Source organism: Paenibacillus sp. 598K, assembly GCF_003851045.1.
Taxonomy (GTDB): domain Bacteria; phylum Bacillota; class Bacilli; order Paenibacillales; family Paenibacillaceae; genus Paenibacillus_D.
The window spans coordinates 327-57,997 of sequence record NZ_BFBX01000087.1 but is presented as its reverse complement, the minus strand read 5'-3'; the positions used below and the strand labels follow the sequence as shown (position 1 = coordinate 57,997).

48 protein-coding genes (1 of these 48 only partly in view) are annotated in these 57,671 nt (G+C 57.1%); 33 read left to right on the top strand and 15 right to left on the bottom strand.

The window, feature by feature from the left end; translation table 11 throughout:
* Positions 1-308: the 3' portion of an MFS transporter gene (locus PA598K_RS23690; RefSeq protein WP_128659339.1), read on the top strand. It extends 898 nt beyond the left edge of the window; the window shows 308 of its 1,206 coding nt (coding positions 899-1,206); the start codon falls outside the window, past its left edge; its stop codon occupies positions 306-308.
* Between the two features lie 200 nt (positions 309-508).
* Positions 509-2,398 (top strand): S-layer homology domain-containing protein, encoded by a 1,890-nt coding sequence (locus PA598K_RS23685; protein WP_128659338.1) that lies wholly within the window; start codon positions 509-511, stop codon positions 2,396-2,398.
* A 141-nt stretch (positions 2,399-2,539) separates the two neighbouring features.
* Here PA598K_RS23685 and PA598K_RS23680 read toward each other — a convergent pair whose 3' ends face one another.
* On the bottom strand, positions 2,540-2,941 hold the full coding sequence (locus PA598K_RS23680) for a type II toxin-antitoxin system death-on-curing family toxin (protein WP_128659337.1): 402 nt from the start codon (positions 2,939-2,941) through the stop codon (positions 2,540-2,542).
* Positions 2,938-3,201: an AbrB/MazE/SpoVT family DNA-binding domain-containing protein gene (locus PA598K_RS23675; protein ID WP_128659336.1), complete on the bottom strand. Its 264-nt coding sequence runs from the start codon at positions 3,199-3,201 to the stop codon at positions 2,938-2,940. The genes PA598K_RS23680 and PA598K_RS23675 overlap by 4 nt, the downstream gene beginning before the upstream one ends.
* A 185-nt stretch (positions 3,202-3,386) precedes the next feature.
* Between PA598K_RS23675 and PA598K_RS23670 the strand changes: the two genes are divergently transcribed.
* The 6 genes from PA598K_RS23670 to PA598K_RS23645 all read left to right on the top strand — a co-directional run bounded on the left by PA598K_RS23670 (position 3,387) and on the right by PA598K_RS23645 (position 9,909).
* Positions 3,387-5,477 (top strand): serine hydrolase, encoded by a 2,091-nt coding sequence (locus PA598K_RS23670; protein ID WP_128659335.1) that lies wholly within the window; start codon positions 3,387-3,389, stop codon positions 5,475-5,477.
* 151 nt (positions 5,478-5,628) lie between these two features.
* Positions 5,629-5,886, top strand: a complete 258-nt coding sequence (locus tag PA598K_RS23665) for a hypothetical protein (protein WP_128659334.1) — start codon at positions 5,629-5,631, stop codon at positions 5,884-5,886.
* On the top strand, positions 5,883-6,275 hold the full coding sequence (locus PA598K_RS23660) for a retropepsin-like aspartic protease (RefSeq protein ID WP_128659333.1): 393 nt from the start codon (positions 5,883-5,885) through the stop codon (positions 6,273-6,275). The genes PA598K_RS23665 and PA598K_RS23660 overlap by 4 nt, the downstream gene beginning before the upstream one ends.
* Positions 6,276-6,474: 199 nt before the next feature.
* On the top strand, positions 6,475-8,025 hold the full coding sequence (locus tag PA598K_RS23655; RefSeq protein ID WP_128659332.1) for an ABC-F family ATP-binding cassette domain-containing protein: 1,551 nt from the start codon (positions 6,475-6,477) through the stop codon (positions 8,023-8,025).
* Positions 8,026-8,106: 81 nt separating this feature from the next.
* Positions 8,107-8,340 carry a DNA-binding protein gene (locus tag PA598K_RS23650; RefSeq protein WP_128659331.1) on the top strand — a complete coding sequence of 78 codons (234 nt, stop codon included), beginning with the start codon at positions 8,107-8,109 and terminating at the stop codon, positions 8,338-8,340.
* A gap of 210 nt (positions 8,341-8,550) precedes the next feature.
* On the top strand, positions 8,551-9,909 hold the full coding sequence (locus PA598K_RS23645; RefSeq protein ID WP_260405568.1) for an amino acid permease: 1,359 nt from the start codon (positions 8,551-8,553) through the stop codon (positions 9,907-9,909).
* Between the two features lie 21 nt (positions 9,910-9,930).
* Here PA598K_RS23645 and PA598K_RS23640 read toward each other — a convergent pair whose 3' ends face one another.
* From PA598K_RS23640 to PA598K_RS23620, 5 genes are read right to left on the bottom strand one after another with little or no spacing between them, the layout of a single operon-like run.
* Entirely contained in the window at positions 9,931-11,787 is a 1,857-nt protein-coding gene (locus tag PA598K_RS23640) for an alpha/beta fold hydrolase (RefSeq protein WP_128659329.1), read from the bottom strand.
* A gap of 58 nt (positions 11,788-11,845) precedes the next feature.
* Complete coding sequence (locus PA598K_RS23635) at positions 11,846-12,430, bottom strand: TetR/AcrR family transcriptional regulator (protein ID WP_128659328.1); 585 nt, start codon at positions 12,428-12,430, stop codon at positions 11,846-11,848.
* A gap of 56 nt (positions 12,431-12,486) precedes the next feature.
* Complete coding sequence (locus PA598K_RS23630) at positions 12,487-13,041, bottom strand: GNAT family N-acetyltransferase (protein WP_128659327.1); 555 nt, start codon at positions 13,039-13,041, stop codon at positions 12,487-12,489.
* Between the two features lie 41 nt (positions 13,042-13,082).
* Positions 13,083-13,523, bottom strand: coding sequence for a hypothetical protein (locus PA598K_RS23625; RefSeq protein ID WP_128659326.1), 441 nt, complete (start codon positions 13,521-13,523; stop codon positions 13,083-13,085).
* A 2-nt stretch (positions 13,524-13,525) separates the two neighbouring features.
* Positions 13,526-13,732 (bottom strand): helix-turn-helix transcriptional regulator, encoded by a 207-nt coding sequence (locus PA598K_RS23620; RefSeq protein ID WP_128659325.1) that lies wholly within the window; start codon positions 13,730-13,732, stop codon positions 13,526-13,528.
* A gap of 264 nt (positions 13,733-13,996) precedes the next feature.
* Here PA598K_RS23620 and PA598K_RS23615 point away from each other — a divergent pair, with 264 nt between their 5' ends.
* The 3 genes from PA598K_RS23615 to PA598K_RS23605 are packed head-to-tail and all read left to right on the top strand — an operon-like array spanning position 13,997 to position 17,972.
* Positions 13,997-15,205, top strand: a complete 1,209-nt coding sequence (locus tag PA598K_RS23615; protein WP_128659324.1) for a hypothetical protein — start codon at positions 13,997-13,999, stop codon at positions 15,203-15,205.
* A 24-nt stretch (positions 15,206-15,229) separates the two neighbouring features.
* Positions 15,230-15,556 carry a nucleoside triphosphate pyrophosphohydrolase gene (locus tag PA598K_RS23610; protein WP_128659323.1) on the top strand — a complete coding sequence of 109 codons (327 nt, stop codon included), beginning with the start codon at positions 15,230-15,232 and terminating at the stop codon, positions 15,554-15,556.
* On the top strand, positions 15,540-17,972 hold the full coding sequence (locus tag PA598K_RS23605; RefSeq protein WP_128659322.1) for a DEAD/DEAH box helicase family protein: 2,433 nt from the start codon (positions 15,540-15,542) through the stop codon (positions 17,970-17,972). The genes PA598K_RS23610 and PA598K_RS23605 overlap by 17 nt, the downstream gene beginning before the upstream one ends.
* 74 nt (positions 17,973-18,046) lie before the next feature.
* Here PA598K_RS23605 and PA598K_RS23600 read toward each other — a convergent pair whose 3' ends face one another.
* Positions 18,047-18,397, bottom strand: coding sequence for a DUF898 family protein (locus tag PA598K_RS23600; RefSeq protein WP_128659321.1), 351 nt, complete (start codon positions 18,395-18,397; stop codon positions 18,047-18,049).
* A gap of 300 nt (positions 18,398-18,697) precedes the next feature.
* Between PA598K_RS23600 and PA598K_RS23595 the strand changes: the two genes are divergently transcribed.
* From PA598K_RS23595 to PA598K_RS23580, 4 genes are all read left to right on the top strand, one after another.
* Positions 18,698-19,474, top strand: a complete 777-nt coding sequence (locus PA598K_RS23595) for a CPBP family intramembrane glutamic endopeptidase (protein WP_128659320.1) — start codon at positions 18,698-18,700, stop codon at positions 19,472-19,474.
* Between the two features lie 169 nt (positions 19,475-19,643).
* Positions 19,644-20,915 (top strand): FAD-binding protein, encoded by a 1,272-nt coding sequence (locus PA598K_RS23590; RefSeq protein WP_128659319.1) that lies wholly within the window; start codon positions 19,644-19,646, stop codon positions 20,913-20,915.
* A gap of 169 nt (positions 20,916-21,084) precedes the next feature.
* Complete coding sequence (locus PA598K_RS23585) at positions 21,085-21,354, top strand: CD3324 family protein (protein ID WP_128659318.1); 270 nt, start codon at positions 21,085-21,087, stop codon at positions 21,352-21,354.
* Between the two features lie 155 nt (positions 21,355-21,509).
* Entirely contained in the window at positions 21,510-22,553 is a 1,044-nt protein-coding gene (locus tag PA598K_RS23580; protein WP_128659317.1) for a serine hydrolase domain-containing protein, read from the top strand.
* Positions 22,554-22,590: 37 nt separating this feature from the next.
* Here PA598K_RS23580 and PA598K_RS23575 read toward each other — a convergent pair whose 3' ends face one another.
* Complete coding sequence (locus tag PA598K_RS23575; RefSeq protein WP_128659316.1) at positions 22,591-23,445, bottom strand: helix-turn-helix transcriptional regulator; 855 nt, start codon at positions 23,443-23,445, stop codon at positions 22,591-22,593.
* A gap of 215 nt (positions 23,446-23,660) precedes the next feature.
* Here PA598K_RS23575 and PA598K_RS23570 point away from each other — a divergent pair, with 215 nt between their 5' ends.
* The 11 genes from PA598K_RS23570 (at position 23,661) to PA598K_RS23520 (ending at position 41,754) form a co-directional block, all read left to right on the top strand.
* Positions 23,661-25,556: a beta-L-arabinofuranosidase domain-containing protein gene (locus PA598K_RS23570; protein ID WP_128659315.1), complete on the top strand. Its 1,896-nt coding sequence runs from the start codon at positions 23,661-23,663 to the stop codon at positions 25,554-25,556.
* A 101-nt stretch (positions 25,557-25,657) separates the two neighbouring features.
* Positions 25,658-27,040 (top strand): ABC transporter substrate-binding protein, encoded by a 1,383-nt coding sequence (locus PA598K_RS23565; protein WP_128659314.1) that lies wholly within the window; start codon positions 25,658-25,660, stop codon positions 27,038-27,040.
* Positions 27,041-27,197: 157 nt separating this feature from the next.
* Positions 27,198-28,787, top strand: coding sequence for a response regulator transcription factor (locus tag PA598K_RS23560; protein ID WP_185602188.1), 1,590 nt, complete (start codon positions 27,198-27,200; stop codon positions 28,785-28,787).
* Between the two features lie 22 nt (positions 28,788-28,809).
* Positions 28,810-30,633, top strand: coding sequence for a cache domain-containing sensor histidine kinase (locus tag PA598K_RS23555; RefSeq protein ID WP_128659312.1), 1,824 nt, complete (start codon positions 28,810-28,812; stop codon positions 30,631-30,633).
* A gap of 292 nt (positions 30,634-30,925) precedes the next feature.
* The gene (locus tag PA598K_RS23550; RefSeq protein ID WP_128659311.1) at positions 30,926-31,816 is read left to right on the top strand and encodes a carbohydrate ABC transporter permease; all 891 of its coding nucleotides are present in this window, start codon (positions 30,926-30,928) and stop codon (positions 31,814-31,816) included.
* Complete coding sequence (locus tag PA598K_RS23545) at positions 31,809-32,636, top strand: carbohydrate ABC transporter permease (RefSeq protein WP_260405567.1); 828 nt, start codon at positions 31,809-31,811, stop codon at positions 32,634-32,636. Before PA598K_RS23550 ends, PA598K_RS23545 begins: the two co-directional genes overlap by 8 nt.
* Positions 32,637-32,654: 18 nt before the next feature.
* Complete coding sequence (locus tag PA598K_RS23540; protein ID WP_128659310.1) at positions 32,655-34,769, top strand: ADP-ribosylglycohydrolase family protein; 2,115 nt, start codon at positions 32,655-32,657, stop codon at positions 34,767-34,769.
* 34 nt (positions 34,770-34,803) lie between these two features.
* Complete coding sequence (locus tag PA598K_RS23535; RefSeq protein ID WP_128659309.1) at positions 34,804-36,438, top strand: hypothetical protein; 1,635 nt, start codon at positions 34,804-34,806, stop codon at positions 36,436-36,438.
* A 110-nt stretch (positions 36,439-36,548) separates the two neighbouring features.
* A complete protein-coding gene (locus PA598K_RS23530; RefSeq protein WP_128659308.1) occupies positions 36,549-40,247 on the top strand; it encodes an S-layer homology domain-containing protein in 3,699 nt (1,232 codons plus the stop codon).
* Between the two features lie 147 nt (positions 40,248-40,394).
* Complete coding sequence (locus tag PA598K_RS23525; RefSeq protein WP_128659307.1) at positions 40,395-41,327, top strand: glycoside hydrolase family 43 protein; 933 nt, start codon at positions 40,395-40,397, stop codon at positions 41,325-41,327.
* Positions 41,328-41,394: 67 nt separating this feature from the next.
* Positions 41,395-41,754 carry a hypothetical protein gene (locus PA598K_RS23520; protein WP_128659306.1) on the top strand — a complete coding sequence of 120 codons (360 nt, stop codon included), beginning with the start codon at positions 41,395-41,397 and terminating at the stop codon, positions 41,752-41,754.
* 47 nt (positions 41,755-41,801) lie between these two features.
* Here PA598K_RS23520 and PA598K_RS23515 read toward each other — a convergent pair whose 3' ends face one another.
* The 6 genes from PA598K_RS23515 to PA598K_RS23490 form a co-directional block, all read right to left on the bottom strand.
* Positions 41,802-42,611, bottom strand: a complete 810-nt coding sequence (locus tag PA598K_RS23515; protein WP_128659305.1) for a response regulator transcription factor — start codon at positions 42,609-42,611, stop codon at positions 41,802-41,804.
* Positions 42,574-44,427, bottom strand: coding sequence for a cache domain-containing sensor histidine kinase (locus tag PA598K_RS23510; RefSeq protein ID WP_128659304.1), 1,854 nt, complete (start codon positions 44,425-44,427; stop codon positions 42,574-42,576). Before PA598K_RS23510 ends, PA598K_RS23515 begins: the two co-directional genes overlap by 38 nt.
* Positions 44,428-44,450: 23 nt before the next feature.
* Positions 44,451-45,278 (bottom strand): carbohydrate ABC transporter permease, encoded by an 828-nt coding sequence (locus tag PA598K_RS23505; RefSeq protein WP_128659303.1) that lies wholly within the window; start codon positions 45,276-45,278, stop codon positions 44,451-44,453.
* Positions 45,278-46,162, bottom strand: a complete 885-nt coding sequence (locus PA598K_RS23500) for a carbohydrate ABC transporter permease (protein WP_128659302.1) — start codon at positions 46,160-46,162, stop codon at positions 45,278-45,280. Before PA598K_RS23500 ends, PA598K_RS23505 begins: the two co-directional genes overlap by 1 nt.
* A gap of 181 nt (positions 46,163-46,343) precedes the next feature.
* A complete protein-coding gene (locus PA598K_RS23495; RefSeq protein ID WP_128659301.1) occupies positions 46,344-47,744 on the bottom strand; it encodes an ABC transporter substrate-binding protein in 1,401 nt (466 codons plus the stop codon).
* 570 nt (positions 47,745-48,314) lie between these two features.
* Positions 48,315-48,806 (bottom strand): hypothetical protein, encoded by a 492-nt coding sequence (locus PA598K_RS23490; RefSeq protein WP_128659300.1) that lies wholly within the window; start codon positions 48,804-48,806, stop codon positions 48,315-48,317.
* A 190-nt stretch (positions 48,807-48,996) separates the two neighbouring features.
* Between PA598K_RS23490 and PA598K_RS23485 the strand changes: the two genes are divergently transcribed.
* From PA598K_RS23485 to PA598K_RS23455, 7 genes are all read left to right on the top strand, one after another.
* Positions 48,997-49,521, top strand: coding sequence for a hypothetical protein (locus tag PA598K_RS23485; RefSeq protein WP_128659299.1), 525 nt, complete (start codon positions 48,997-48,999; stop codon positions 49,519-49,521).
* Positions 49,522-49,606: 85 nt separating this feature from the next.
* The gene (locus PA598K_RS23480) at positions 49,607-49,945 is read left to right on the top strand and encodes a hypothetical protein (RefSeq protein ID WP_128659298.1); all 339 of its coding nucleotides are present in this window, start codon (positions 49,607-49,609) and stop codon (positions 49,943-49,945) included.
* Between the two features lie 169 nt (positions 49,946-50,114).
* The gene (locus tag PA598K_RS23475) at positions 50,115-53,240 is read left to right on the top strand and encodes a hybrid sensor histidine kinase/response regulator (protein WP_128659297.1); all 3,126 of its coding nucleotides are present in this window, start codon (positions 50,115-50,117) and stop codon (positions 53,238-53,240) included.
* The gene (locus tag PA598K_RS23470) at positions 53,240-54,364 is read left to right on the top strand and encodes a response regulator (protein WP_221414175.1); all 1,125 of its coding nucleotides are present in this window, start codon (positions 53,240-53,242) and stop codon (positions 54,362-54,364) included. The genes PA598K_RS23475 and PA598K_RS23470 overlap by 1 nt, the downstream gene beginning before the upstream one ends.
* Before the next feature lie 332 nt (positions 54,365-54,696).
* Positions 54,697-56,097: a cytochrome ubiquinol oxidase subunit I gene (locus tag PA598K_RS23465; protein ID WP_128659295.1), complete on the top strand. Its 1,401-nt coding sequence runs from the start codon at positions 54,697-54,699 to the stop codon at positions 56,095-56,097.
* A 29-nt stretch (positions 56,098-56,126) separates the two neighbouring features.
* Positions 56,127-57,137, top strand: coding sequence for a cytochrome d ubiquinol oxidase subunit II (cydB, locus tag PA598K_RS23460; RefSeq protein WP_128659294.1), 1,011 nt, complete (start codon positions 56,127-56,129; stop codon positions 57,135-57,137).
* A 103-nt stretch (positions 57,138-57,240) separates the two neighbouring features.
* The coding region (locus tag PA598K_RS23455; RefSeq protein ID WP_221414174.1) for an ABC transporter transmembrane domain-containing protein at positions 57,241-57,671 on the top strand (431 nt) is incomplete at its 3' end.

The window sequence follows — 57,671 nt, the reverse complement described above, 5'->3', positions numbered from 1 at the left end:
GGGTGGGCGGCACATCAGCACCGATTGTTTATATGGCAGTTGCGTTATGGGGACTAACCTTCGGCGGTGCTGCCACGTTGCTGCAAACCGCCCAAGCTAATGCAAGCGGTGAAGCAGGCGTGGATATCGCAATGCCGATAAATACAACCGTATGGAATCTGGCCATCGCTGGCGGAGGAATTGTTGGTGGCGCGTTGCTAGAGCGTATTGGAGTTCAAGCTTTTCCAAAGGCGTTATTGATCCTGCTACTTGTTGCCTTGATTATCACTTGGGGTGCGAAAAGACACGGTTTTCCTATCAAGTCGTGAAGTCTCTCCTCCATCATGAAACCCCGACCGTGTGAGGTCGGGGCTTTGTTGTGTCTTGAGGAAGTATACCCAAACGAGAGTAGGTCCTTGCCATCGGCAAAATTTTCATAGGAAATTATACCTATATATAGTATGATTAATGAGAAAATGGTACCAGAGAGAAGCTGCTGCACCATACGTAAAGAGGAGAGATAGAAGAAATGAAAAAGATTCTAGCCCTTATTGTAATGTCAGTGATGTTATCCTCAGGCGTCGCAAGCGTAAACGCTGCAGACAATTCGCAGGGCTTTAGTGACGTATCCGAGACGCATTGGGCCAAAGATGCAATTGATAGTATGGCGCAGGTTGGGGTTATTACAGGTTATCAAGACGGATCATTTAAACCAGAAGCACCCGTCAGCCGTGAGGAGTTCGCTCAGCTTATTACAAAGTCATTTTATTTAGATCTTCCTGCCAATGGATCTAAACAGACATTCGAGGACGTGGGTCCGGATCGTTGGTCGTTCGGCGCGATCGAGGCCGCGAAGGAATTTTTAACAGGCTATTATCCGCCATCCGGTAAGTCGTTTTTTGATCCCAAAGGAAAAGCGACCCGTGAGGACATTGCGGTCGCACTAGTTAAAGCGCTCCGCTATGAGCCAGACGATCTGGAGAATAAAAACATCTTGAGCGATTTTGGCGATTGGAAAGAGGTTTCACCCTCCATGCAGACTTATATCGCGATCGCAGTCGAGAAAAACCTGATCACTGGTTATGCTGATCAATGGGGCTACAACCGGACATTTAAACCCCAGAATCCAGTCACTCGCGCCGAGGCATCGACGTTGCTTTATAGAGTTATTAAGAGTGCGGTAGGTGACAGCAATCAGGAGCTTGAGCTCAATATCAGCGCTCCAGAGACGGTTTCTAATCCGTCATTCTATATCTCCGGAGATGTTACCAAAGGAGCAAAAGTATTTATAAATAATAAAGAGATCGAAGTCGTACAGGGATCTTTCAGAGTCGGTTTCTCGTTAGAGGAGGAAGGGATCTATACTTACACGATCAGCGCTCGCCTGCCTGGAGGCAAAACGACGCAAGTCACAAAGAAGGTTAAGTTTGAGAAAGGTGCTCCTACTGTAGAGGTGAAAGGTGTTCCGGAAACTACGGGCAAGCAATCGATCACCGTTTCATGGACCGTTAAAGATGAAAATGATTATTCACCGACCGTCACACTCATCGTGAATGGCGAGGAGAAAAGATTGTCTTACCAGTCCTCTTATGATGTGACGCTCCAAGAAGGCGCGAATTCGATTACAATTAAAGCCGTTAATGCTGCAGGAAAGTCAGCTGAGGTTACGAAAACAGTAATTTATAGCGCAGGAGCACCTAAGCTTTCAGTAGATCCTTTGCCTGCGACAACAAGTAAGGATAATGTTACGGTCTCCTGGAAAGTAACTGATGCTAACGATTATAATCCGGTCGTATACGTCAACGATAAAAAGATCACTTGGGGCAATAGTGAGGACGTGGCTCTTAAGCCAGGAATCAATACTATCGTTGTAAAAGCAGTTAATGCTGCAGGAAAATCAACCGAGGTTAAAGTAACGATTGAAATGAGCAGTACGGCCCCAACATTGACGGTCAACCCGATCCCAACAACGACAACGACAAAGGATCTTACGATCTCATGGTCGATCTCGGATATTAACGATTACAGTCCGGTCGTTTATGTCAACGATAAAAAAGTTTCTTGGGGAAATAGTCAGGATATCCTGCTTAAAGAGGGCGTTAATACAATCACTGTAAAAGCGACGAATAAATTAGGCCAATCTACTGAAGTCACAAAAACAATTACTTTTGAACCACCGGCTCCGGAGCTAAAACTCGGCTACGCGCCAACAACGACCACAGAAAGATCTGTCTCGATCTCTTGGACTGTCTCCGATATAAATGATTATAATCCGAGCATTTATATCAACGATAAAAAAGTCTCTTGGGGTAACAGTCAGGAACTCTCTCTCGATCCCGGTGTGAATGTTTTTAGGATACTGGCAGTTAATAGCTACGGCAAACAAACAACTGTTGTTTACGAGGTATTCGCAGAATAAGGAAATAAAATTGGATATCAGACATTCGGCGAATTGTGAATTTGCACAGCCACGGTTCGCCTCCATTAAGATCAAGAAACCATCAGCCAGTGTCCTGGTTGGTGGTTTCTCTGTTTGTGATATTTTTCATTTGGGATTCGGCTAGTCATTCGTAGTGCAGTGAGCTTCAATAATTGCAGCCGCATGTTGACGGTCGAATTGATGATTAACCATATCGACCGTGAAATCCTCTGCTTTTTTAGTATCCATTCTAAAATGCAGTCCATTATAACGCAAAAATACAACCAGTGCTGTAAAAGCGGTTCGTTTGTTGGCATTGTGGAAGGGATGGTTCTGGCCAATCGATTCGAACAAGGCTGCTGCTTTCTCAAAAATTGTCGGGTAAGCATCTTCGCCAAGGACAGAAGATTGCGGGCGATGGACAGCCGATTCGAGCAATCCAGGCTCTTTCACTCCTATTTGCTCCCCTGGACTATACCTTTGTATCATGGCAACATTGATGGCTATTACTTCTTGCACGGATAAATAGCTAATGGTTGTCATCGGTCTTTCAATCCTCGAAGCGTCTGATCGTACTCCTCCATGACATCTGTCAATGTATCCATAAAGTCTTTACTAATTCCTTCGGGCAATGAAACTTTCGTCGATTTCTTAATCACGATTTCTCCTGTAGTTGGGCTAACATCAATGCTAACCATATCACCTTGATCCAGTCCAATTTGCTTCAAAGCATCAGTCATAGTTATACCAAGGCTGTTCCCAAATTTGGTCACTTTTCGTTCCATTTCAATCCTCCTGTTCATTAAAGTTCGTTCTTAATCATGTTTAACTGTTATAACGATTATAACATTATGTCGTTAGAGTTTAAATCGAAAACTAGACTCCAGCACAAGATCTTCTCGGACTAGAGGCCAGGTACAGAAGAGGAAATGGCGTCTATAATTCGTTGTGTTGGTGCAGTGAAATTGAACTCGTGGAGTGGTTGCAAATGTACAGAGGAAAGTCCCTGATCAGAAAACGAATGGTGGCCGCGTTGCTTGTATTAAGCCTGGCCGGTGCAGAAGGTGCATATGCGCAAGGGCTACTTGTGGATTCCATGGCCGCAAGTTCTTCGGTTGTTGCCAATCCTTCATTCGCCGCAGATTTTACGTCAGGTCCAAGAGAGAGGGGCGAAGTAGAGACGTTTCTGGATGCGTTCTTTGGAAGAACGGACATTCGGGAGATGGCCAATGCCATTGCGGTATCGGTCGTTCGGGATGGGGAAGTGCTCGTATCCAAGGGGTATGGAACTGTCGAGCGCCATGCAGACACGCCTGTAGAAGGGGAGAGGACAGGCTTTCGGATCGCCTCGGTCTCCAAGGTGTTTACGGCTGCGGCCATCATGCAGCTTGTGGACCAAGGAAAGCTCAATCTGGATGATAACATCGAGAAATATTTGGACGGTTATAAGCTAACCAATCCTTTTGGGAGACCGGTGACCATCAAACACTTGTTAACCCATACGACCGGATTTGAAGTGCGCGAGCCGACGGATGCGGGCTTTGTTTTTGACGATGCTGTCGAGCTGGCTTCGCTGAAGGAAGGCGTCTTCCTTCACTTTCCGTCTGTCATACGTGAGCCCGGCACAACCTACATGTATGATAACTTCGCCTCGCGCTTGCAAGGATATATTGTAGAGCAGGCAAGCGGGCAACGATTCGAAGAGTATATGCAACAGCATGTGTTCCAACCGCTCGGCATGCTCTCCAGCAGCTATGAGGTAACCCCGGAGATAGCCGGGACGCTGGCTGCCTCCTTCGATGCAGAGGGCAATCCCATCCCGCTGTATCGGTTCTCCCCTTCGTCATGGCCGGAGGGCAGTATGATCTCAACAGCTACCGATATGGCAAGGTTCATGACGGTCTTCTTGAATGGCGGCAAGACGGCGGATGGTACTGTCATCCTGTCACCCGAATCGGTGAAGGCGATGGCTACTTTCCAAACTGCCATCCATCCCGATCTGCCAGACACCACCTATGGCTTTGAAGCGCCGATCCTCCCAAGCAAGACGAATGGCGAGGCGGTCATCTCCAAAGCGGGCGATATTGCGGGCTTTAGCTCGCTACTCTGGCTGCTCCCCGACCGCAAGACCGGCATTTTTCTTTCCTATAGCTCCAATGAAGAGCTGCGCGATGAGTTTTTCACCGCCTTCATGGATCATTATTTTAAGGGCGGTCGGACGTTGTTCGGTCCAGCCGATTATGAGCCCCAGCCAGAAGAAGCGCTCGTACGGCTTGAAGGGCTGTACTCGGATTTGCGGATGAAGTTATTGACCAGAGTTAAGGTAGCCGGCGATGGTGAACTGGTAGTGACTGATTACCAGGGAGATCATATCTTGACACAATTGGACGATCTGCTGTTCGTGGACGATGAGGGCAAGATACTTGCTTTCAAGGAGGAAGAAGACGGCCTGGTCACAGCCTTGAAGTACTCCAACTTTGTCAGTTATGCCATGAAGGCACAGGAGGATCGGGTGGGGTTGCCGGATGTGCCGCTAGAGCATCCCTATGCCGAATCCATTCTGGGACTTCGATCGTTCGGCTATCTTGAGGCCGACTCGGCGGAGCTGTACAGACCTGGGCAGACGGTTACGCGAGGAGAGTTCATTCACGCGCTTAATGCGATCTGGAACATTACGAGCGCCACGAACCAGTTGTTATTTACGGACATCGAGCAGTCTCCCTACCGGTCGGATATCCAGGCGGCGGCCGAGGCGGGTCTGTTGAACGGTACAGGGGCAGACAAATTTGAACCGGATCGTCCGATTCGACGGGAAGAAGCGGCCGTAATTATGTATAGACTGCTGACAGCAAGCGGCGTTCAGGCGCCCGATGCGGATGTAGTGCTCGTTCCTGGCACATCGGATTGGGCAGTGGATGCCGTCAGCTCTGCGATCCATTGGAAGCTCTATGGACCTGAGGTCGTTGAAAGGGTAGGCCAGATCGATTTTGCCTCGCAACGCGCGCTTAATAAACAGGAAATGGCTGTTATATTGTTCAAGTCGTTGGGGCCGGATCATATTCAATTGCAAGGGAGTTAAAGCGGAATGCTCCCGTAGTGCCGAAATGGTCTGATGGAAGGGGAAGTAGAGGTTGGATCGGCTGAAGAAACCGTGTCGGCATGCTTTTGGTTTTACGCTGTATATCGATATGATATACTAGCCATAACTAAGTAACCTGGAGGTGTTCGAGATGAGATGGAATGAAGTTCAGGAGCGTTTTCCTGATGAATGGGTTGTATTGGAAGCGACAAAGGCCTTTTCAAAGGAAGGGCAACGTTTCATTGAAGAGATGACAGTGATTGATTCTTTTGATGACTCGGTGGAAGCTCTGAAAAGATATAGTGAACTACATCGAGAAGAGCCTCATCGCGAATATTGTTTCTTTCATACCTCGCGTCCCGAAGTGGTTGCAAAAGAACGCTATGTAGGGGTAAGAGGTCCTCGATGAAGATAACAGAACGGTATGGTCTCCCCTTTATTGGGATAAATATTGCGTTTCAAGGGAAAAGCTTGCGTTTAGATAATGTCCTTATAGATACTGGCTCTGCTAGTACGCTTTTAAATGCAGATATTGTTGGCCGAATAGGCATAATTCCTGAAAAAGACGATCCTGTTGATACAATTAGAGGGGGAGGCGGTGTAGAGTACGTCTATACCAAAATGATTGATTCAATTAGAATCGGAGAAACCATTGCTCGTAACATTCAAGTTGAAATCGGAAGTATGGATTACGGGCTTGAAATGGATGGGATAATAGGGTTTAACTTTTTAAAACGTGTTGGGGCGAAAATAGATATTGATATTATGGAAATGACGATAGATCGAGTCGACGGGTAGCATGGTGAAAGGGGTCATCTCCGCACGAAAAAGACACTCAATCAGGTGTCTTTTTTGCATTTCAAGCAAGAAAAGTCATCACCGCTCTCGCATGGCGAAAGCTCTATGGTCTGAGGTGTTCCTCAAGCCGATCGAATGCAGAAGAAGCTTTTGTGTTACAATGATACGGTTAGTCATACATGAATGGAGATCGAGAGCAATGAGTTTGTTGACAGTGGAACAGTTAACCCATACGTTTGGCGATAGAGTTTTATTTAGAAACGTGTCCTTTCGTTTGCTTGAGGGTGAACGTGTCGGCTTGGTAGGTGCGAATGGGACAGGTAAATCGACCTTAATGAATATTTTGACGGGCAAGCAATTGAAGGACGAGGGGAAGGTCGTTTGGACACCGCGCGTTCAATATGGGTATCTGGACCAGCATACGCAGCTTGAAGCAGGCAAGACGATTCGGGATGTTTTGAAGGATGCCTTTTCACCTTTACTCGTATTAGAAGAGGAACTGAATCATATTATCTCGCAAATGGGCGATGCGGACTCCGACACGCTCGAACAGTTGTTATTGCGGATGGGAGAAATCCAGGAACAATTGGAAATCGGCGGGTTTTATCTCATCGATGTCAAGGTTGACGAGATGGCGAATGGATTGGGACTCAATGCCATTGGCCTGGATCGAGACGTAACCGCACTTAGCGGGGGGCAGCGTACCAAGGTTCTCCTGGCCAAGCTTTTATTGGAGAAGCCGGGCGTTCTCTTGCTTGATGAGCCGACGAACTATTTGGACGAAGAGCATATTAGCTGGTTAACGAATTATTTGAAAAGCTACCCGCATGCGTTTGTATTAATTTCTCATGAAACCAGCTTTATGAACCAGGTCGTAAACGTGATTTATCATCTTGAGTTTGCCAAGCTGACGCGTTACACGGCCAATTATGAGAAATTCAAAGAGATGGCTGAACTGAATAAGGCGCAGCATATTGATGCTTATGAGAAGCAACAGGGATACATTAAAAAGCAAGAGGAGTTTATTCAAAAAAACAAAGCCCGCGCTTCAACCTCTGGGCGAGCCAAGAGTCGTGAAAAACAGCTGGATCGCATTCAACTGATCGATAAGCCCGAGGAAGGGGCAAAGCCCAGTTTTAAGTTCAAGGACGCCAGAGCAAGCGGGAAACTGGTATTTGAAGCCGAAGGCATGGTTATTGGTTATAATAAACCGCTGCTTCCCAAAATGGATATGGTCATTGAACGGGGAGAAAAGATTGCCATTGTGGGCTGTAACGGGGTAGGCAAATCCACGCTGCTCAAGACGATCCTTGGCGTCATCCCCCCACTAGAAGGCAAGACGACACGTGGAGATTATTTGTTTCCCGCCTACTTTGAACAAGAGGCCAAGGCGCCAACGATCACTCCGCTAGAGGACGTATGGAACGAATATTCTTATATGACTCAGAGTGAGGTTAGATCGGCATTAGCGCGCTGTGGTCTGAAGAATGATCATATCACACGATCGCTTAATCAGCTAAGCGGCGGAGAGCAAGCGAAAGTTCGTCTTTGTAAGCTGTTGATGCGCGAGAGTAATTGGATCTTGTTCGATGAACCTACAAACCATTTGGATGTCGTCGCTAAAGCTGAGTTGAAGCGAGCGCTACAAGCGTATAAAGGAACGGTCATTCTGGTCTCTCACGAGCCTGAATTCTATGAAGATTTTGTATCGAAAACGTGGGACGTAGAGTCCTGGTCCATGCAAGGCTAAAATATAATTGAATTGTATTTGTCTGTAGTCATGATATAATGGTATATTCCGATCGATTAGGAAAGAGAAAGGAAACTCGATATGAATGACTTTCAAGACTGGAACTTAAAAGTAAAAGCGACGTTTAATGCAACGAGCAAGGAAGTTGTCTTAACTGTTACGGAGGCAGGAGAATTATTGGGCCTCTCCAAAGATCAGATGAAGGTCTTTGTAGATAAATATAAATTAACTAAAGTACCGATCATGAGAAGTGTTCACAGGTACCTGTTATTAAAGGATGAGATAGACGAGATTGTAGCGAATCGAGTCGTGTAGGAAGGGAATTCAAATTCCTTCGCTCCATCATGCTAATCCACAACCGCACGAGGTTGTGGATTTTGCATTTTAGGGGAGAGTTAATTCAGAAGTGGATTTTGTCGTATTCACCGTTCGTATGTGAGCTAATCGATAGACAATAGGGCATACCTCGTATTATGCTTGTGAATAAAGTGCGAGATCATGCTTTTCGTAGCAGGAGGATGTAACTTGGCTCAGACGCGGACAGAGGAATCGTTGCAAAAAAAGCTAAAGCCCAGACACATTATCTTTATGGCGATGGGTGGCGTAATCGGAACAGGTATTTTTAAAGGCAGTGCCGAGACCATCGGAGTCGCAGGACCAGGCGTCATCGTGACCTACATTTTTGCGGGTCTGTTATTGCTTGTCGTTATGGCGGCGATGGCAGAGATGGCTACGGTGTATAAGAACAAGAATATGAAAGATTTTGTGCAAGAAGCGTTTGGAAGCCGGGTTTCCTTTGTTATGGGTTGGATGTATTGCTTCATGTGGTTATCGGTTTGTGTCATCGAGGTTGTTGCCGCAGGAAGCTTCTTGCAGTATTGGTTCGCGGATACGCCGCTGTGGATGCTCAGTCTGGCGTGCGCAGTGTTTATTATTCTGATCAATCTGCTTAGTGTAGGTGTGTTCGGGGAGTTTGAGTTTTGGTTAGCCGGAATTAAGATTGCCATGATCGTTATTTTTATTGTGCTTGGGGCAAGCTTGATTTTCAACATCATTCCAAGCGGCAGCACATCCTATTTGCAAAACTACACGCAAGCAGGCGGCTTCTTCCCGAATGGCTGGACGTCGATCTTTTCGGCTTTGCTCATTGTTATGTTTTCGTATGGGGGCTCTGAGCTGATCGCTTTAACCTTAACGGAGACGGAGAATGCCGAGAAGGTGATGCCGCGCATTGTGGGAAACTTCATGCTTCGGATCATTTTGTTTTTTACGTTGCCGATATTGATCATCTGCGGGCTGATCCCGTGGAATGAAATTGGGCCGGAAAGCAGTCCGTTTGTACAGGTGCTGGCATCTACGGGCTTGCCGGGCGCTGCGCATGTGATGAACTTTATTCTCGTGACGGCGGTGTTGTCAGCGGCGAATTCGGGCATTTACGGGGCATCGCGCATGATGTACTCGTTGGCTGCAGGCGGAGAAGCGCCAAAGTTTCTTGCTAGAACGAATCGCAAGGGGAGCCCGTTTCATACGCTGTTGGTATGCGCAGTGGTACTGATTGGCGGTTCCATGCTTGGCCTCTTTGCACAGGATCAATTGTTCAAGGTGTTGCTTGCCGTGCCTGGTTTTGTCGTTATTCTGGTCTGGATTTGCATCGCAGCTTCCCAGTTGAAACTGAGAACGCGTTATCCTGTTCAGCCAACTTTTAAGGTATGGGGGTTTCCTTATATAACGGGAGTAACGGTCCTGGTTCTTACGGTTATTGCGTTGTTATTTGTATTTGATGAAGGAAATCGGTTCAGCATCAGTATTTGTTTGGGCGTGCTTGGATTTTTGTCGATATGGTCTCTGATTCGATTCAGACAGGGGGACAGACCGACCGCTTAGTAGCTGGGCCATGTGGGATTCCTATACAAAAGGGACCTTCCCGAGGTAGCGCGACGTCACGCTCTCGCCTATCCACTCGGCTGTTCGCTCAGGGAACTCGATCGGGAACTGATGGCCCAGCGGAAGTCGCGTGATGTTCAGGTGCTCGAAGGACTTCGGAATGTGATGGTCGCGGTCCTGAGTTCCCCAGAGAATCTTGACGCGACGAGTGTCCCATGCATCGGGAGACAGATGTGTGGCAGTGTCCATGGTCAAGGCGGCCATGACGGCGGCATTGGTTGCGCGAATGCGCGGGGACCGCAGATCGCGCCTGACCCTTTGGACGTACGCCTCCAGATGGTGCCCAGGCGAGGTGAAGCTGCGGCTGCGGAGCAAATGCTGCTCTAGGCCGGCGGGCTTCATATGCTTCAAGGTAGCCTGGGTTAACCTGCGGAATCGATATCTCGCTGGCACCGGATGGAGGACGGGCTGCAGCAATAAGAGCCGGTCGATGAGCGCGGGCAGCCGCTCCATCACTCGTGCGGCGACGAAACCGCCGAAGGAATGGCCGATCAGGATCACCGGTTGATCGAGCTCGGCGATCATCGCCGATACGCGCTCGACATAACCTTCGATGACATCAGGGCTATGATGGTAAGGTGTGCGGCCGAAGCCAGGCAAGTCGACGAACAGGGTGCGGAAGCTGCTCAGATACGAGGAAACCGGCCATAGCGTATCCGCGCTGCTGAAGGTGCCGTGCAGGAAGATCAACGGCGTGCCGGGCAAGTCGTTCTCCAGCGTGATGAGGTCTCCTCTTCTGCGTGCACTGAAGCTCTCCTGTCCTTGCGGAGCTACAGCTCCGGCATGATTGAGCCGATAATCGAGATCGCTCACGATAAAAGGGAGCGTAGGCGTGACTAGCGATGTAGTCGTGCCCGTGCGGCGTTCAGCCTCAAGCTTGCTCGCGACAGGAAAATCCGACTTCACCAGAAAGTTCATCGACTCCTTGGGGATGCCTAACAGCTTGCCGCCCCCCAGCCCCAGTGCGGTTTTGAGGATCGGGAGCGGGATCGCGCCTCGCGGCGGAGCGGTTCGCAACTCCTTTGTCATGCCCTGGATCAAGGCCCGGATCGAGGGGCTATTTTTTTTGGCGTCCAACAAATAGTAGGTGTTGCTCTCCGCATCCTCTGTATGGACCAGGGTATCAATAAACGAGACGACATGATCGATATGCACCATAGGCAGCCAGACGTCATCTCCTCCAGGGACGAGCGGCATCAGGTTACGTCTGACAGCATCGACCAGGATGCCTAGTCCCCCGAGCTGCTCGGTCTGACCGGTGAAGGAATCGCCGACGATGACGCTTGGATTGACAGTAGAGAGTGGGATGCCCGTGCCATGAAAAGATTGCCGGATATAACCATCGGCTCTAAACTTCATCTGCTCATAGGGTGGCAATAAGGCTAACTGATCGCTCAGATCGGACTGGCCGTTCTGCTCGTCATAAGGGCTCATGAAGCCTGCGACATGGATGAACTGCTGCAGCCCTTTGGCGGCGTGGATAGCCAGGGCTAACTGCGCCATGGATTGGGCAGGATAGAGGAATGATTGCTCCGCTTCGGTAAGTGAAAGCTCGATATTCATTGGACCGCCTGCATGAATGATCTGATCGACGGTCAGCACTTGCTGGTAATCGGCATCGCTTAGACCTAGGCGTGGCTTGGCGAGATCGCCAATAACAGGCAAGATGTTTGCTTGAGCTTCGTCAGGCAACTGGTCGATGATGTTGCGGAGTCGGCTCTCCTGGCGAACAAGGGTATAGATTTGGTGATAGGGGGCTAGCTTGGCCAGCAGACGCTTTCCGATATACCCGGTCCCGCCAGTGATGAAGATTTTCATATGCAAACGCTCCTTTATTCATTTTTAGTACTGAACAGTACTAATTTGGTTAAAAAAATTACTTTAGCAACGAGGCTAAAGCAGGCGATAAGTTGGGGATGAGCTCCGGGTTGTTGGACGCTTGGGCCAAAAAGAGCGCGCCCTCTATGGAGGTGACGATTAAGGTAGCGGTTGGTCGTACAGGGAGGTCCGCTCTCAGCTCCCCCTGAGCAATTCCTTGCGATAGGATCATTTCCACACTGTAGAGCTGTTGATCAAAAAAATGTTTGATGCGTTCTCTGATCTGAGCGGCATCCGCGGGTGTCTGGGTGTACAGCGATAGGAACGGGCAGCCGCCAAGGTAACTAGGTTGTTCATCGCTGTTGGTTAAGATACGAAGAATTGCCGTTAACTTGCCCTGAACCGAAAGTTCGCTCCGCGAGGCAATTGCATCGATCTGCTGCTCGTACTGTGCTATCAGCTGATTGACCGTCGCTAGGAGCAATTCCTCCTTCGTCTTGAAGTAGTAATAAATATTCGTCTTGGACACCTTGCTATGGGCGACGATATCGTCCATGCTGGTTGCCAGAAAGCCTTTCGTCAGAAATAAGGTAAAGGCAGATTGCAGAGCAACCTCTTTGTTGCTGCGTGTGTTCTTTTTCATAATTAGCACTATACAGTACTAATCCTCGCTTCGTCAAGCCGATAAGCCGCGCGCTCCTACATCTCCAACTTGCCGTACAACTGTCCGAACTCATTAGCCGTCATGCCGTAATGGATCTCATCATAATATTCGCCGTTTGTAAAGATCATATCCCGCAGTCGTCCCTCCTGCACGAAGCCGAGCTTCTCATGAAGCCGGATCGACGCTTGGTTGAACGAATAGACATGCGGAGTGGCCTTATGATAATTCAGCTCGTGGAAATAATACCGCAGTACCGTCCGGATCATCTCCGCCCCGTACCCTTGGGACCTGTACTCCGGCAACAGGGAGAGGCCGTATTTGAACGTGCCGTACCGCTTGTGACAAGCAAACGTATTGATGGTCCCGATCGCCGTGCCCTCATCCGTGACCGCCACCCAGCGGAACGCGTCGCCGATTCGGTTGCGCTGCTCGGCTTCGAGCCATTGCATCTGCTTCTCCGGCGATTGCGGGAAATGAATCATATCGACGTTGCGAGCAACCTCGTCATCGAGAGCCTGGAACAAGGCCAGGTCAGAGGATTGCAGCGCGCGCAATGTCAGTTGGTCAGAACGCCAGTAATGAAAGGCCATATGGCTCCTCTTTTCATGAGCAAATTTGACTATCTGGTACGTTACAGCTTCTTCGCATAGTAAACCCACAAGCTATAGAAGACAATCAAAATAAACAACAGGCAACCCATCAACGAAAAGAACACCGTGGCGCTAAAGAAGCCGGAGACAATCGTGGCGATTCCGAGGCCGGTGAAAATAACCGACATGGCGAGCGTGCTCGCGTTGCGGAGGATTAATCCGGTACGCTCGTCGGTTTCGGCAATCTGCCACTTCCTTAATTTGGCCTCGTGATTACGGATTCGCAAGTAGTTGATTACAAACCAAGCAGCGAGCAGCTCCAAACTGATGAAGGCACCCTGGTGAAACCCTTTGATAAAGCTGGGCAGTGTCGGCAACTGGTCGCGATAGATCGTCAGCGCCGCGAAGAGGATCGCCGTCACGGCTGCGGCCGCAGCAACCCAACTGGCGCGCGTGCGCATTTTTGCTCGGTACGTATTCATTCCTATTCCTCCTCCAATTCGCTAAAGTCGAATACCTCTTCAATCGTCAATCCGAAATGGCGGGCAATCTTGTAGGCCAGAATCAAGGAGGCTGTATACTTGCCCACCTCCAGAGAGGTGATCGTCTGCCTCGTCACGCCCACCGCCAAGCCCAATTCCTCCTGCGAAAGCTTGTGCTGCTTGCGCAGCTCTGCGATTCGTGTCTTCAAGTGGCACCTCCTCAACTTGATTGCAAAGCTTGCTTTGCATGTTTAGTATAGCTTGCTTTGCAATGAATGTAAAGCTTGCTTTGCAAATCAATCAGAGCTCAAGGTTCGTCGTCGGTGAGTCTCAATGCAAAGAAAACTGTATCGATAGCTTAAATCATGTAGGAAACTATACCTACCTGAGCTATAATGACAGATAAAGATAACTGAAGCTCCTACTAAAGCGAAGCAAGACATAATGATGATCTGATAGGAGGAATGCATAGGATGAACTTGGCGGACATCAAGCAGGAAGTGAAGCAACTGATCCGCTCGAACTCGGAACGCGGCTTCTTGCCCTATAGCGGCTGTAATCGTGTCTGTCATGGCATGAGTATGATCCTGGAACAGAGTGTCGCATCCGGCGATACGGGCGTTGCATTGGATATTCATTTGTATATCTTGACGGAGGTCACCAAGCTGATCGCCCATGCAGACACTTCATCTGGCGCGGTGACCGACGTTGTGAATCAGTGTCTGAATGGAATAGAGGTCTGCACGAAGACGATCTCCGACGAAGACAAGAAAGGTATGTTCCAGAAGATCATCAAAACCGCCAAGCACAAGGCTTTTCAGGAATGGGCTGAATACGGCTATCGGTTGCTGCGATGCGGCGCGAATCTCGTAGATGATGAAAAGCAAGCTGCGAAGGTGTATGAGCTGTTCGACGTGTTGGGGAAGATGTACGACGACGAGCCCTATCCCGACCAATATCTCATTACGCAGCAGATCATCGAGCAGCTCGAGGGCGCGGCGGCAGCCGAGCGCTATCGAACGGAGCATCTTCACATCCCGGAGATTCGAGAGATCGTCGTTGAGCAAGCTATGGCGGATGGGGACTATGAAGCCGCAGAGAAGTTATGTCTCGAGGTGCTGCCAGCGGGCAAGATGTACGGTAGAACGTCAAGATGGGCGTATAAGCTGGAACAAATCTATGCGGCGCTGGGCGATCACCAGAAGCAAATCGAGATCGTGCGCAGGATTTTGCTGAGCGGGGAGTCTTCCTACTATGCTCGGTTAAAGGAACTCTACTCTGTCGATGGCGGCTGGGAGCCCTATAAAGAGGCATTGTTGGACGAGCTTTCCAGAGCCTACATGTCCCATATCTACGCTGAGTTGCTGGCCGCCGAAGGCGAGTGGACGCGGCTGCTGGGTGTCGTGCGGCAGACACCCATGTTCATTGAAGATTATGGCATACCGTTAGCCAAACATTTCCCTGCCGAGACGTATCCGATCTTTGAGGACTATATCCTGAGCGAAGCTGCCGCGGCCACTGACCGAAGGAAGTACAGAGGCGTCTGCAAGGTCATCCGAGTCTATCACAAGGCAGGCGCCAAGGCCGAAGCAAAGGCTATCATCGGTCGCCTGATCGCCCAATATCCCCGCCGCGTGGCGATGGTTGATGAGTTGGAGGTTTTGGATGGGAAGTTGAGATAATCATCATTGAAAGCAGGTGAATCGATGCCAGCCTACAACAAGCTCGTACGCGACAACATCCCGCAGATTATCGCAAGGACGGGAGCGACTAGCCGGACGCGTATTTTGGGCGACGAAGAGTACCTCCAGGAGCTCCAGACCAAGCTTCGCGAGGAAACGGCAGAGTATATGGAGACGACTAACGCTGAGAACGCGCTGGAGGAGTTGGCCGATGTGCTGGAGGTTGTCCGCGCGCTGGCTGTGGCGCATGGAGCCGACTGGGAGCAGCTCGAGTCGATCCGGCAGCAAAAAGCGGAGCAGCGCGGCGGCTTCCGGGACAAGGTGTATCTGATCGATGTCGACGAATCGTAAGGTCAAGCTCATCACAGAGAACCTGGCCGATGAGCTCATAGAGGGGATGCGGCATGCTTCCGGCATTTATATCATGACCTCTTTCGTCATGCAGTCCGGGGTTCGGCTGCTGGCGCCGCATCTGAAGCGGGCACTCGATCAAGGGGCCGAGGTGCGGATGCTTGCCGGGGACTACCTGTTCATCACGCAGCCGGAGGGGCTGCGTACCTTGATAGGGATCGACGATCGTCTGGAGGCTCGGCTGTGGCGGAGCTCGGGCGTTTCCTTCCATCCCAAGGCGTATTTGTTCGATTATGACAACGGAGAGGGCTTGTTTATCGTAGGCTCGTCCAACTTTTCATTGTCTGCAATGCGGATGGGTGTGGAGTGGAATCTGGCGATGCATGCCGAGGCCGAGCCGTATACGTTCCAGGTCGCGATCGAGAAGTTCATGAAGAACTTCTATCATGAGTCGACCCTTCCGCTCCATGAAGATACGATTGCTTGGTACGAGGAGGAGTATGCTCAGCATCATGAGCGCAACCCTGAGCTGCTCAGGCAGATCATGGACATGGAGGAAGCGGAGTATCAAGTGTTCGAGGATGCACCACCTGAGAGCGCTGCAGCCCAGGAGCTGATCGTCGCGCTCCAGCCGCGTCCCGCCCAGCAAGCTGCTCTGGAGGAGCTGGAGCGAACGCTGGAGGAGGAGTACACGAAGGCAATGGTCGTTATGGCCACCGGGCTTGGCAAGACGTATCTGGCGGCGTTTTTTGGTCAGCGGTTCCGCCGCATCCTGTTCGTCGCCCATCGGGAGGAGATCCTGCAACAAGCGCAGCGGTCGTTCCGCCATGTCATGCCGGAACGCTTGGGCGGGATTTACAACGGGCAGCTTAAAGAAGGCGAAGCCGATCATGTCTTCGCTTCCATCTATACGCTGGGTCGCAAACGACATCGCGAAGCCTTTGCTCGCGATCATTTCGACCTGATCGTCGTCGACGAATTTCATCATGCGGCCGCAGCATCGTACCAGTCCGTGATCGATTACTTCCGTCCGCAGTTCCTGCTTGGCATCACAGCTACGCCGGACCGGATGGATGGCAAGGATGTCTATGCGATCTGTGACGGCAATGTCGCGTACCAGATTCGTTTTATCGATGCCATTCGGCGTGGCTGGCTGTCGCCGTTCCAGTATTACGGTATCTTCGACGAGACGGACTACACGAAGATCAGATGGCTCGGCACTCGTTATGATGAAGAGCAGTTGGCTGCGGCGCAACTGCGGGAGAGTCAGGCAGAGCAGATCTACCGGGCTTGGAGACGGCACAAGCAGACGCGGACGATCGGCTTTTGCTCATCGATTCGACAGGCCAATTTCCTGGCTGGGTATTACGGGCGCCAGGGCGTCCGTGCACTGAGCCTGCATTCCGGGACAACAGGTATCACCCGGGCGGAGGCGATCCGCCAGTTGGATGCAGGCGAGCTGGAGGTCATTTTCACAGTAGATCTGTTCAATGAAGGCGTCGATATCCCCAGTGTGGATACGCTGTTGTTCGTTCGGCCGACCGAGTCATTGACGGTATTCACACAGCAGATCGGGCGGGGCTTGCGCCTATCCCCCAACAAGACGCATTGCGTTATCGTCGACCTGATCGGCAACTACCGTCACGCGGACAACAAGCTCAGCCTGCTGTCGGAGGGGCTAGAGGAAGGCAAGAGGACGGGAGTGCTTCCGACCGCTCCGGCAGGGTGCAGCATCGAGCTGGAGACGCGTGTCGTCGACCTGCTGCAGGAGCTGAGCCGCAAGCGGATGCCGCGCCGCGAGCAGCTCATCCAGGCGTTCCTGGAGTTGAAGCGCGAGCTGGGCCGGCAGCCCACTTATGTCGAGCTGCACTTGCATGGGCAGGCGGAGAGTCATGCGTACCGCAGCGAGTTCGGCTCCTATCCAGGCTTGCTCCAGGCAGCGGGCCAGTTGACCCCAGAGGAGAGCGGGCTGTTCCATACATACGAGTCTTGGCTCCGCGATGTGGAGAGCACTCGGATGAACAAGAGCTACAAGATGATCGTCCTCTTGTATATGCTGGAGCGAGGTCCGTCGCGCTGGACGGAGCCGGTCACGCCGGAGGAGACGGCCCTGTTCTTCCATCATTATCTGACAGACAAAGAGTATCGCAAGCGGATCGACTTCTCATACCAGGAGCACCGGAAGCTGTGGGACTATCAGGAGAAGGGCGTCAGTCAGCTAATCGCGAGAATGCCGATGACGATGTGGGGTTCAGCCAAGGGCAGTATGACCGCGTTTGAGGATGGTGTGTTCGGGCTTCGAATCGCTCCCGAAGCGGAAGAGAAGGAGAGGCTTCATGCGTGGACGATGGAGATTTGCTTATACCGGCTCCATGTTCATTTCGAACGGCGAGGCGGGCGAGGAGTATCCGTGTAAAGCAAGTATGTGTATGCCTTTAAAGTTATGCAAAGAAGAAACCTCACTGACATTTAAGCGTCAGCGAGGTTTTTTTAGAAGCTGGTATGTTTAGTTTTCCATTTTTCCAATGCGATAAATACCCAAAAGCCATAGATTCCGAGTGTAATCAACGTCAAGAACCACCACTTGATCCAGTTGCCGAACAGACCAATTGCCGTGCCATGAAACCTCAAACGTCTTCCTTCAATAATAGTGTGTTCAACCTTCCATTTGTAAATCATGGTAATGCTCCAAGGATAACAAATCCCTAGCGTAAAAATAGTAACCAAGGCACCCAGTATGGACCAGCCAATAAACTGAGCTAATCCTCCGTCAAATGAGGAATGCAGACGTTGCTGCGGTGGTGCATTTGTGTTGACATTCACGTTAAGTACTGTACTCATTGAAATCCCCCTTTTCACCCTTGTTATCCCATCGGTTGGGCTAATGTCTAGTCATATGTTCACACTATTATACTTCAAAAGTCCTGATTTGGATAGATGTGGAATACTGTCGAATGCTGGTTTTTTTGTGCGTAACAACAAATGATTAGGGTTAAATACCTATGAAATCGACAACCTGGAGACTGACTTCCGCCCAAGCTTCTGTCCTTCCTTGTCTTCCCTAAAGTTTAGTTAAACCACATTGTCCAGCCGCCCACAAAGGCGTATACTACAGGGATTAATCGACAAAGGACAGTGAGGATGAATTCATCCATCAAGAGGTACTTGCTTTGGTGCTTTGGGATTACCTACTTAGCGTGGGGAGGCTTGGCGATCTGCTCCAGGCTGCTGGACGCGCCATTCAGCAATTATACCTGGATGTATATCGTATACGTTGTTGGCGTATTGTCGCCAGCGATCGCTGCTGTCATCGTATGGGTGAAGAAGGAGGGCAAGGGGGCCAGGCAGGTATCCCGTCAATTGTTTCGATTGCCCAAACATCGGTCGGACTGGCTTCTGTTGTTCGTCGTTGTTGCGACGTTCCAGGCGCTGCCCTATCTGTTCTTCGGCTCGCATATGACGACCTCGTTTTTGAACGTGTTTCTGTACATTCCGATCTTCGTCATCATTGGCGGACTGGAGGAGGTAGGGTGGCGAGGCTTTTGGCTGGAGCATATTCTGGTCGACAATAAGTGGTCCAAGTTCAAAGCTGCGCTTGTGATCGGCCTGGTCTGGCAGCTCTGGCACCTGCCGCTGTTTGGCATTCTCGGCACGTATCAGCAGCAATACATGAGCCTTGGCATCCACACGTTATGGACGCTTGCCCTGTCCTTCGTCCTCACGGCGCTCTACTTCCGCAGTCGCAGCATCCTGTTATGTATATTGACGCATGCCTCGATCAATGCGGTGGGCGAGATTTTCATTCTCCAGATGTCATGGGCAGAGGCGATTACGAAATTAACCTTGTGCATCCTTTTCTTTTTCGTCATGGCATATGTCGATCAGAGACAGACTGTGCCGAAGGCCCAGGCATCTTAACGTGCTTCTACCACTGGCCCCGTGCTGCCGCGTATAACCAACGTCTGTTTGTTCACTGGACGTTGGTTTTTTGGTGCTTCTCCATCCTGCCCCTGTTCACGATGGTATAATAACCCTAGATCAACCGTCAGTCTCGCGAAACTTCCCTTACCTAAAGGAGCTGTACACGATGAGATACGAAAAGAACTGGGCAGGCAACTATACGTTTCAGGCGGCGGAGTGTCTGATCCCCGAACGGCTGGAGGAGGTTCAGGAAATCGTCAAAGCCAGCCGGCAGCTCAAGGTGGTCGGCTCGCGGCATTCCTTCAATGGCATCGCCGATACGACGGCGACGCATCTGTCGCTGGAGCGGATGAACCGCATCCTCGCGCTGGATCGGCAGCAGCATCGGGTGACGATTGAGGGCGGCGTGCGGTACGGCGAGCTGTGTCAGTACCTGCATGAGCAGGGCTACGCGTTGCATAATCTGGCCTCGCTGCCGCATATCTCGGTGGCCGGCGCGGTCGCAACCGCGACGCATGGCTCGGGCGACGCCCACGGCAATCTGGCTTCGGCCGTCTACAGCCTGGAGCTCGTCCTGACGAGCGGCGAGCTGCTCACCTTGACGCGCGACGACGGCGAAGAGGCATTCTTCGGGGCAGTTGTCGGCCTGGGCGCGCTTGGCGTCGTCACAAAGCTGACGCTAGACGTGGTGCCAACCTTCGAGATGGCGCAGCATGTGTACGAGAGGCTGGCGCTGTCTGAGGCGCAAGATCACTTCGAGGCGATCGTCTCCTCCGGCTACAGCGTCAGCCTGTTCACGAGCTGGGCAGAGGCGGCGATCGATCAAGTATGGGTGAAGCGGGTCGCTCCGCATCCGTCGTCCCAGCCCCCGTTGACCGACACCTTCTATGGCGCGCAGCGCTCGGACGTGCCGCTGCATCCCGTCCCCGGTCATGGGGCCGAGCACTGCAGCGAGCAGTGCGGGACCGTCGGGCCGTGGCATGAGCGGCTGCCGCACTTCAAGCTGGCCTTCACGCCTAGCGCCGGGGAGGAGCTGCAGAGCGAATACATCGTCCCCCGCGAGCATGCGGCAGCGGCTCTGGAGGCGATCGCGAGCCTCCGTACGGAGCTGGCGCCGCTGCTGTACACCTCGGAGATTCGCACCATCGCCGCCGACCGGCTGTGGCTCAGTCCGTGCTACGTCCAGGATGGGGTAGGCTTTCATTTCACCTGGCGGCCGCAGTGGGAGGCGGTGCGGCAGATGCTGCCGCGTATCGAGTCCCTCCTGGCGCCGTTCGGCGCCCGTCCGCACTGGGGCAAGCTGTTCACGATGAGCGCGGCGGAGCTGCAGCCGCTGTTCCCGAGGCTGCCGGACTTCCGTGCGCTCGCGCGGCGCTGCGACCCGGAGGGCAAGTTTCACAATGACTACCTGCAGACATACATCTTCGCCTCTTCCTAACGTGGCCGCGCAGACGTACGTTTGAACAACCTCGCCGCATATGTTACGCTTACATCAACGATCCATTCCCAGGATATAGGAGGTCGATACGATGTATTGCTTGCGCTAACAAGAGATGATCGGCTCCGCTACCCCTTAACGAGAAACTTAGATAAGGAGCGGTGCCGTGATGAAACATGTTAATGGAAGTGTAGTCTTCCCGGAGCGGCTGCTGGAGGAGATCCAGCAGTATGTGCAGGGCGAATGCGTCTACATCCCCCAGAGAGAGGGACGGCGGATGGCCTGGGGCGAGCGGTCGGGCCAGCGCGCGCAGCTGGCGCGGCGCAATCAGGCGATGCGCGAGCAGTTTAGACGAGGCGCATCGATCGAGCAACTGGCAGTATGCTATCATCTGTCCCATGACCGAATCAAGAAGATCGTCTACTCGACGAAACCGTAGGCCAGAGCCCGGGCAGCAGATCGTATCCGCTCCCGGGCTTCTTGCAGGTCGAGAACAGCCCGAAGCGTTGTCGCCCTATCCAGTCGCAGCGCGAATTTTTTATAATGGGGCATAGAGAGATCGGCCTGACCCGATTCAAGAGAGGAGCGATACCGATGATAACGGAGCAACGTATCGACGACATCGTCCGCAGCTATAACGAGGAGGAGGGGCAAGTGCTGAAGTTCTCCGGCACGATCCTGCTGGCGACGGAGCATCAGGTCCCGGCGGCGAAAAGCTACGGCTATGCCAATCGCAGCGAGCGGATCGCCAATACGCCACATACGCGCTTTGGCATCGCGTCGGGGTGCAAGATCTTCACCGCGATTGCGATCTGCCAGCTGATCGAGCAGGGGCGGCTGGCCCTAGATACCCGACTGAGCGAGCTTGAGCTGCCGCTGCCGCAGGTACACCCGGAGATGACGGTGCGCCATCTGCTGACGCATACCTCAGGCATCCCGGACTACTTCGACGAGGCAGTCATGACCGACTACGAGAGCCTGTGGCAGACGTTGCCGATGTATACGATTGACGGACCGGGCCGCTTCCTGCCGCTGTTCGCCGATCAACCGATGAAGTTCGAGCCGGGGGCGGAGTTCGCCTATAACAATGCTGGCTACATCGTACTCGGCCTGATCGTCGAGCAGCTGTCGGGGCGGCGATTCGCCGACTATATCCAGGACGAAGTGTTCGCGTCGTGCGGTATGGAGGATTCGGGGTACTTCCGCATGGACCGATTGCCCGAGCGTACGGCGCTTGGTTATGTGGGCGAGGACGACGACTGGCGGACCAACATCTATTCGATCCCGGTGCTGGGCGGACCGGATGGCGGCGCGTACACGACGGCGCATGATCTGCGCAAGTTCTGGGCGGCGCTGATGGAGGGACGACTGCTCTCGCCGGAGATGACCGCAGAGCTGCTGCGCCCGCAGGTAGAGACGGACGAGGAAGGGCTGTATTACGGCTACGGCGTCTGGATGACGCAGCTCGACGGGGAGGTATTCAAGTACTTCGTCATGGGCTTCGACCCGGGCGTGTGTATGCTCTCCTCCTACTATCCGGCGCTGCGGGCGGAGGCTCATGTGCTGGCCAACATCGATAGCGGGGCAGGCTGGATCGCCTCCGACCTGGACGAGCAGCTCCGGCAAGCGATCGGGTAGATTAGAGTCGTCCCGAGCCCCGTCTGCCGGAGTACGCTTACGCTCGGTACTGCTGACGGAAGGCATGCGGGCGAAGCCCGGTATGCTTCACGAAGCAGCGTATGAAGTAGGGGAAGGAGCCAAAGCCCGTCGCTTCCGCGATCTCGCCGATCGGCGCATTCGTACGGATGAGCTGCTGCTTCGCTTGTCCGATCCGATAGCGGACGAGATAGTCGAGCGGCGTACAGCCGAAGGTCCGCTTCATGCAGAGCGAGATATAGTTGGCGTGGTAATGAAGCGCCTGCGCTAATTGCTCGTAAGATACTGCTTCTCTATAGTGACTGCGCAAATAGTGAGCCGCCGCCTCCGCGATATGGAACGGGCGGCTCTTCGGCATGCCCGCGCCCGCCTCCTGCAAGGCGTACAGCAGATCCTGGAACGCCGTCTGCTGTCGCCACTTGGCCTCGGGCGTCGGCTGCTGCTGGAGCGTCAGGATATGCTTGATCTGTTGCAGCGCCTGCTCCGGCTGGAGCAACTGCGCCGACTTGGGCAGGAAAAAGGAGAACGTCTCGATCGGCGCATAGGGCTCGACAGATTGCGATAGGGCAACCGTCTGCTCCTCCTCTACCTCCGTCCAATGGCCGAGCGTCTGGAAATGCAGCCAGTAGAAATGCGTCTTCTCCTGACAAGGGGCGGTCGTGCGGTGAGCAGCGTCCGGCCGCAGGATCGCATACTGGTCGGCCCCCAGACGGTATTCGATGCCGCGCTCCTCCAGCGCCAGCAATCCGCGTGTGACGTAGATCAGGTCGAATACGCCGATATGGGCGCGGTCCGGATGACTGCGCCCCGGCGCGTACGTATCCTCTCCGCCGACGGTGAAGTGGGGCATCGGCGGCGCGATGAAATGCAGCATAGACAGTCTCCTTTGGCCGAGGGCAGCCAGCGTCAGCGAGCGTTCGCCTACCGGCAACAGTTATTGCTGCAACCTTATCAGATCGGGCTGCCTGAGGCAATAATAGGTTGCGATCGGATAAAAATGAGTTGCATCAGGCTCTCCATGCCGCCCCCTCCCAAATGATACAGTTTAAGTGGTCGTCATCAATCGCGAACGAAAAGGAGAGACTTGTCATGACATTAACAAAAACTGCCTTCGAAGCGCTGCCGCTCGGAGCGATCAAGCCGACAGGCTGGCTGAGGGAGCAGCTCCTGCTGCAGGCGCGCGGCTTGACCGGTCATCTGGAGGAGCACTGGCCGGATGTCGGACCGAATAATGGCTGGATCGGCGGCCAGGGCGAGAGCTGGGAGCGGGGACCTTACTATGTGGACGGGCTGCTGCCGCTGGCTTACCTGCTGGAGGACGAGCGGCTGATCGCCAAAGCGAATCGCTGGATCGAGTGGGCGCTGGCGAGCCAGCGCGCCAACGGTCTGTTCGGACCCGAGAGGATCGAGACGGTGAACCATGATGTGGAGAAGGATCAGGATTGGTGGCATTATATGATTATGCTCAAGGTCCTGATGCAGCATCAAGAGGCGACCGGAGACGAGCGGGTCGTGCCGTTCCTGACGAAGTTTCTGAGCTATGTCCATGCGACGATCGAAGCGCAGCCGCTCCGAGGCTGGGCCAAGACCCGGGGGGCGGAGATGCTCCTCTGCATCGTCTGGCTGTATAAGCGGACGGAGCAGCCATGGCTGCTGGAGCTGGCTGGCATCGTCGCCGGGCAGACGACGGACTGGAGCGATATCCTGCATGACTTCCCGTTCTGGCGCAAGGTCGAGCAGTGGGACTGGACGACGCATGTCGTCAATGTCGCGATGGGCGTCAAGACGCCGGGCGTGCTGTACGAGCTGGGCGGCGATCCGCGCGAGCGGGAGGCGGTCCACCGCGGCATCGATGCGTTGATGACCTACCACGGTCAGGCGCACGGCATGTTCTCCGGCGACGAATGGCTGTCCGGGACGAGCCCGAGCCAGGGGGTGGAGCTGTGCGCAGTCGTCGAATATATGTTCACGATGGAGCAGTTGACGCGCATCTTCGGCGATGGCCGCTTTGGCGACATCCTGGAGAAGGTGGCCTTCAATGCGTTGCCTGCGGCGATCTCGGCCGACTGGACGTCGCATCAGTACGATCAACAAGTGAATCAGGTGATGTGCAACGTCGCCCCGCGCAACTGGAGCAATCACCCCGACGCCAATGTATTCGGACTGGAGCCCAACTTCGGCTGCTGCACCGCCAATATGCATCAAGGCTGGCCCAAGCTGACCTCTCACGCCTGGATGCGCGATCACGAGGGCGGACTGGTCGCCGTATCGTATGTACCGTGCGCAGTGGAGACGGTAGTCGGCACTGCGGGGACACGAGTCTCGATTCGAGTCGATACGCAGTACCCGTTCCGCGAGCAGGTGCGTATGACGTTGTCGCTCGCCCAGCCGGAGCGCTTCGCGCTGTCGCTGCGGCTGCCCGCCTGGTGCGACGAGGCGCAGGTTCGGGTGAATAGCGATCCCGTCGCGTACGAGACGGCCCACGGGTATGCCCGTCTTCATCGCGTCTGGCAGGATGGCGACGTCCTCGAGCTGGAGTTGCCGATGCAGCCGACCGTTACGCATCGCAATCTGTATGCGGCGAGCGTGGAGCGGGGGCCGCTTGTGTACGTGCTGCCGATCCCCGAGAGCTGGCAGCGGATCCGCACGCGCGCATGGTTCCACGATTGGGAGCTGTATCCGGCGGCGAGCTGGAAGTACGGTCTGCTCGCGGATAGCAGCTTCGAGGTCGTAGAGTCAGATGTGCCGGCGCAGCCCTTCCTGGCCGCAGAGTCGCCGGTGAAGCTGAAGGCGCGGGGACAGGTGATCGCCGATTGGCGACTCGAGAGCAACAGCGCCGGCACGCCGCCGCTCTACCCCGATACGCAGGGGCAGCCGGTAGAGGAGCTGCTACTTGTGCCATACGGCGGAGCCAAGCTGCGGATCGGCGAGTTCCCTTGGATTGGCGCGCGCCCATCCTTTAGAGATCGGACGGAAGGCGCATAATATTGTACACCCTTTCATAATATTGATTCCTTCTCCCGTCGCCAATAATGACTATGATTAGAGATAGAAAGAGCCATATTACTCGAGAGGGGCACTAACAGATGAAGGCAATCAAGCGCAGCGCGGTACTTCTCGTAGCGATCGCCATGGTCCTGCTGGCGGCATGCGGCGGCAACGGAGGCGGGGGGAGCAAGGAGCCGAACGGGAATGGGAATGGGAACGGCACGGCGCAGCCCGAGGCGTCGAACGCCAAGCCGGTGGAGCTCGTCTTCGCGATGCAGGCCAACGCCAACGAAATCCCCGGCTGGACGGCGATGATCGACGCGGCCAACAAGAAGCTGAAAAGCGAAGGCAAAAACATCACGATCAAAATCGAAAAAATCAATACGGCCAACTGGCCGGAGTATTATCAAAAGGTCAACGCGCAAATCGCAGGCGGCCGGTCGCCCGATCTCGGTCGAATCGCCGAATCGTTCATGCCGCAAATTATTAAAAAGGATCAGGCGCTGGACATTACCGATATGGTCGATAGCCTGGACAAGTCGCAATACTTCGAGGCCTCCTTCCAAAACTCGGGTTACCAGGACGGCAAGTATTACGGTCTGCCCTCCGGCATCTTCTACATGCTGATGTACTATAATAAGGACATGTTCGACGCCAAGGGCATCGCGCATCCGTCCAAGGATTGGAATCAGGCATCCTCCTTTGCGGAGATTCGCGAGATGGCGAAGCAGTTCACGGCAGGAGAGGGCGCGAGCAAGACATTCGGGTTATCCGCGGGTCCTTTCCTGAGCTATGCGGGCGGCATGTTCTCCCTGTCCAATGGCGGCAAAAATGTGTTCAACGACGATCTGACGCCAGCCATCACGGAGCCGGAGACGAAGGAAGTGTATCAATGGTTCGACGATATGCTCCGCATCGACCATTCCTTGCCGAGACCGACCGATACGAAGATTATGGGCGGATTCGATATGTTCAAGGCAGGCCGCATCGGGATGGCGATCGACGGTACCTGGTATGTCGGCAGCGTCAAAAACGATATTAAAAACTTCAAAGTCGGCATCGCAGCGATTCCATCTGGCAAGGGCAAGGCGTACAGCTCGCAATTCATCGACAACTTCCTGATCTGGAAGGGCACCAAGCACCCGGAGGAGGCCAAGGAGGCGCTCAAAGCGATCTACAGCAAGGAAGCGTGGGATGCGCTGGCGAAGCTGGGCGTCGGCGGGCTGCCGATCCACCGCGGCACCTTCGACGAGATCAAGGGCAACCTGTTCGGCGACGCGATCGATGCGGATGATCTGGCCGCCTTCACGCAGGCGCTCGATCACACCGTATCCGTGCCGTACAACGCATTCTACGAGGAGGCTGATCAGAAGATCAACGCCCAGCTCGACGGCTGGCTGCTCGGCAAGTTCACCGTCGACGAGTTCCTCGACAAAGCCGCACAAATCCTGTTGGAGACGAAGGAAAAAACCGGGTCATAACAAGCAAGGTCAAAGCGAGGGAGCCGATCCCTCGCTATCCTTGCATGTCGGGGCAAAACGAGTAGCAAGGATGATGCCGCGCGTGCCATAATGAGGGAAACGGGCGAGAGACATGCGACCCTATCAGACAAAGCAGACAACAAGGAGGGCAAGAGCCATGTACACCGTGCTGATTGCCGACGATGACCGTCTCATCCGAGAGGACCTCGGATCGATGATTGACTGGCAGGCCAGCGGCTTCCGCCTCGTCGGCGAGGCCGATCATGGCGCAGAGGCGCTGGGACTGGCGGAGACGCTGAAGCCCGACCTGATCCTCACGGATATTAACATGCCTGTCATGGACGGGATCGAGCTGATCCGGCGCGTCAAGGCGAGGCGGCCTCAGACCAAGATACTCGTCATGAGCAACTACGATGACTTCCAGTATGTGAAGGAAGCGATGAAGCTGGGCGCGACCGATTATGTGCTCAAGTATACGCTCGACCCTCCGGCGCTGACCGCGATGCTGGAGCAGCTGCATGGCCTGATCGCGGAAGAGCGGACCGCCGCGCAGCGACTAGCCGATATGGAGCTGGCCGGACGCGAGGGCAGACAGCGCCAGTTGGAACGCTTCGCGAGTCGTCTGCTGCACGATGCAGACACCTCCGAGGCGATGGTGGAGCAAGCCCGCGCGCTGTCGCTGCCGCTATCGGGCGGTAGCTGGCTGCTACTGCTCGTAGCGGGCGCCGCGGAGCGGGAGACGCTGGCGCAGCAGGCGCGCTCAGATGGAGAGGCGACTGACAGCGTATTCGTCGCGGAGCTTGCCCCTGCGCTGCATGCGGTGATGCTGCATACGGTCCAGCGCAGCTACCTGATGCTGCGGCAGCGCAGCCACAGCGCCGCCCAAGCGATCGTCCGCGCCGAGGCCCGGCCCGGCCTCGCGGTCCTGATGGGCGAGCCCGTGGAGCGGTTGAGCGATCTGCCGACGCAATGGGCGAGATTGCAGGCGGCCCGGGAGGCGGCCTTTTACGACGGGGCGAAGCCGCTCCAGTATGTGAGCGCGACTGCCGGCCCGGCCTTCAGGCGGCGCGACGAGGCCGCGACGGATCGCGGAGAGGCAGCCTTGCTTCATGCGCTCCGGACCCATCAGCCAGACGAGGCGAGGGCTGAGCTGCAAGGGGTGCTGGATCTGCTGCGCGAGATCAGGGTCGCCCCCGAGGAAGCGAGAGATTACTTGTACCTGTTGTTCAGCCAGATGGCCAAGGCGATGAAGGCGAGCGATCCAGCGTTTGCCGACAGGCCGGATACGGTTGCCTTCCAGCGGCTGCTGACGGCTCGCAGCTATACGCTAGACGAGCTCGAGGCGGAGCTGGGACGGCTGTTAGACGCCTATTGGCGGACGGTGGAGACGAGCGCATACGCCGGCTATCGGAGCGAGATCAAAAAAGCGCTCGCTTTTCTGGAGCGCAACTACAGCCGCGAGCTGTCCTTGCTGGAGGTTGCCGACCATGTCGGACTGAGCCGCAATCATTTCTGCAAGCTGTTCAAGCTGGAGACGGGAGACAACTTCATTAATGCCCTTAACGGTATCCGCATCGACCGCGCGCGAGAGCTGCTGGGGCAATCCGACGCCCGGGTCAAGGAGATCGCGGGTCAGGTCGGACTGCCGAACTACCGGTACTTCTGTCGCATCTTCAAGGCGGTCACCGGCATGACGCCAACGGACTACAAGCAATCGGGCGAGCCTCGCCAACAGTCGCAGCGATGAACCGACAGGGAGGAGGGCCGCGATGAAACGTTGGGGACACCGCATCTATCGCGCGTGGTCGGGCAGCCTGAAGTACAAGCTGATCGTCTACTTCATCGCGATCTCGATCCTGCCGCTGATGCTCGTCAGTTATCTGGTTCACGATCGGGCGACGCAGATGGCGCTGACGCGGGATACGGCGCATTTCGCCGAGTTGAATCAGAGCCGCATGTCCGCGCTCGATCGGGCGCTGCAGGAGATTGCGTTTGTGATCGGGGATGTGACGACGAATTTTCATACGACCTATTATTTGCAAAATATCGACGCCGCCAATTACGAATCCGACCGTTCCTTCAACGTGCTCTCGGAGGTCGGCGCGAAGCTGGACAACATCCTCGCTGCCAAGCCGCTCCTCTACGATGCCATCGTCTTGCTGCCGAGGAAGGGCGGCTTGCCGTTTTTTCGCGGCTTGACGAAGCTGGCCTACACGGACGACTTCACTGCGCATCCGCTCTATCTCGCCTCTGCCGAGCATTCGACGCAGATTCTGTGGAATTACGCTTTGACGGAGGGCAAGCCGGAGCTGGTCGTATCCAAGAGCATCATGGATGTGTTCGACGGCGAGGTGCTCGGGGTGGCGCTGTTCTATATCAATGTCCCGGTGCTGCTCGAGGAGATGGAGCAGGCCGAGAGCCGGACGGACGAATCGACGATGATCGTCAACGAAGCCGGGCAGCTCGTCTACCACTCCGATGCGGGCCGCATGGGCAGCATGCTCTCCGAGCAGGATCGATCGGGGCTTGCGCAGATCTGGCAGGAGGACAGCGGCAGCTTCACCCGGGTAGCGGATGGCGCATCTTATGTGGTGACGTTTATGACCTCCAAGGTGAACGGGTGGAAGATGTTCCATATCATGCCCTATGCGACGATTACGCAAGGCGTCGATCAGCTCTCCCGGACGGTGCTGGCGGTGACGCTAGTCGTGGGCGGCTTCGCGGTCTTCCTGGCATCGGGGTTGTATCTCGGCTTGTACCGGCCGATCGCGATGCTGATGCGGGCTATGAAGCGGGTCGAGATCGGCCAGTTCGGCGAGCGCGTCCACCTGCGCAGAGTCGATGAGCTGGGCAGCCTGGCACGCGCCTTCAACTTCCTGGTCGAGCGCATCGGCGTGTTGATCGACGATGTGAAGCAGGAGCAGCGGGAGAAAAAAGAGCAGGAGATCCGGGCGCTCCAGGCCCAGATTACGCCGCATTTCCTCTACAACACGATCCATGGGATCAAGTCGCTGGCGCGCATGAACCGCCCGCAAGAGATTGAAGGGATGGCCGGCGCACTGATCGATCTGCTGCGGATCAGCGCGCGCGGCGATCGGGATACGGTCACGCTGCGGGACGAGCTTCACTACGTCCGCAGTTATGCCAAGATTATGGAGTTCCGCTACCAGATGCCGATCGAGATCACCGTCGTCTGCGACGAAGAGCTGCTGGATTGCGCGATCCTGAAGTTCACGCTGCAGCCGCTCGTCGAGAATGCGATCCTGCATGCCTTTACCCGAGACATGGAAGACCGCTCGATCGTCATCGACGTCCAGGCGCACGAGGACGATCTGACGATTGCCGTCCGGGACAATGGCAGCGGCATCCCGCCGGAGCGCTTCGCGGAGCGCTCCGGCAGGTGCTTTCCCGTACGCGTCGACAGCGCCCGTCAGGCTTTCAACAGTATGGGGATCGCCAATATTCACGATCGCCTGCAGCTTCACTTTGGCGAGCCGTACGGCTTGACCTTCGAGAGTAGACCCGGCGAGGGGACGACTGTCCTCGTCGAGCTGCCGAGGCAGCGCTTCTCTGCCGACGACTCTTCCTCTTAGCAAGATCGCTAGACTAGCTATCCAACAAGCCGCCGCGAGGCAGCTTTTGTTAGTGGGACCCTCATCAGCCGCTTCGCTGCGAAGCGGCTTTTCTATACCCCCGCCAAGTAGCGGAGCAGGCTTCGAAGTCTCGCCCCGCCTTGCGGGGTTTTTGTCGTCCTCGGGCGAGGCTCAGCCATCGCATAATATTGTGCACCACTCCATAATATCCGTTCGTAGCTGGGGCTGCGGGACGCGGCTACACTGAACATAGCGCGTCAAGCAACTTGAGCGACAGAAAGGAGCATGGCGGATGAGAAACGCGCCTAAGCTGAATCGTCACGAAAACTGGTGGGGGTATTTGTTCGTCTCGCCGCAGATCGTCGGGCTGCTGGCCTTTGTGCTGTTTCCCGTACTGATGTCGTTTTATCTGATGTTCATGGACTGGGACTTCACCAGTACGCCTGTGTATACGGGACTCGACAATTTCAAGACGATCGCGGGAGAGGAAAATTTTTATTTTGCGCTGCGCAACACGTTTATTTTCGTCGTCGGCATCGTGCCGCTGACGACGGTCGTCGCACTGGGGATGGCGCTGCTGACCAACAAGAAGCTGAAGGGGCTGGCCTTGTACAAGGCGGCGTTTTTCCTGCCGATGGTCACCTCCTCGGTCGCTATCGTTCTCGTCTGGTACTGGGTGTTCGCGCCGGAGATCGGGCTGCTCAACAACTTCCTCGGCGCGATCGGGATCGCTGGGCCCGAGTGGCTGACCGAGTCGCTGTGGGCGCGGGTCGCGATCATCATCATGAGCACCTGGCAGGGGATGGGGTATTACTATCTGATCTTCCTCGCCGGGGTCAAGGGCATCCCGGACGACTACTACGAGGCGGCGGAGATCGACGGCGCCGGGCGCTGGCGCAAGCTGACGCATATTACGCTGCCGCTGCTGTCGCCGACGACCTTCTTCATCGTCGTGACGATGCTGATCGGCGTCTTCAACCTGTTCCAGGAGTCGTTTATCCTGACCTCCGGCGGTCCGCAGTTCTCAACCTACACGCTGGTCATGTACATCTACGATCTGGCGTTCCGCTACTTCCGGATGGGCGAGGCGGCGGTCGTATCCGTGGCGCTGTTCGCGATCGTCATGATCGTCACATTCGTTCAGTTCAGATTATCGAGACGGTGGGTGAACTACATTGACTAGATTCAAGCTCGGTACGCTGTCCATCCATCTGCTGCTTGTCCTGATGGCGCTGACGACGATGTTCCCGTTCTATTGGATGATTACGACCGCGCTGAAGCCGAGCGATGCGATCTTCCAGGTGCCGCCGGAGCTCTATCCGAGCTCGGTGACCTGGGAGTACTTCCCGCGCGTGTTCGAGCTGATGCCGATGGCGCTCGCCTACTGGAACAGCGCCAAGATCACGATCCTCGTGACCGTCGGCACCTTGTTCACGAGCTCGCTCGCGGCCTATGCATTCGCCAAGGTACGGTTCAAGGGGAGCGCGATCTGGTTCTCGGTGTTCCTCGCGACGCTGATGATCCCCGGTCAGGTGACGCTGATCCCGCTGTACATCCTGTTCGGCAAGTTCAACTGGATCGATACGCATCTGCCGCTGATCGTCCCGGCGGTCATGATCAATGCGTACGGGGTGTTCATGCTGAAGCAATTTATGAGCGGCATCCCCAATGCCTACCTGGAGTCGGCCCGAATCGACGGCTGCAACCATTTTCGGGTCTACTGGCAGATCATGATCCCGCTATGCAAGCCGGCGATCGTGACGCTGGGGTTGTTCACCTTCATCGGCAACTGGAACAACTTTTTCGGACCGCTGATCTTCCTGAACAGCGAGAGCAAGTTCACCGTGCCGCTCATCATCGCCTCGTTCCGCGGCATCTACACGGTCGATTGGGGGCTGCTGATGGCTGCGTCGACGGTGGCGATCGTCCCGATCATCGCGATGTACGCGCTCACGCAAAAGTACTATATCCAGGGCATCACGCTCTCGGGCATCAAAGGGTAACAGAGGAGGGGTCAAGGCTTGAAGAGCCATCGCAAGACTATGCTCGGAGCGGGGGCGCTGCTCGTCGTCCTCGCGGCGGCAGCAATCGGCGTCGCCAGCAGGGGCGAGCCGTCGCCGGAGCGGTTGACGTTGTCCAGGGAGAGCTACTACGACAAGACGCTGGCCGCCATCGTCGGGCAAGTGGGCGGCGTGCTCACCGGCTACGAGTTCATCTCGGAGGAGCCGCTGCCCGATGACTGGTTCGGCTGGATCAAGGGGCCGTACAGCGGTCAGAGCGACTATCGGGACGAGCCGTGGAACGACCGGATCTATGAGGACCGGGGCGGCATCATCGGCTCGGACGACGATTATCATATCGACTTCTTCAATCAGCATATCCTCGATGTTCACGGCCCGGACCTGTCGGCGGCCGACATCCTCGCCGAGTGGCTGGAGCATGACGTCAGCGACTGGGGCGGCGGCGGCGCGGCGATGGAGGCGATGCGCACGATGAATATGCTGCCGCCGTTCACCGGCCGCTCGGAGTGGAATCCGTTCCACTGGGCGACAGAGTCTTATATCGAGAACGACACGCTTGGCCTGGTCGCGCCAGGCATGCCGATGACCGCGTATGAGCTGACGGAGCGATTCGCCAGCGTATCGGGCGATTCGGACCCGCTCATCTGGGCTCGCTTCCAGGGCGCGTTGTACGCGCTAGCTTACTTTGAGACGGACGCGCGAGTGGCGCTGGAGCAGGCGGCGGAGCTGCTGCCCCGCAATAGCTGGCCCTACGAGATCTATGCCAAGGTAGTCGAGCTCCATGCGGCCAATCCCGACGATTGGCGCTGGGCGCAGGGAGAGCTGCGCGAGTACAAGCGTCTCGTCTACGGCTGGGACAACATCCAGGTTATCCCGGATATTAACAATGCGCTCGGCATCCTGGCCATCCTGTATGGCGGCAACGACTATACCGAGTCGGCCAAGATCGCCTCGCTCGCTGGTTATGACGCCGACTGCACCGCTTCCTTCGTCATGGGGCTGATGGGCATCATCAAGGGGATGGAGGGGACTCCGGCAGAGGTCAAGGACGCGATCTATCAGGATGGCCAAGGGCGCTACTTCAACGACAAGAGCTTTACCCCGCATATTCGGAACGACTACCCCGAACTGCAGACCTTCGTCGAGATTGCCGAGCTGTATCAGCGCAACGCCGAGCGGATGATCGTCCACAAGGGCGGGGTCGTGGAGGAGACACAGTACCGGATTCCGGTAGAGGCGGTGCGGCGGCAGGCCGTACTGACGCTGGCCAACGGCGGCTTCGAGGCGGCCGATCTGCAGGGCTGGCAGACTGCCCATGACGGCGATCCGGCAGTGAACGTCTACGCGCAGGATAACGGGACGGCGTTCTCCGGCGACTGGAACGGCAGAGTCGATGTCGACGATGTCGCCGCCGAGGGCCGACTGTACCAGCGGTTGACCGGACTGAAGAAAGGCCAGGCGTACCGGCTCCAGGCTTACCTGACTGCCGATGCCAATGTGGAGGGGCGACTGTTCGTCCAAGCGGGCGGGCAAGAGCGCTATGCCTCCGTAGTCAATCGGACGGGGCGTTATGCGAGCCGGACGGTAGACTTCGTCGCCGCAGGCAAGGAAGCGGAGATCGGCCTGCATGCCGTCACGCTCGGCGGCTCGGGCTCGGCGACGATCGACCATGTGACGGTGGAACTGATCGGGCAGCCGCGCCGGACCGTATACGAAGCGGAGGCGGCCGAGCAGGACGGGGCTGTAACCGCCGAAGCGGAGACCGCCTCCAGCGGCCGCTATGCGACGTGGGACGAGACCGACGAAGGGCGGATCGTCTTCAAGGATATCGACGTGAAGCGCAACGGACATTACCTCGTCGCCATCACCTATGCGCAAGGGTCGTCCTCGGCGGCGAGGCTGGATGTTACGATTAACGGCGCCGCACCGTTCGCCGCCTGGTTCCCTCAGACGGGATTGCCGGACGTCTTCGCCGCCCATCGGATCGAGCTGCCGGTGCAGCTGCAGGCGGGGACCAACCGGATCGAGCTGGCCAAGCGAGGCGCATTGTACGGCAAGCTGCAGATCGATGCGATCGAGGTATCGGAGCCCATCGGGCCGGTATGGGAACGCTAGAGCATCCATTCATCGAGTAAAGGAGAGAGACATCATGCATGACCTCAGCTATACGCTGGAGCATCCGGCGTTCGACTATCGTCACCAATCGCTGGCCCTCTATATCTACACGTTCGAGAATGTCTACGGGCTGGACCGCGACGCATGCGAGGTGCGAAGGGAGGGAGAGACGCTGACCGTGGAGGCGAGCGGCCTGACCTGGGCCAATGGGCAGGAGAAGGCGGCAGGCCGCGCCCGGCTCGTCGTCCGGCCGTCAGGACACGGCGACGGCTGGCTGATCGAGGCCAAGGCCAGCGTCGTCGGCAAGAAGGTGCGCAGTTTGAAGGTGTTGATCGGCGGAGTGCCCAGCGGGGAGGTAGTCAATCTTCGCGAGAGCGCGGCGCGGGAGGTGCCGCCGTCGGGGCTGCTGCTGCATTACCCGGAGGGTTGGCGCAATCTGTACACGCCGCTTGTCGTACTGCGCCGCAAGGACGGCACGCTTGGTTACTTCCGCTCGCTGGACGCCAAGGTTCGGGACAAAAGATTCGCACTGCTGCCCAAGGGCGAGACGCTGGATGTGGAGCTGATCTTCGAGGAGGATGCGGTGCGGATGGGCGATACGATCGCCGCGCCGCCCTGGGAGATCGGCAGCTGCTCATCGCTGGAGGCGATCATGGAGCAACATAGGCAGGAGACCGAGGAGCACTATGGATTGCGCCGTTGGGAGGAGCGCGAGGACGTGCCCGCCTGGGCGCGCGATATCTCCCTCGTCGCGGCGATCCATATGCAGCATTGGAACGGGTATATCTTCAATGACTATGAGAAGACGGGCCAGACGCTGGAATGGCTGGCGCAGCGCATCGAGCCCAAGCGCATCCTAGCTTATCTGCCGGGCTGGGAAGGGCGGTATTACTGGCAATACGGCGACTATCGACCCGACCCGAGGATGGGCGGGGAGACGGGCTTCGAGCGGCTGATGGAGCAGGCGCAGGAGCTTGGCATCCGCGTCATGCCGATGTTCGGACTGAACGTCGTCAACCGCGGTCAGGAGAACTTCGAGCAATGGGGCGTGCCGGCACTGGCGCATACGGCGGGCGGCTTCCCGATTACCGGCTCGGTCGACTGGGACGGCTCGCGTCATTACGATCACGGGACCAACGCCTTCTTGAATCCGGGAGCGCCTGGCTGGCAGAACCGGCTGGTCGGACAGATCCGCGCACTGATGGAGCGCTACCGCTTCGACGGCGTGTTCCTCGACATCTCGGCAGCCTGGATCAACGATCCGTACTACCACACCTACGAAGGCTTGGCAGCGTTGTGCCGTCGCATCCGGGAGGGGCGACCGGACACGCTGATTGCCGGCGAAGGCTGGTTCGACGCGGCGGGCATCGCCACGCCCCTCATGCAATCCGGGCACACGGACGGCGTCATGCACTGGCATGACGAGCCGCATGCGCCTTTCTTCGACACCTATAACAGGGCCTTCGGCCATCTGTGCCTCGGAGCGCCGGGGTGCGGCTCGACGGGCGTGCACGAGCACGGATTCAATCCGGGCTACACCCGCACGCCGCTGCGCAGCGGGATCATCCCGACGGTGACGATCGTCGACGATACGCTGGCCACGGCCGCAGCCGAGGTCGAGTCGATCTTGGCCGATGCCCGGGACTACGCTCGCCTATATCTGGAATAGTTGCACGGCTATCTGCACAATATCTTAATATGAGACAGACCTGCAGTTAACAAATCGCTGCTATTGTACTCTGGAATGCATTATTCGTATCTAGGGGGAGCAGCAGGAAGATGAGAGTCATTCATGCGAAGAAAACGGTCGCGATCGTCTCGTTGGCAGCTATGATGGGAGCACTGAACTGGGGTTGGGCGGCCGAGCCCAGGGTCGAAGCGTCCGACGCGCCGCCAGCGATCCTGGTGGTCGAGGACTTCGAGGACGGGATCGCCGATGTGAAGTTCAATCCGAAGCGGATGTACGACGCCACGCTCCATCTGGAGGATCGTCCGAAGCTTGTGCGCAATGGGCAATACTCGGCCCGCATCGATTACGACATGATCGACGTCGTCGACAACCCGTCGCAGATCGAGGTCGGCTACACCGCAGGCCGCATCCCGGTGACGGGCTATCCGGCGAAGGTCGGCATGTGGGTGTACGGCAACAATGAAGGCCATCTGCTGACGACGAAGTTCCGCGACCAGGGCGGGTCCTCGTTCCAGGCGGAGTTCTACGACGAGACGTCCGCGGGCATTAACTGGTCGGGGTGGAAGTATATCGAGGCGGCTGTCCCGCAAGGGAAGTCGGGCCCGATCGTGCTCGAGCTGTTCTTCCAGCTGAAGCAGTCGAATATGAGCAAGAAAAACAAGGGCTCGCTCTGGGTCGACGATATCACCTTCATCTACGAGGAGACGGGCGAGGACCGGGACGTGCCGCTCATCCAGCCTCTCAAGCCTGTCGCGGACGAGGTGCTGAGCGCGCCGCTGGAGCAGCTGAAGGTGGCGCTGAGCGACAGCGGCTCGGGGCTCGATCTCGATACGCTGGCGGTGCGGCTCGACGGAGAGGACATTACGTCCGGCATCGACTACTCGGCGGAGACGGGGCTGCTGACGTACCCGGGCAACCAGGTGGATGGCGGCTATCATGAGCTGGTGCTCGAGGTCAAGGACCGTAGCGGCAACCCGGCTAGTACAGCCTATGCCTTCACTGTCGACAGCGGCGAGCGGCTGTACATGTCTGCTGCCGAGGAAGCGGTGAGCAACGAGCTGTATCCCGTCCGTATTGGCGTCAAGGACTACGCAGGCGCAGAGCAGGCGCAGTTCACCCTGCACTATGATCCGGGCACGCTCCAGGTTGCCGATGTGAGCGCAGCGGCAGGCGTGAGCGTCACGCCAGTGATCGACAATGCCGGTGGAGTCGTGCAGCTCGCGCTGAGCGGGCTCAGTGCAGCCGCCGCTCGGGATGCCGTGACGGTGAACTTCAGAGTCGATGCGCAGGCCGTGCTGGCGCGCGGCGAGGCGTACAAGAGCATCCGCATGCGCGAGTCGAGCCTGATGGCAGGCCAGACGCAGACCAGCTCGCCGCTGGCGGCGCCGCTCCGCTACACGATCGCATTCCCGTATCAGCTGAGTATGACGGGGGTGGGTCTGGGCACGACCTCGACGCTGACCGTCCGGGATCGCGAGGGCAGACCGTATGCCGGGGCAGATATCGTATTCAAGGGCCTGCTGGGGGAGAGCTCGCTCCTGACGGTGACGGCAGCGACCTCGCCGATCTATGCCGATGACGATGCGTCTTCCGCCGTACTCCGCACAGCGCAGTCCGGCGAGCGATACTACGGCTCGGCGGAGTCGGATGACGGGTGGTTCGAGACGATCCTGCCCGACGGCCGGACAGGCTATATCGCCGAGGCCGACGTGAGCGCGCAGCTGCTGAACGGCAGCCTCGGGCAGACGGATGCCGACGGTGTCTTCACGACTGATCTGACGACGCTGGCGCTCGGCGCTTATCAGCTCCAGGCGATCGTCGGCGATCAGAACAGCAAGGTCGTCAGCTACGAGGTCGTCGAGCCGTACGGCACAGATGAGCCGCAGCATGTCCAGACGTATGTCACGGAGGATCTGTCCTCGCAGCTGAGCGTCGCCTGGCAGACCCGCTCGGCCCGGACGTCGACGGCGATCCAGTACATCGAGGCGGCGCAGTGGGGCGCAGGCGCGGAGCCGGATGCCGCGCAGGTCCGAGAGCAGTTGGCCGAGAGCGAGCTGCAGGTACTCAGCATGCAGGAGAAGGGGAGCAAGGGCGAGATCCGCTTCCACAACGTGCTGGTCGAAGGCCTGAAGCCTGCCACCGCCTACAAGTACCGGGTTGGCTACGAAGGCAACTGGACGGCGTGGCATGACTACACGACGGTCGATCGCGACATGTCGACGCCGACCTCGTTTTTTTTCATCACCGATTCGCACACGAACCAGGCGCAAGGCATGGAGACCTATCAGTCTCTTATGACTGAGGCGATGAGGCAATATCCGACGACTCAGTTCGTCATGCATGGCGGCGATATGGTCGATGCGGGGGGCGCTTTCGAGGAGTGGCGCAAGTTCTGGCAGGCTTCCTCGGTCTATGCGACCCGCCTGCCGTCCGCGCTGACGCTGGGCAACCACGACGTCAAGAGCGAGGGCAAGGACGTGTTCACCAAGGGGGCGAACTTCCCGGTCAACGGGCCGGAGGGCCAGCGTCAATATGCGTATGCCTACGATATCGATGACGCGCACTTCGTCGTCTTGAACTCGGAGGGCACCGAGGAGCAGATGATCGAGCAGGCGGCATGGCTCGAGGAGGATCTGAGCAACAACGACAAGAAATGGACGATCGCGATGTTCCACCGCCCGGCCTATCATACGGAGAACGGTCGCGGCTCGCTGGTAGAGTATACGCAGCAGTACTTCGCGCCAATCCTCGAGGCGCATAAGGTCGATCTCGTCCTCGTCGGCCACGATCATGTGTATGCTCGCACATATCCGATGCAAGGCGGCAAGCCCCTCGGCGCCGACGCGCAGGGCACCGTCTATCTCGATGGCGGCGCTTCGGGATGGAAGTTCTACGAGGGCATGAAGTACGATTACTTGAACTACATCTTCGATGAAGACGTGCCGGTCTACTCGCACATCACCGTCGCCGCGGACAAGATCCAGATCGAGGCGCGTACGATCGATGGACGACTGTTCGATACGTTCAGCGTCGCGAAGCCGAAGCCAAGCGTGCCGTGGACGCCAAGCCCTTACCCGCAGCCGGAGACCAAGCCAGAGATCAAACCGGAGCCGCAGCCAGAACCGACGCCGGAGCAGCCCGCTCCGTCACCGCAACCGGAGCCGAGCCCGCAGCCGACGCCAGCGAAGCCGGTGTTCAGCGCACAGGTGGACATCGCAGCGGTGCGGGCGATGGCCGACAAGGCTAGCGCTGCTGCGCCGGTACGCTTCACCGATGTGTCCGTCTCCTCATGGAGCGCTTCGTTCATCGAGCGCGCATCGAGGATGGGGATCGTCAAGGGCTACGGCGACGGCTCTTATCGTCCGCAGGGCAAGGTGACGCGCGCCGAGTTCGCGACGATGCTCGCCCATGCCTTCGCGCTGCCAGCCTCTGGTGCGGCGTCCTTCTCGGACACGCAGGGACACTGGGCAGCGGAGGCGATCGCGGCCTTGCAGGCGACAGGCGCCATCAACGGCTATCCGGACGGCGCCTTCCGGCCGAATCAGCCGGTGACGAGAGCCGAGATCGTCGCGATGCTGGCCCGATTCACGTCATACGCTCCCGGACCGGCTCCAGCCTTCCCGGATGTCGCGCAGAACAACTGGGCGTCCGAGGCTATCGCAGCCTTTGCGGCCGCAGGCATCGTCCATGGCGACGGCGAAGGCAGGTTCCAGCCGGATGCATCGGCATCGCGCGCCGAGTCGGTGACGATGATCATCCGTCTGCTGGATTTGTTGCTGGCAGCGTAGTTTAGCATAACGCAGAAGGCCCTGAGCTTAGGCTCAGGGCCTTTTTGCTGTTCGACCGGGAGCGACGCGGTTGATTAACCAGCTTAATTAATCCTATACTTAATTTACAATATAAAAGACTTACTGGCACCAAGGAAGGGGCAGAGCATGAACGAGAAGCCAAGCAAGAGCATGTCTGGCAATCCGCTAATGCCGGGCTGGTACGCCGACCCGGAGGCGCGTATCTTCGAGGGCAAATACTGGATCTACCCGACGTGGTCGGCGCCGTATGAGGAGCAGACGCACTTCGATGCATTCTACTCCGAGGACCTGGTGAACTGGACCAAAGCCGAGCGAATCCTGATGATGGCGGATATCTCCTGGGCGCATCAGGCGATGTGGGCGCCGTCGCCGGTGGAGCGGGACGGCCGCTACTATTATTACTTCGCGGCCAACGACATCCAGAGTAACGACGAGCTTGGCGGCATCGGCGTCGCGGTCGCGGATCGACCGGAGGGGCCGTACCGCGATGCGCTCGACAAGCCGTTGATCGACCAGTTCGTCCATGGCGCGCAGCCGATCGATCCGCATGCGTTCATTGACGACGACGGGACGGCTTATCTGTACTATGGCGGCTGGGGCCATTGCAATGTCGTCCGGCTCGGCGAGGATATGACTAGCCTCGTCCCCTTCGAGGACGGAGAGACGTACAAGGAAGTGACGCCCGAGTTGTTCGTGGAGGGGCCGTGCATGTTCAAGCGCGGAGGCCGTTACTACTTCATGTGGTCGGAGGGCGGTTGGGGAGGCCCGGACTACTCGGTCGCTTATGCGATAGCGGACTCGCCGGTCGGCCCGTTCCGTCGCGAGGCCAAGATCCTGCAGCAGGACCCGGCCGTCGCGACTGGCGCCGGACATCACGGCATCCTCCAGGTGCCGGGCACCGACGAGTGGTACATCGTCTACCATCGTCGTCCTTTGGAGGAGACTGATCGCAATCGCCGGGTCGTCTGCATCGACCGGATGACGTTCGCTGCAGACGGGCGGATCGAGCCGGTCCGTCTGACCTTCGAGGGAGTTGCGGCGCGGTCGCTCCCCCGTTAGTATAGCTCGATGTTGGTGCGATCAGGGTTGGAGTCATTGCAGTTCTATAGTAAGGAGGAGGAGCAGGATGTCCGATAAGAGCTGGTTGGTGATCCAGTATCCGCTGAAGAGCCTGAAGGGAAGCAAGCGCGATCACTGGCTGCGGGAGAAGGTAAGCGAATACGTGGAGATGGTGCTCAGCGAGGACGAGCTAGGTTATGTCGATGGCTCGGATATCGGTCGCAGCGTTGCTGATCCGAATACCTATGTTCTCAACATCTTTTGTGTCGTGACGCAGGAAGCGGTAGCGATCGCGCAGGTCAAGCGTGTCTTGCGAGAAAGTCGACTGGATCATACGCGGGTCAAGATCGCGACGATGCCGGAGGGCGGGGAGACGTATACGCTCCAGTATGCAGCCCGCAAGGGCGTGACAGATTTCTCACTGTAACGGCTGCCGGCGTCTGGTTAACCTCGCCAGCACCATCCGAACCGCAGTCAGGAGGACGGTGTATGGCGACTGCGGAATTCGGACGGCGTCATGCCGGTATACTTCTGGAACACCTTGGTGAAGTAACGACGCTCCTGGTAGCCGACCTGAGCGCCGATACGGGCGACCGAACCTTCGCTGGACAGCAGCAGGCTTTGGGCGGTCTCCATGCGCTGCCTCGTCACATGCTCCAGGAACGTCTCATGGAAGTGATTCTTGAACAACAGACAGAAGTAACTGCCGCTGATCCCCAGATGAGCGGCGATATCCTCGATGCCGAAGTCTCTCCCGAGCTGACGGCGGATGTACGTCTCGGCTGCGTGCATGAGCTGCTCGGGCGAGCGCTTGGAGCTGGTTGTTGGAGCAACGTCCAGCCCAGCGACAGGAGGCATCTCCGGCGCGGGCGAGCTCGGCTCCTCCGAGGCGTGGCGACTGCGTATCTCGTCGGCCAGTCGACCGACGATTCGCTGCAGCTCCTCATAGTTGATCGGCTTGCTGATATAATCCTTGACCCCGTAGCGCAGAGCGCTGCGGGCATATTCGAATTCATGGTATCCGGTCAGCAGCAGCACCTCGCACACATGCCCGCGCTCGCGGATGTGCCGCAGCATCTCCAGACCATCCATGACCGGCATCCGGATATCGCTGAGGATCAGATGCGGTCGACTGGCTTCGACTGCCGCGAGCGCTTCGGCGCCGTTGCGTGCCAGCTTGACGATCTCGATGTTCATCTCCTCCCAGGGCAGCACGAGAGAGAGGTTGTTCAGGATCGGCTGCTCGTCATCGACGAGCAGGCCCTTCAGCCGCTGTATCCCCATTCGTCTCCCCCGTTTCCTGTAATGGAATGACGCACCGTATCGTCGTGCCCTCGCCCGGGGCCGAGCAGACGAACAGTCCGTAGCGGCTGCCGTAGTGATAGCGCAGCCGGTCTGCGACGCTGCGCAGTCCGAGTCCGCGGCGTTCGGGAGGTTCCGAGGACTCGGAGGGCTCCTCGTCGGACGGTCGGGCCGAGTGCAGCGCCAGCAATTGCCGATCCGTCATGCCGACCCCGTCGTCGGCCACGGTCAGCAGGAGGCGCTCGCGCTCTGTATGCGCGGTGACGGTCAGACGTCCTTGCCTGTCGAGCCCCTCGAAGCCATGCTGCAGACTGTTCTCGACCAGAGGCTGCAGCGTCAGCTTCAACAGCTTGCAGGACAGCAGCTCCTCCGGGATGGAGATCGCATAGTCGAACAGATCGCCGAATCGGAATTTCTGGATATCCAGATAGCTGCGCAGATGCTCGATCTCCTGCTGCAGCGGGATTTCATCGGCCTCCTGGATGCTGATCCGGAGGATGCTCGCCAGGCGGAGCACCATCTGAGAGACCTTGCGGCCTTCGTTTTGCACAGCCAGCACATTGATCGACTCCAGCGTGTTGAACAGGAAGTGCGGCTTGATCTGCGCCTGCAGCAGCCGCAGCTCGGCGGCGGCCTTTTGACGCTGCTCCCGCTTCACCTGATCGAACAGCGTGTGAATCTTGATCATCTGATGGTTGAACCCCTGCTCGAGCAGCAGCAGCTCGCCGCTGCCTTTCTCTTCGACGCGCGCGCCCAGCTCGCCATCCTCCACCTTGCGCATGAAGCGGACGATCTTGCCGATCGTCCCCGTGATCTGATTCATGAAGCCCAGGCTGAATACCATCGTCGCCAGCAGACAGACGAGCAGGATCGCTGCGAACCAGCGCGTGAAGGTGACGATCTCGCTGGACAGATAACGCCAGGAGACGACCGAGACCAGCCGCCACGGATGATCCTGGATCGGGTAGATGGAGACGAGACTTTCCTCCCCGTCGAAGGGCGACTTGAAACTCTGGTAGCCCGAGGGCAGACCGGACGGAGGGGAGAGGTAGCGCTGGAGCGCTTCGCCGTTCAGTCGTCCCTCATCGTCATAGAGGATCATTCCCTGGTCATTGACGAGCAGATAGCGGGTCGTCTGGCGGTTGTCGCCGAGCTTCAGATGCTTGAAGATATCCTCGAACTCCCAGTTCTTGATCTGGACGAACAGGATGCCGACCCGCTGCAGCTTGCTCAGCTCCTTGACCAGCCGGATCTGGGTGAACACCGGACCCGAGCCCGTCAGCTCCGGGTATTCATAAGGGCCGATCCAGACGGGTACGCCATTGCGGCGCATCACCTCCTGATACAGCGGATGCTCCTTGAACTGCTCGTAGGGCAACGTCTCGAAGTTCTCCTTGTTGAACACCGTGATGATCCGCGAGCGCTCGCTGTCTCCCGAGATGCGGTACAGGAAGGCGAAGTCGATCGAAGGATGGCTGAACAGAATGGAGCGAAAGTACCGTTGGTCGGCATTCAGCGTCAACTGATCGGCATCGGTCAGATTGTACGCATCCGGCTGGTCGGGGAGCAGGGCTCCCTGGAATACCCCTCTGGCAATGCCGGTATCGGTCACCGTGTCGATGCCCTCGAACACATTGGCAATGCTGTAGCTGATCGCCTTGAGCGCGTATTCGGCCTGCTGGCTGTGCTTCGTCTCGATCGAGCGGAAGGTGACCAGATAGATGATGACCCCCAGGATGCACAGCGGGATAATGACCAGAGCTATAAAAGCGGTCAACAGCTTGACGCGCAGGTTCATCGCATTCGCTCCCGTCTCGCGGTTTAGCCTTTGATGCTGCCTGCGGTGACGCCCTCGATAATCTTCTCTTGCAGCACAGCGTAGAGGACCAGCACCGGCAGCACGCTGAAAATAATGCCTGCGGACATCTGCGCATAGTTGGTGTTGTACGCGTCCCGGAAGCCTACCATGCCCACAGGCAATGTCTTGAGCGCATCGTCGGACAAGAAAAAGTTAGCGAGCAAAAATTCGTTCCAGTTGCCCAAAAAGTTAATGATAAAAATCGTCACTAAAGCTGGCAGTGTAAGTGGTATGATCATCTTAGCAAATAAACCGGCAGGGCTCAATCCGTCCATAACAGCCGCTTCCTCGATCTCCCCGGGCAAGGAGCGCATGAAGGCGGTCAGGATAATGACGGAGAACGGGATCGCATTGGCCGTATAGGGGATGATCAGCGCCAGATGCGTATCCAGCATATGCAGCTCGCGCATCATGCCGTAGATCGGCAACAGCAGCGCGTTGTTCGGGATGAGCATCCCCAGCAGCACCAGCTGGAAGAGCAGCATGCTCAGTCGGCGGTAGCGCATGCGCGAGATCGCAAAGGCCAGCATCGCCGCCAGCAGGATCGACAGACAGGCCGACAAGAGCCCGATGTACAGGCTGTTCAAGAAATACGTGCTGATCTTTGCATTGACCCAGGCGTTGGCGTAGTTGGCCCACTGCAACGACTCGGGCAGACCGAACGGACGGGCGGCGATCTCCTGGTTGCTCGTCTTCACCGAGGAGAACAGCACGAACAGGAACGGATAGAGAATGACGAGCAGATATCCCATTAGGAATACATGGGGAATCGTCCGCTTCGCAGTCTGCATCAGGCTTCCCTCCCTTCGATCCGCCGGGCGATCAGCAGTTGGTAGATCGCCGTCAGGACGATCGTAAAGACGAAGATGAGGACGGCGATCGTGTTGCCATAGCCGTGCTTGAAGCTCGTAATGGCGTACCGGATCATATAAGTCGCCATCACATCGGTCGAACCGGCCGGCCCGCCCTTGGTCATGACGAGCACGATGTCTGCGGCCTTCATCGCTCCGGCGATCGAGAGCATGACGACGACGGAGAGGATCGGCACGATCAGGGGCAGCGTAATCCTCAGCGCGCGCTGGATGCCTGTCGCGCCATCGATGCGCGCAGCCTCCTCCAGCTCGGCGGGGATCGCCAGGATCGCAGCCAGCACCATGATGATATAGAAGCCCGTCCATTGCCAGGCGTTGGTGATCAGGATCGCCAGCATCGCCCACTTGCGATCCGACAGCCAGTAGACCGGCTCGATGCCGAGCAGTCCGAGCGCTTCGTTCATCAGCCCGAAGTCGGGATGGTAGATGAAGCCCCAGAGGATGCCGATGACTGCCGTGGACATGATCGAGGGCAGGAAGACCGCTGTCTTGTACAGCCCCTTCAGCCGTTTCACCTGGGCGATGAGCAGCGAGAAGAGGATAATAACGGGCACCTGGACGAAGCAGGAGAACAGGATAAAGTAGCTGTTGTTTTTGACCGAGCGCCAGAAGGCAGCGTCGTCGATCGCACGCGTATAATTGTCCAGCCCGATATACGCCTTGGTCGGAGAGATGCCGTTCCAGCTCGTGAAGCTGTTGATGACGGCCGTCAGGACGGGATAGATAAAAAAGGCGATGAACAATAGCAGTCCAGGCATCACGAATAAAAAATAGGTTAGCGGGCGGCGCAGCGCTTTGTTCATGAGGACCTCCATTCACGCATTCGATAGGACTTGCCAGGGGCAGCGGTAGAAAAAGGGACGCCGCCCTCTGTACCGGCAAGCGTCCCTGCATGCTGCGCTTATCTAAACGGCTCTTATTTCTCCGGAATGAAACGCGTTGGGCCGTCAAAGGGCGGCGTCAGCCGTTTCACCTTGAACCTACTTATTGCTCTGCGGCGTTGGCCGCTTCCTGTACGGACTGCACCTGCTCCAGCATCGACTCGGGCGACGTCTCGCCGCCGATGATCTGCTGGATGCCGATGCTGAGCGCGGTGTTGACGTCGGCCTGCACGAGCGCGTCGAAGGCAGGGAACGAAATGCCGATTTCGCTCACCGCAGCGAAGATATCTTGCATGAGCGGGTCCTCCGAGGCGGTCTTCATCTTATCCAGATCGATCTTCATCGCAGGCAGTACGCCATCCTCCTCGAGGCCGCGCAGCTGCATCTCCTCCGTCCACATGTTCTTGATAAAGGCGGTCACCGCCGCCAGCTTCTGCGGATCGCTGGCGACCGCCGCCGAGAAGCCGTAGCCGTTGTTCGCATCCTGCATGACGACGACCGGGTCGCCTGCCTTGAGCGGCGGCATATTGAAATATCCGATCTTGCCCACCATGTCTCCGGCTTGCTCGGCATCCCGGAAGACCGAGTTGGCCCACGAGCCGTCCATCATCATGATCGCTTCCCCGGTGATGATCTGATTCCGCATGTCGGCATATTCGAAGCCCAGCTCGCCTTTTTTGAAGTAGCCCTTCTGCACCCACTCCTGATGCTTGGCGACCGCCTGGGCGACGCTGGGGTCGGTCCATTTCGTTTCGCCGGTCTTGAAGCCGTAGGTAATGGCCGGACCGCCGTAGTAGGACCAGAGATTATTGGTAGTCATCAGCGGGATCCAGGCATCCTTGGACGATTGGGCGAATGGGATTTTGCCGTCCGTTTTGATCGTCTCGGCGATCTGCTCCAGCTCGGCCAGCGTCTTGGGGATCGCCAGTCCCTTCTCCTCGAAATACTGCTTGTTGTAGAAGTACCCTTCCACCGACCCGCCGATCGGCAGACCGTACACTTTATCTTCATAGGTGAAGGGGTCAAGCGTGGTGAACTGGTCGCGAATGCCCAGCTCGTCAAGGATCGGCGTCAAGTCCAGCATCAGCCCTTCCTTGGCGAACAAGGCGGCGTCCGGACTTCCGAACACGTCGAACACCTCCGGCGGCTTGCCGGTCGCCATCTCGCCGCGCAGCTTCTCCTTGCGATTGACCTCGGAGTCTACGCCGTCGAGCTTGATCTTCAGTCCCGGAACCTCCGCTTCGGTCTTCTTGACCACATCCTCGAGCAAAGCAAAACGGAATTTCTTGGACTCGCCGACCTGCGTATGCCGGATTGTAATCTCGAACGGCGTCGCTTCCGCCGGGGCGTTGTCCGTGCCCTTGTTTTCGGTCACCGCTTCTTTACCGTCGCCGCCGTTGCCGCCTACCCCGTTCGTTGCCGGAGTATTCGAGTTGGCGCAGCCCGCCGCCCCTACCGTTGCCGCGAGCAGCAGCGCCGTCCATTGCAGCTTGCCTTTCTTCATGCGCATATCCCCCTTGCTTCCATATATTGATGGCCACACCTTCATTATAGGAAGCGGGCTACCGCTTGATAAGGGCTTCATATTTCTAATACAGGGATAAGATCGTCTACAACGGGGAGGCGGGAGCAAGAAGGGATCAAGCTTTTTGAAGCGGAGCTGACGTCGTTAAGAGCGGGAGTAGCCAAAGTATATATGTTGTTCTACCGGGTCTATGATAACGGGCTGCACGGCATCGAATGGTTCATCGAGGAGCGAGGTCGGAAATACGGCTCGGAACTGCAAAAATACCTCTATTTACGCTCCAAAGCGGGTGCAAACGGAATTTTAGTGCAAAAGTGCAGTTATTTTTGGGAAAAGGCACACATGAAGCGAATCCAGCCTCATTTAAGTGCGCATTTGCATTTATTGCCCCTTTTCTAACCCGTTTCGCGACAAATAAAGGTACTTTTACATTTATCCTATCCCGGCCTTCGTCCCCGGATTTCGAGTACTTCTGCTGTTAGATCATCAAAGAACTCTTGAAACAACAGGGATCGGAAACCCCTTCTCCTCGTAACGTGGACCGGAACGTTAATTCACGGATGTCGTGGCTATCGGAGTGTTATTGTCATAAATGGTAGCAGACAAATCGTGCGCGCTATCTGGACTCAGGAGATAGTCAAGATCGTCTTGGGCGATAGGAGGAGATTGAATAACCATAAACGTAGTTAATAATTTCTTTTGATCCCCCTGGCGATCAAGGAGGGTGAAGCCAGTAGTATACCCTGCCCCTTGCTGGCCGAGTATTTCCGAAGTAGCGCCGGTAAAGTTCAGTTTGACTCCGATTGCAGCCAGTTCCTCCTCAGAGATATTTTCCGTGGTCAATATGAGATCGTATTGAATGCCTTCATAGTGGTCCTCGCCTTCAGAGACCGACGCTTTTTTGCTTTGGATGGACTGTAGCGTAAAAGAGTCCGAAGTATACTTTGACGGTTCTGGATCTTTAACGTTTGCTTCGGAGGAACAGCCATTAGCTAGAAGCAGTATAACAAGCAAAAAGCTTAAAGAGACGAGCTTATGCATTTGTATCATCCTTTTGCAACATGATAGTCATCATTATACAGCAGTTGCGTTCGCTCGTCAGGACGGAGCAGGTGTTCAAGCTTACCTTTCTATTACCCAGCTGCTATACTGGACGGATATAACGCTAGACAGGGAGGGGCTTATCATTCGAGAGGGCTTTCATAAGTTTGGTTGGGGATTTCTGTTTATCTTGTTCGATTTTCGCATCATGGGTGTTGATCTTTTTCCCGATGTTGTCGGGTTTATCCTGTTCGCTCTCGGGTTCCAGGCGTTGGCACGGGAGAGCGACCATTTCGAACGGGCCAAGGCGATGAACATCGTCCTGCTGCTCCTCTCGCTCTTCACCATCTACGAGCCGCCCAATACCGAGGAGGGCGTAGCGGTCTATCCGATTGGCCTTATCGTCGGCATCTTGACACTGGGACTGCTGCTGATCGTCGTCCATCATTTGCTGTCAGGGGTCAAGGACATCGCCGGCCGGCAAGGGCGTACCGATCTCGTAGAGGAGGCGGGGCAGAAGTGGACCTTCTTCCTGACGTTCCAGCTGGCTACCTTGCTCATGCTGGTGCTGATCTTCATACCGCCTCTCTTCATCCTGCTCGGATTTGCGCTCTTGATCGCAGCTATCGTCCTCGTCGTCGTCCTGATGCGATTCATGTGGCGCTGCGCCGGAGAGCTGGAAGGGCAGGGGCCAGTGGATCATTGGCAGCCGTAGGTATTAGGAACCAAATAGATATTTCCATGGCGTGTCGATTGTGGTATTATTTTGGTGAATGATACCTAGAAAAGGAGGCTTGTCCTTGACGCCTTCCAGAGTGCTGCGATGGGTGACTGGCTCGTTGGAGATTGTCCTCGCGATTCCGTTTTTTGGAGCTTCCATTGTAATGGGATTTGCTTATGTTCCGCTTTTGGTGATGCTCGCCTTGCATATTTTGACTCTCGTTTTGTCAGTATCGAATCGTGAGCCATCGTATGGATCGATTATGGGCATTGTTACTTCTGTCCTGGCGTGGATTCCATTTGTAGGTTTCGTTATGCACCTCATCACAGGCATACTGTTGATGGTGAGCGCTGCCGGAGGCAATGCGCGTCCACCCCATCATACGCTTCCGCCCCATCATGCGCGTCCGCCGTACTGATGGTTACAGGTGCCGAGACGGCATGAACATACAGGATCGAAATGAAGAAATGGCGGCGTTCAAGAAGCTCGAGCCCCGCCATTTTTGGCATGTCTGCATTAGAGATGTGCTACATCAGCTTGCTTACAGTCCACGGGGACTGTTTTTTTGATGGAAGGGGCTGCATCGAGTGGTCAAGCGATTGCTGGTCGTCATCTTCGCGGGATTGATCGCCGTGCCCTTCATTCCGCTATCGATGGTCTTGGATCACAGCGGCCAGCCAGACGATATGCTGGTGCAGGAGGGCGTACTGGATCTGTCGGAGTGGGATATGGAGCGGGCTGCGCGGATACGCTTGAACGGCGAGTGGGAGTTCTATTGGGACCGACTGTTGATGGAAGAACGAGCAAGCGGCGCGCCTGCCCCTCGTCTGAGCCCTGATGCGATGGTCGATGTGCCCGGACAGTGGAACGGTACGCGCATAGGGGGGCGTACAGCGCCGGCATATGGAGCGGCCTCGTACCGGGCGGTGCTGCGCAATCTGCCTCAGCAGGGCACCTACGCCCTCAAGAAGCTTAATATCCGCTTTTCGAGCGAGATCTATGTCAATGGACAGCGAGTGATCAGCGACGGCCGGGTGTCGCGCGAAGCTGAGGCTTATGAGGCTGGCAATAGTCCTGCGCTCGCGTTTTTCCCTTACGAGGGGGGAGAGCTAGAGATTGTCATCCAGGTGTCGAACTATGATTACGCCAACTCCGGTATTCCGCTGCCGCTGCTCTTCGGCGAACCGTCCGCGATGCTGGCGGCCGATTACCTGGGCAAGGGGCTGGAGCTGAGCGCGCTGGCCGTCATGGGGGCGCTGGCGATTATTTTCTTCATTAGTTACGCAGGTGCGCGGTTCTACGGCAATCGGGATGATGCTTTGCTGTTGCTCGGATTTATCTGTGTCGCTTTCGGTATCTATAACGGTATGGTCAGCGAGCGCGTGATCTCGATGCTGCTGCCGCAGATGACCTTCGAGACGTTTTACAAGCTCAAGGACATAGTCTCGACCGTTTGCATCAGCTTGCTCACCTTTTATTTTTATCGGCTCCGCAATCGGACGATATCCGGCTCCTTGACGGTCCTCATGATGGGAATGCTGGCAGCGTATGCGATTCTGGTGGTCTTTACGCCGATCTCTTTCTACCTCGGCATTTCGGTCTTCTTTATTGGCTGCTATAGTCTGATGATCGGGTGGTTCCTGTACAAGACGGCTGTCCTGTATATCTCGAGCCGGCCCGTTGAGCGGTTTGGCGCGTTGCTGCAGTATACGACGGTCTTGTGCGTGTCGCTGTATTGCGTCGATATCAGTCTGTTCTCGATCTCGTTGAAGTCCAACGTCTGGAGCGGTCAGGTCTATATCGTCCTCTTCAGCATCCTCGTGTTGTTCCTGGCCGTGCTGCGCTTCTTCGAGGCCTATCGGACAGTGCAGGCGATGAAAAACCAGCTGCTCCGGATGAATCGGATCAAGGACGACTTCCTCTCCAATACGTCTCATGAGCTGAAGACGCCGCTGCACGCGATCGTCAATATGAGCCACAGCCTGCTGAAGGGGGCCGAGGGTCCGCTCTCCGACGGTCAGGCCCGGACGCTGGGGATCATCATCGGCAGCGGGAGGAGGTTGACGGAGCTGGTAGACGAACTGCTCGACTATTCCAAGATGAAGTATAGCGACATCCCGCTCTATAAAAATACGGTCGATCTCAAAGCGTCGGTCGACTCCATCCTGCGCATCCACTCGTTCCTGCTGCACGGCAAGCCGGTCTCGCTCGTCAATCAGGTGCCCGAAGACTTCCCGCCGCTCCATGCGGACGGCAACCGGTTGATCCAGATCCTGCATAATGTCGTCGGCAACGCCGTCAAGTTCACCGAGCGCGGATCGGTCGCCATCGCCGCCTCGGTCCGAGAGGGGATGGCGGAGGTCCGGGTGACGGATACCGGTATCGGTATCCCGCCGGATCAGCTCGAGCGGATCTTCCTCCCCTTCGAGCAGTCGGGCGTCCGGCCGCACCACGCGAGCGGTACGGGCCTGGGGCTGAGCATCACGCGCAAGCTGGTGGAGCTGCACGGCGGCACGATCCGCGCGCAGTCGGCGGCAGGGGAGGGCGCGTGCTTTGTCATCACGCTGCCGCTAGCTGCAGCAGACCGATCTGTCGTGGCGGAGAGTCGCCAGCAGGAGGTGGAGCCGCTAGTCGCCGCAGCGGCGGCAGACCTCGCACAGACACGCTATCCCATCGTCGCCCAAGGCGCTCGTCCCGAGATGATCCTCGTCGTCGACGATGATGCGGCTAATCTGCAGACGATGGCGAGCTTGCTGAAGCTGGAGGGCTACAGCTACGCCCTGGTCCATCGCGGCGGACCGGCGCTGGCCTTGCTGGATCGGATGCCGGAGGTTCATCTGGCTGTTGTCGACATCATGATGCCGGATATGTCCGGCTACGAGGTGCTGCTCCGACTGCGGGAGCGCTTCTCGCCCTCCGAGCTTCCTGTGCTGATGCTGACAGCAGGCAATCGGGCGGACGAGCTGCAGCTGTCTCTGGAGGGCGGGGCCAATGACATTATGGCTAAGCCCTTCCAGGCAGAGGAACTGCTCGCCAGAGTCGCCAGCCTGACGAGATTGAAGACGTCCGTACAGGAGGCTAAGGCGGCGGAGATTGCTTTTTTGCGCTCCCAGATCAATCCGCACTTCCTTCATAATGCGCTGAATGCGATCGCCGAGCTGTGCGTAGAGCGTCCAGCGCAAGCCGAAGAGGTGACGCTGCAGTTGTCGCGCTATCTGCGGAGCTGCGTTCAGTTTCGCCAGCTTGATTCCTACACCAGCCTCGCGCAAGAGCTGGAGATGGTGCAGGCCTACGTCAGCATCGAGCAGGTGCGATTCGGCCCCCGGCTGCAGGTCGTCTACGAGATCGACGCAGACGTGACGATGCGGATCCCGCCCTTGCTGTTGCAGCCGCTCGTGGAGAATGCGATTCGTCACGGTCTGATGTCGCAAGTCGAAGGAGGCAGCGTGACGTTGTCGATCAGGCGCATCTTGGAGGAGGAGACACGGTTTACGGTGCAGGACGACGGCGCGGGCATGAGCCAGGAGCAACTGGCGGCCGCGTTGCGGGCGGAAGGCGCTGCGGGCGGGGTCGGGCTGTGGAACATTGCCAGCCGCTTGCGGCTGCTGTATGGCAGGAGCTTTCGGATCGTTAGCGAGGAGGGTAGCGGGACGGTGGTGACATTCGAGCTGCCGATGCAACTGCCGACTATAGTACGGGGGGAGGGCCGATGATGCGCGTTATATTGGTTGACGATGAGGAGCTGCCGCTCAAGCGGCTGAAGCGGATGCTCTCCGTCTATGCGGACATCCAGATCTGCGGGGTGTTCCATAATCCGGCGGAAGCGCTCGATTATACGGCTGTTCACCCGGTGGATGCCGCCTTCCTCGACATTACGATGCCGGGTCTCTCCGGCTTGCAGCTGGCAAACCGGCTGCGCGAGCTGCGGCCGGCCTTGGCCTGCGTCATCGTGACGGGCTACGATGAGTATGCGGTCCAGGCTTACGATACGGATATCCTCGATTATGTCGTCAAGCCGGTCACAGAGGAGCGTCTGGCCCGCACCCTCCAACGTCTGCGTCGGCAGCTCTTGGCGGACGATCAGGCACACCCGCTGCCCCAGCCCCAGTCACAGCTTCAAGGGACGAGGCTGTCGATCCGGCTGCTCGGCGGACTGGAGATCAGCAGCGGCGGATCGCGCCGCGAGCCTGTGAAGCTGCGGTCGCCGAAGACGCTGGAGCTGCTGGCGCTCCTCGTCTGCCACAGGACGATCAGCCGCGAGGAGGTGGCGGATACGCTATGGCGCGACCTGGGGCCGGACAAGGCATGGAAAAATCTGAACACCACGCTCTACTATATCCGGCGAGCGACGAGCGAGGGCGGTCTGCTCCCGTTCCTGTCGACAGAGGGCAATATGCTGCATATCGACCCGGCTGCAGTGGAGTGCGACATGTACGAGTTCGAAGCTTTGCTGCAGGAGGCGCGCGAGATCGGGGACTTCAGCGACGATCAGCTGCGCCGGATGGACCGGCTCTATCGGGAAGGCGGCCTGCTCAAGGGACGAATGTACGAATGGGCGACCGAGCGCGCCAGACGGCTCGAGCATGAGTATGCGGCGATGCTGGAGGCGGCGGCCCGCAGCAAGGGAACGGAGCCGCTGCGGGCGCTGCAGCTCTATGAGCGGCTGCTGCAGCTCGACGAGCTGCGCGAGGACATCCATCGCGAGGTGATCCGGCTCTATGTGGCGATGGACCGCCAGTCGGAGGCGCGACGGCAGTATCGTCTGCTGGCGCAGCTGCTCGACCGGGAGCTGGGCGCGCCGCCCGACCCGGAGCTGCGTCAGCTGCTGGATAGCTGAGGAAGGAGCGCTGACCGGTTAGTACAGCTCCCGGCAGAGGTGGCCGGAGCGCTTCGGCGCGGGAGCGACTCAGGGCACTCGTCCCCGCGCGCAGCTCCCGGCGCGCGGGGGGCCGGCCGCATGACGGCGGTCGGACGACCTCGGAGCAACGTCACATCATTGGAGCACACAGGCTCGGCCGATTATCGGCCGGGCTTCTTGGCGATGGAATTTCATGCATTCGTCACAATAAGAGTGATAGGAATAACATCGACACGACTTCGTGTGAAGTAGATCACATAATTTCCCCTCCGCTCTCTCCTATAATGAATGAGTCGAAAGGAGAGGTTCACATGGAAGCTGTCGAGCTTGCCAGATTACAATTCGGCATCACGACGATTTATCATTTCTTGTTCGTGCCGTTGTCGATTGGACTGGCGTATTTAATTGCATTTATGCAGACGATGTATGTCATCCGCGACGACGAGAAGTATAAGCGCATGACGAAGTTCTGGGGCAAAATTTTCTTGCTCAACTTCGCGGTCGGCGTCGTCACAGGGATCATGCAGGAGTTCCAGTTCGGCATGAACTGGGCCGACTTCTCCCGTTATGTCGGCGCCGTGTTCGGCGGGCCGTTGGCGGTGGAGGCGCTCGTCTCCTTCTTTATGGAGTCGACGTTCCTCGGCATCTGGATCTTCGGCTGGGACCGGCTGCCCAAGAAGATCCACCTCGCCTGCATCTGGCTGGTGGCTGTCGCGGCTACGCTGTCGGCGCTCTGGATTCTTAGCGCCAATGCGTTCATGCAGGAGCCGGTAGGCTTCGAGATCGTCAACGGCCGTGCCGAGATGAACGATTTCTTCGCCTTGCTGGGCAACAAGCAGCTATGGGTTGAGTTCCCGCACGTTATTTTTGGCGCATTGGCCACCGGAGCCTTCTTCGTAGCAGGGATCAGCGCCTACAAGCTGTTGCGCAAGCAGCAGATCGAGGTGTTCCGCACCTCGTTTACGATTGCTATCGTCGTTGCGCTCGTCTCGAGTCTGCTCACTGCATTCGCCGGTCATGACCAGGCGCAGCATCTGATGACGTCGCAGCCGATGAAGATGGCCGCCTCTGAGGGCGTGTGGAATACGACGGAGGAGCATGCGCCGTGGACCGTCATCGCGTCCATTAGTCCGGAGAAGCAGGAGAACCCGTTCCAGATCGAGATCCCGTATCTGCTCAGCGTGCTCTCCTACAACAAGCTGAGCGGCAGCGTGCCGGGAATGCTGGAGCTGCAAGCGCAATATGAGGCCGAGTACGGCCCAGGCGACTATATTCCTCCTGTGCGGACGACGTTCTGGAGCTTCCGGGCGATGGTCGGCGCAGGCATGCTGATGATCCTGCTCGGGATGCTGGGGACGTACAAGGTCATCCGCAATCGTCTGGAGAACTCGCCGCGTTATCTTCGCTGGATGCTGCCGGCGATGGCGCTGCCTTTCATCGCAAACACCGCAGGCTGGATCATGACGGAGGTCGGGCGGCAGCCATGGGTCGTGTTCGGACTGCAGCGGACGGAGCAGGGTGTCTCGCCCGTCGTCTCTAGCGGCATGGTAGCGACGACGCTGATCGGCTTCACGATCGTCTACGGGCTGATCGCTGCCGCCTTTATCTATTTGGTCGTGCATACGGTGCGCCAGGGCGCAGACGTCGACGCGCCGCACCACAAGGCGAAGAGCGGCCAGCCGCAGGACAGCGGCACAGCCGCGGTGCTGTGATTATGATGAGAAAGCGGGGCGAAGGGTAGATGCTCGAGACGGTTTGGTTTATTTTGATCGCAGTGTTGTTCATCGGCTTCTTCTTTCTGGAGGGCTTCGACTTCGGGGTCGGCATGCTGACGCCGTTCCTGGGCAAGACGGATACGGAGCGGCGCGTCGTTATCAACACGATCGGTCCGTTCTGGGACGGCAATGAGGTATGGCTTATCACGGCTGGCGGCGCGATGTTCGCCGCCTTCCCGAACTGGTATGCGACGTTGTTCAGCGGCTTCTATATGGCGCTGTTCCTCATGCTGCTCGCGCTGATCGGGCGCGGCGTGGCGTTTGAGTTCCGCAGCAAGCTGGAGAGCAAGCGCTGGCGGACGATGTGGGACTGGATTATCTGTATCGGCAGCTTGCTGCCGGCGCTGCTCTGGGGCGTGGCGCTCGCCAATCTGATGCGCGGCGTGCCGATCGATGCGAGCATGAACTATGTAGGCTCCTTTTGGGATCTGCTCTCGCCGTATTCGATTGCTGCCGGACTGAGCATGGTGCTGCTGTTCCTGCTGCATGGCGCGTTGTTTCTGTCGCTCAAGACAGAGGGCGTGCTGCGGGATCGGGCGCGCCGGGTCGCTCAGCGGATCGGCGCCTGGACGAGCGCGGTGCTGCTGCTGTTCGTCGTGCTGAGCTACTTTGAGACGGAGATGTTCTCCTCGCAAGGGATCAACCCCGGCCTCGTGCCGGTGCTCGCGGGAATGGCGCTGCTGTCGGTCCACTTCTTCATCAAAGCCGGACGCGATGGCTGGGCGTTCATCATGACGGGGGCGACAATCGTGCTCTCGACGATAACGGTGTTCCTGCTGATGTTCCCGAATGTTATGATCTCCTCGCTTAACCCGGACTGGTCACTGACGGTCTACAATGCGGCGTCCAACACGTATACGCTGAAGGTGATGACGATCGTCGCAGCGACGGTACTGCCGTTCGTGCTGGCGTATCAGGCTTGGACGTACTGGGTGTTCCGCAAGCGGGTCACCGCACAGGATCATCTGGACTACTGACGGTCAGTCGCTGCGAGCGTGTCGCCTGGACGGCGGCGTCTGGGACAGTAATGTAACGACATGAATCGTTAACCACATCAAAAACAAAAAGGGGGCGGCGGCGATGATGAAGCGACTGTTCAAGCAGGTGCAAGGCACGCGCAAGCTGTTGGCGATCAGCGTCGGACTGGGCGCAGCGGGAGGGCTGCTGCTCATCGTGCAAGCTGTCTATATGGCGCGTATCGTGAACGGGGCGTTCCTGGGCGGCCTCGATCTGACGGCGCTGCTGCCCCCGCTCGGCATCCTGCTGGCGATCATCGGCGCGCGCGCCCTGCTGCAGGGGACGGGCGACTATGCCGCCTCAGCGATGGCGCAGCGGATCAAGAGCCGGCTGCGGCTGCGGCTGGTGAGCAAGCTGTCGGAGCTGGGGCCGGAGTATGGCAAGGGCGAGCGGAGCGGCGAACTGGTCGGCACCGTGTATGAAGGCATCGAGCAGTTGGAAAGCTATCTGAGCAAATATGTGCCGCAGCTTGCGATCTCGATGTTCGTGCCGGT

What these genes read in the sequence shown, in the direction of transcription:
- PA598K_RS23605 (WP_128659322.1), top strand. Translation starts at nt 15,540, where the DNA reads ATGTCGACGAATCGTAAGGTCAAGCTCATCACAGAGAACCTGGCCGAT.
- PA598K_RS23550 (WP_128659311.1), top strand. Translation starts at nt 30,926, where the DNA reads ATGAGAAACGCGCCTAAGCTGAATCGTCACGAAAACTGGTGGGGGTAT.
- PA598K_RS23685 (WP_128659338.1), top strand. Translation starts at nt 509, where the DNA reads ATGAAAAAGATTCTAGCCCTTATTGTAATGTCAGTGATGTTATCCTCA.
- PA598K_RS23565 (WP_128659314.1), top strand. Translation starts at nt 25,658, where the DNA reads ATGAAGGCAATCAAGCGCAGCGCGGTACTTCTCGTAGCGATCGCCATG.
- PA598K_RS23510 (WP_128659304.1), bottom strand. Translation starts at nt 44,427, where the DNA reads ATGAACCTGCGCGTCAAGCTGTTGACCGCTTTTATAGCTCTGGTCATT.
- PA598K_RS23625 (WP_128659326.1), bottom strand. Translation starts at nt 13,523, where the DNA reads ATGAATACGTACCGAGCAAAAATGCGCACGCGCGCCAGTTGGGTTGCT.
- PA598K_RS23660 (WP_128659333.1), top strand. Translation starts at nt 5,883, where the DNA reads ATGAAGATAACAGAACGGTATGGTCTCCCCTTTATTGGGATAAATATT.
- PA598K_RS23590 (WP_128659319.1), top strand. Translation starts at nt 19,644, where the DNA reads ATGAGATACGAAAAGAACTGGGCAGGCAACTATACGTTTCAGGCGGCG.
- PA598K_RS23650 (WP_128659331.1), top strand. Translation starts at nt 8,107, where the DNA reads ATGAATGACTTTCAAGACTGGAACTTAAAAGTAAAAGCGACGTTTAAT.
- PA598K_RS23555 (WP_128659312.1), top strand. Translation starts at nt 28,810, where the DNA reads ATGAAACGTTGGGGACACCGCATCTATCGCGCGTGGTCGGGCAGCCTG.
- PA598K_RS23675 (WP_128659336.1), bottom strand. Translation starts at nt 3,201, where the DNA reads ATGAACAGGAGGATTGAAATGGAACGAAAAGTGACCAAATTTGGGAAC.
- PA598K_RS23560 (WP_185602188.1), top strand. Translation starts at nt 27,198, where the DNA reads ATGTACACCGTGCTGATTGCCGACGATGACCGTCTCATCCGAGAGGAC.
- PA598K_RS23640 (WP_128659329.1), bottom strand. Translation starts at nt 11,787, where the DNA reads ATGAAAATCTTCATCACTGGCGGGACCGGGTATATCGGAAAGCGTCTG.
- PA598K_RS23530 (WP_128659308.1), top strand. Translation starts at nt 36,549, where the DNA reads ATGAGAGTCATTCATGCGAAGAAAACGGTCGCGATCGTCTCGTTGGCA.
- PA598K_RS23525 (WP_128659307.1), top strand. Translation starts at nt 40,395, where the DNA reads ATGAACGAGAAGCCAAGCAAGAGCATGTCTGGCAATCCGCTAATGCCG.
- PA598K_RS23610 (WP_128659323.1), top strand. Translation starts at nt 15,230, where the DNA reads ATGCCAGCCTACAACAAGCTCGTACGCGACAACATCCCGCAGATTATC.
- PA598K_RS23570 (WP_128659315.1), top strand. Translation starts at nt 23,661, where the DNA reads ATGACATTAACAAAAACTGCCTTCGAAGCGCTGCCGCTCGGAGCGATC.
- PA598K_RS23495 (WP_128659301.1), bottom strand. Translation starts at nt 47,744, where the DNA reads ATGAAGAAAGGCAAGCTGCAATGGACGGCGCTGCTGCTCGCGGCAACG.
- PA598K_RS23680 (WP_128659337.1), bottom strand. Translation starts at nt 2,941, where the DNA reads ATGACAACCATTAGCTATTTATCCGTGCAAGAAGTAATAGCCATCAAT.
- PA598K_RS23505 (WP_128659303.1), bottom strand. Translation starts at nt 45,278, where the DNA reads ATGCAGACTGCGAAGCGGACGATTCCCCATGTATTCCTAATGGGATAT.
- PA598K_RS23575 (WP_128659316.1), bottom strand. Translation starts at nt 23,445, where the DNA reads ATGCTGCATTTCATCGCGCCGCCGATGCCCCACTTCACCGTCGGCGGA.
- PA598K_RS23470 (WP_221414175.1), top strand. Translation starts at nt 53,240, where the DNA reads ATGCGCGTTATATTGGTTGACGATGAGGAGCTGCCGCTCAAGCGGCTG.
- cydB (WP_128659294.1), top strand. Translation starts at nt 56,127, where the DNA reads ATGCTCGAGACGGTTTGGTTTATTTTGATCGCAGTGTTGTTCATCGGC.
- PA598K_RS23665 (WP_128659334.1), top strand. Translation starts at nt 5,629, where the DNA reads ATGAGATGGAATGAAGTTCAGGAGCGTTTTCCTGATGAATGGGTTGTA.
- PA598K_RS23595 (WP_128659320.1), top strand. Translation starts at nt 18,698, where the DNA reads ATGAATTCATCCATCAAGAGGTACTTGCTTTGGTGCTTTGGGATTACC.
- PA598K_RS23490 (WP_128659300.1), bottom strand. Translation starts at nt 48,806, where the DNA reads ATGCATAAGCTCGTCTCTTTAAGCTTTTTGCTTGTTATACTGCTTCTA.
- PA598K_RS23585 (WP_128659318.1), top strand. Translation starts at nt 21,085, where the DNA reads ATGAAACATGTTAATGGAAGTGTAGTCTTCCCGGAGCGGCTGCTGGAG.
- PA598K_RS23600 (WP_128659321.1), bottom strand. Translation starts at nt 18,397, where the DNA reads ATGAGTACAGTACTTAACGTGAATGTCAACACAAATGCACCACCGCAG.
- PA598K_RS23535 (WP_128659309.1), top strand. Translation starts at nt 34,804, where the DNA reads ATGCATGACCTCAGCTATACGCTGGAGCATCCGGCGTTCGACTATCGT.
- PA598K_RS23655 (WP_128659332.1), top strand. Translation starts at nt 6,475, where the DNA reads ATGAGTTTGTTGACAGTGGAACAGTTAACCCATACGTTTGGCGATAGA.
- PA598K_RS23630 (WP_128659327.1), bottom strand. Translation starts at nt 13,041, where the DNA reads ATGGCCTTTCATTACTGGCGTTCTGACCAACTGACATTGCGCGCGCTG.
- PA598K_RS23515 (WP_128659305.1), bottom strand. Translation starts at nt 42,611, where the DNA reads ATGGGGATACAGCGGCTGAAGGGCCTGCTCGTCGATGACGAGCAGCCG.
- PA598K_RS23635 (WP_128659328.1), bottom strand. Translation starts at nt 12,430, where the DNA reads ATGAAAAAGAACACACGCAGCAACAAAGAGGTTGCTCTGCAATCTGCC.
- PA598K_RS23670 (WP_128659335.1), top strand. Translation starts at nt 3,387, where the DNA reads ATGTACAGAGGAAAGTCCCTGATCAGAAAACGAATGGTGGCCGCGTTG.
- PA598K_RS23580 (WP_128659317.1), top strand. Translation starts at nt 21,510, where the DNA reads ATGATAACGGAGCAACGTATCGACGACATCGTCCGCAGCTATAACGAG.
- PA598K_RS23500 (WP_128659302.1), bottom strand. Translation starts at nt 46,162, where the DNA reads ATGAACAAAGCGCTGCGCCGCCCGCTAACCTATTTTTTATTCGTGATG.
- PA598K_RS23615 (WP_128659324.1), top strand. Translation starts at nt 13,997, where the DNA reads ATGAACTTGGCGGACATCAAGCAGGAAGTGAAGCAACTGATCCGCTCG.
- PA598K_RS23520 (WP_128659306.1), top strand. Translation starts at nt 41,395, where the DNA reads ATGTCCGATAAGAGCTGGTTGGTGATCCAGTATCCGCTGAAGAGCCTG.
- PA598K_RS23465 (WP_128659295.1), top strand. Translation starts at nt 54,697, where the DNA reads ATGGAAGCTGTCGAGCTTGCCAGATTACAATTCGGCATCACGACGATT.